This is a genomic window from Rhizobium sp. RU35A (genome assembly GCF_900156005.1).
GTDB classification, from domain to species: Bacteria; Pseudomonadota; Alphaproteobacteria; order Rhizobiales; family Rhizobiaceae; genus Neorhizobium; species Neorhizobium straminoryzae.
This window is the reverse complement of sequence record NZ_FTMR01000009.1, coordinates 114,440-171,772: the sequence shown is the minus strand read 5'-3', so window position 1 is coordinate 171,772 and position 57,333 is coordinate 114,440. Positions and strand designations below refer to the sequence as shown.

Below are 57,333 nucleotides of genomic sequence, written 5' to 3'. Positions count from 1 at the left end.
CGTTTCCTGCCACCGCTGGAAAGCGTGATCGCGACCGCGCGCCGCGAGCTTTTCGGCAACGACCTGATCTTCGATCTCCTGTCGAGCCTTGCCCGCAATCTCTGCGGGTTTCTGCTCGGCGCCGCGGTCGGCATTGCCTTTGCCACCGTGCTTGCCCTGTCGCCACTCGCCGGACGGCTGGTCATGCCGACCTTCAACGGCTTCAAGCAGATCTCGCTGCTTGCCTGGATTCCGCTGATCTCCGTCTGGTTCGGTTTCGGAGAGCAGGCCAAGATCGTCTTCGTGGCGCTCGCCTGCTTCATTCCCGTGGTGCTGAACACCTATGACGGCATGCGCGACGCGCCGGCAGACCTGATCGAGGTCGGACGCGCGCTGCAGTTCAATGCCCGCCAGCGGTTCTGGCGCATCTATCTGCCGTCCGCCATGCCGGCAATCGCCACCGGCATCCATCTCGGCCTCATCTATTCCTGGCTGGCGACAGTCGGTGCGGAATATTTTCTGGCGGTGGGACCCGGAATCGGTGGCCTGGTGATCGCCGGTCGAGAGCGTTTCGACATGGCCATGGTGATGGTCGGTGTCATCATCCTCGGCCTTGTCGGCTTCTCGCTCAACCGGCTGGCCGCAACGGTCGAAAACCACCTGCTGCGCTGGCGTCCGCCGCGCGCGGCCTGAGGCGAGCCCTCGCCCTTTCTCTCAAGACCTGAGGTATCCCGATGAGCAGCAAGACCGAATTTCTCTGGTATATCCCCAACGATGTGAAGGCCGGTCATCGCGGCGACGTGGCGGGCGAGGACCATAACAGCCTGGACACGCTGACGTCTCATGCGACGGCGCTGGAAGACAATGGCTGGACGGGCGCCCTGATCGGCACGGGATGGGGGCGGCCGGATACCTTTACCGTCGCAACCGCGCTTGCCGCCCGGACACGGCGCTTCCAGCCGCTGATTGCCATACGCCCCGGCTACTGGAAGCCCGCCAATTTCGCCTCGGCGGCTGCCACGCTCGATCATCTGAGCGGCCAGCGCATCCGCGTCAACATCGTCTCCGGCAAGGACGACCTTGCCGCCTATGGCGACAGCGAGGGCGATTCCACGCATCGCTATGCACGCACCAGGGAGTTCATGCGGCTGGTCCGGCAGTTGTGGACCGAGGACCATGTCAGCTTCGACGGCGAACACTTCCGGGTGACCAACTCCACGGTCCAGCCCCGGATAAAGTCCAGGCCCGATCGTCCGCATCCCAAACTCTATTTCGGCGGCGCCTCCGACGCGGCGGAGCGGGTATCGGCGACGGAAGCGGATGTGCAGCTGTTCTGGGGAGAACCTCTCCACGGCATCGAGGAGCGGATCGCGCGGCTGAAGGCGCTCAGCGCCAGTCTGGACCGTGATCTGCCGCCGCTGGAATTCGGCCTGCGCATCACCACGCTTGTGCGCGACACGACGGAGGAAGCCTGGCGGGATGCCGAGGCGAAGGTCGCAGACATGGCCCGCAACAGCGGAGCCGGATGGCATGACCACAAGCGGGAGGTCGCTGTCGGCCAGCAACGCCTTTTCAACCTGCAGGCAAAGGGCGACGTGCTGGACGACAATCTCTATACCGCCCCCGGAAAGTTCGGCGGCGGCGGCGCAGGCACCACATGGCTGGTAGGATCGGCCGAGGATGTCGCAAGATCCCTGAACAGATATCGCGCGCTCGGGATTACCCATTTCGTGCTGTCCGACACCCCCTATCTCTCCGAAATCAGAAGGCAGGGCAGCCAATTGCTTCCCTTGCTGGTCGATGCGCCACGGCCGGGACGTCTTGCCGCCGGCTGAGCAAGCGCCCCGCGGGCTCTGGTTGGCGGCGACAGGCGCAGGTCAGGCGCAGGGGCGACCGTTCGAAGCAACCGGCGGCAGGTCCAGGGCATTTCCGGTGAAAACCGGATCACCTGACATGTTCTATCTCTTTGTTTTCACGCGGTCCGGACGCAAAACCGCTGAGGCACTTTCGGCTCGGACGGGCTCTAGATCGGCGTTCCATCACGGCCCGCGGCAGCAGCCTGTCCCGCCGTTCTGCCCAGCGCGATTGCCGTGAGCAGGCCATTGCCGGACAGATAGCCGGATGCCCGGTTGCCGGAAACACCGCAGGCCGCCCCGCCGGCGGCGTAGAGGTTCGGCAGCACGCTGCCATCCGGACGCAGGACGCGGGCGCGCGCGTCGATCACCAGTCCGCCCTGCGTATGGAACAATGCGCCGGTAACCCGCGCGGCACAGTATGGCGCCGCCAGAGGCTGCGAATTGGCAAAGTCGCGACCGAAGGGATCAGCAGTCTCTCCACGCCTGCATGTCTCGACCTGCTCGAACGTCTGAAGCAGCACCTCCTCCGATACGGCCAGGCGGGCCGCCAGATCCGCCAGAGTTTCCGCGGTCACGATCGCCCCCATCGCCTCGGCACGGCGATAATCTTCAAACTGGCGCGTGACCGCCGCGATGCGCCTGTCGAAAATGCTCCAAGCGAGGCCCTCCGGCTGCTTCAGCACCTCGGCGGCCTGTTCCGAATAACCTTGCGCTTCGTTGGAGAAGCGCCGGCCTTCAATGTTCACCTGGAAGCCGCCCTCGGTGATGGTGGCCCAGGAAATCAGAATGCCGGCCGGATGGGCCACGGACCCATGGCCCTGATGACCATTCAGATGCCGGGTCGCCGCACCAAGCGCCTCGCCCCACAAAAGCGCGTCCCCCTGATTGCCCGCATGGCCAAAGTAGGTCGCCTCTGAAAGCGACGGTATATGGGTCGCCACAAGTGCCCGATTACCGCCGTAACCGTTGCAGGCAAGGATCAGTCGATCACAGCCGATCTCCTCCACGCTTGCGTCGGGTCGCACGAAGGCCAGACCAAGCACCCTTTCGGCATCATCGGCGAAGAGCGTCGTGACATGGGCATCGCAGACGACCGGAATGTCGCAGGCTTCCGCGGCCGCGCGCAGCGCGTCGATCAGTTCCTCGCCGGAGCGGGAGGCAAGGCCGTGCATGCGACGCGAGGAATGGCCGGGATAGCTGAAATCCTCGATCACCGAAAAGTTCAGGCCGTGGCGATCAGCCAGCCATTCGAGGGTGGGGCCGGCAAGGCGGGTCACGTGATCAACGATCAGCGCGTCGGGCTCGCCATGCGCCTTGCGGAAGATATCGCCCGCGAACAGTTCCGGTGTATCGAAAATGCCGGCTGCACCCTGCCAGCGTGTCCCAGCCGCCGGAATGAGGCCAGCCGACAAGGCCGTGGAACCACGCGGCAGCGGATCGCGCTCGAGGACGAGAACCTCCTCGCCCGCCTCATGGGCGGACAGAGCCGCCACAAGGCCCGCCGCTCCTGCCCCGATGACAACGAGCGGCACACGGTAATCAAAGGACTTTTCCGCAACACGAACACAGCGAGACACGATTGGCTCCACTCCCCTCGCAAGACAGCTATCTGCCATTTTGAAGAAACAATAAGCTGTATTATTTTTAAAACAACATTTGATTTCCACGCCTGCCCATGCCTAAATTCCGGCACCGAGAGAGGAAGACGGGAATGAGCACCAGAGCCGAGGCGGGTCCGAGGACCCTGTTCGACAAGGTTTTCGATCAGCATGTCGTGACCGCGCGCGAAGACGGGCAATGTCTTCTCTTCATCGACAGGCACCTGCTGCACGAGGGCTCGTTCCACGCCTTCGACAAGTTGAAAGCCCGTGGTGCGCGCATTGCCCGGTCCGATCTCACCTTCGGCATCGAGGATCACTACGTGCCCACCCGGACGCGGGATCTCGGCGTAATCGACCCCGCAATCGCAAACATGATCCGCCAGTTGCGCGACAACACAGCGGCGCATGGCCTTCGCCTTTTCGGCCTGACGGATCCGGCCCAGGGAATCGTGCATGTTGTCGGGCCCGAACAGGGACTGACGCTGCCGGGACTGACCATCGTGTGCGGCGACAGCCACACCGCAACCCACGGCGCCTTCGGAGCGATCGCCTTCGGCATCGGGGCATCCGAGGTCGCGCATGTGCTGATGACCCAGACACTCTGGCAGAAGAAGCCGAAACGCATGCGCATTCGGGTGGAGGGCGGACTGGCCCCCGGCGTATTCGCCAAGGACATGGCCCTGTCGATCATCGCAACCATCGGCGCCGACGGGGCGGCCGGCCATGCCATCGAATATGCGGGCAGCGCCGTCCGCGCCTTGTCGATGGAAGGCCGTCTGACCCTGTGCAACCTTTCCATCGAAGCCGGTGGCCGTTGCGGCATGATCGCTCCGGACGACACCACCTTCACATACATCAAGGATCGACCCTACGCGCCGGCCGGCGACGACTTTCGACGCGGTGTCGAAGACTGGACGGCACTGGCGGGGGATCCGGACGCCGCCTTCGACCGCGAGGTCGTGCTGGATGCACACGAGATTGCCCCGATCGTCACCTGGGGGATCAGCCCGGAGGATGCCGCCCCGATCACCGCCAATGCACCGGACCCTGACCGGATGAGCGATACGGCCCGCGCGGCCCATGTGCGCGAAGCCCTCGACTATATGGGGATTCGCCCTGGCCAGCCGCTCACCGATATCGCCGTCGACCGCGTGTTCATCGGATCCTGCACCAATAGCCGCATCGAGGATCTGCGCGCCGCGGCCGCCGTTCTGGCCGGACGGCGCGCGCGCGTGCCCGGCCTCGTCTCGCCGGGTTCCGCGGTCGTCAAGCGACAGGCGGAAGAGGAAGGACTGCACCGCATCTTCACGGAGGCCGGTCTCGAATGGGTCGATGCGGGGTGCTCCATGTGTGTCGGCATGAATGGCGATCTGGTGCCGCCCGGCGAGCGGTGCGCCTCCACCACCAACCGGAACTTCCGGGGACGCCAGGGACCGGGAAGCCGCACACATCTGATGTCACCGGCCATGGCGGCCGCCGCTGCCGTGACCGGGCACCTGACCGACATGCGCCCGCTGCTTGCGGGTCGCACCACCGGCCTGACGGGAGAAAACTGAGTGGACGCCTTCAAAAGTCTCGAAGCGATTGCCTGTCCTCTGCCGCTTTCCGGGATCGACACCGACCAGCTGATCCCCGCACGCTTCATGAAGCGGTCCCGCGCCGATGGTTATGGCGACTACCTGCTTCACGACCTGCGTTTTGACGACCTCGGCCAGCCGCGGCCGGACTGTCCACTCAACGCGCCGCGCTGGCAGGGTGCCCGCATTCTGGTAACGCGGCGCAATTTCGGCAGCGGTTCCTCGCGGGAGGCCGCTGTCTATGCGCTGGTGGATTACGGGTTTGCCTGCGTCATTGCGCCATCCTTCGGCGATATCTTCGCCAGCAACGCCATCAACAACGGCCTGCTGCCGGCCACCGTGTCCGAGGAGGATTGCGAGGCGCTGCTGGCAGGACTTGAAGATGGTGACTGTATCGCCCGTATCGATCTCGAAGCCTGCGAGATCCGCGCGGCAAACCTCGTCATTCCCTTCCGCATCGATCCCGTCTGGCGCACGAAACTGCTGAACGGCTGGGACGATATCGACCTGACGCTGAGCCATGCGGCGGCGATCGAAGCCTTTCAGGCGAAGGATTCCATCGACCGTCCCTGGCTCGTGCCTCGCCTGCGGAAGTCGTGACACCGGACATCTCGAAAATCGATTGACAAGACAAAAATCTGTATCTTTTATAGGACAGATTATTGTCTTCCAGGAAAGACAGGAAATGGCCAGACCCGCCGCAACAGCAGAGCCGATGAAGGCTCACCGGCTTTATCTTCTGCTGCGGGAACAGATCCTGAGCGGCGAGGTTCCGGATTCGGCGAAGCTTCCGAGCGAACCGCAGCTGGCGCAGGAGCATCGCGTCTCCCGCGTGACCGTCCGTCGCGCGCTCGACAAGCTGGCAAGCGACGGCATGATCGAGCGGCGTCCGGGATCGGGCACCTTCGTCAGCGGAGGGCAGACCCGCCTGCCCGTCGTGGCCGACCTTGCCAATGCGCTGACGCATCTGGTGGAAATGGGCCGCAAGACGGGCGTGCGGCTGATTGCGTTCTCCTATGTCAACGCCACCCCGGCGCTGGCCGAGGAGTTGAAACTGGAGCCCGGCGAGCGGTTGCAGCGGTCCATTCGCGTGCGCCTGATCGATGGCCAGCCCTTCTCCTATCTCGTGACCCATGTTCCGGAACGCATCGGCATTTCTTATTCGGAGGCTGATCTTGCCTCGACGCCTCTGCTTGAGCTGCTGGAACGGTCCGGCCTCGTGGCCGACAAGGCCCAGCAGATCATCGGCGCGACGCTGGCAAGCCCCGATGTCGCTGCAGCACTCGATGTCGAGATCGGCGCCGCCCTGCTCTCCATGACGCGCGTGGTCTACGAAGCGTCGGGTCGCGGTATCGAGCACCTGCAGGCGCTCTACCGCCCCGACCGCTATTCCTTCCACATGGAACTTGCCCGCACCGGTGATCGCGGCGCACGGCGCTGGATGGCCGCCGACAGCCACGGCCTGACCGAGGCAAACGAAAACAACAAGAAGAAGAATGTCCGCGAGAAGCGGCCGCCCCTCAAGAGGAGAACAACACATGAAACTGGTAGAGACCCATCTGAACCGTAGGACCATCCTCAAGGGCGGCGCCGCGGCCCTTGCAACACTGTCTGCTCCAGCCGTTCTGCGGGCAGCCGAACCGGCCCCGATCAAGGTCGGCATCCTTCAGCCGGTCACCGGCGCGCTCGCCCAGGACGGCGAGTATGGCCGCCTCGGTGCGGAGCTTGCGATCGAAGACATCAACAAGGCCGGCGGCATCAAGTCGCTCGGCGGTGCAAAGCTGCAGATGGTGTTCGGCGATGCCCGCTCCAATCCGGAAGCCGGCACGCAGGAAGTCGAGCGGATGCAGGAAGAGGGCGTCGTGGCCGTCGTCGGTGGCTTCGCAAGCCCCATCTGCCTTGCCGCCTCGCAGGCCGCTTCCCGCTACGACCTTCCCTACCTCGTGGATGTCGGCGTGTCCGACCAGATCACGGGACGCGGACTGAAGAATACCTTCCGCTTTGCGCCCGGCTTCTCCATCTGTACCGCAGCGGCGATCCAGAACCTCGTTCGCATCAACGAGGCTGCCGGCAAGCCGGCAAAGACGGTGGCGCTGGTGCATGAGGATGGCCTGTTCGGCTCCGGACTGGCAAAGTTGATGGCAACCGAACTGCCGAAATACGGTTTCGAGATCCTGGAACAGATCGCCGTGCCGACCCCCTCGCGCGATCTCTCCAACGTGGTGCTGCGTCTGCGCAGCCTCAACCCGGACCTGATCATCCCCAGCACCTATTACGGCGAAACGGTGCTGCTGGCCCGCACGATGCAGCAGCAGCGCGTGCGTCCGAAGGCGGTCTATGCCGTCCTCAACGGAGCCGCCTCCAACCGCCGCTTCGTCGCCGAATTCCCGGAGGCCGCCGAAGGCGTGATGGACTGCAATCACTGGTACGATCCGCGCAACGAACGGTCGAAGGCCGTCCAGGCGCGCGTCGAGGCCGCCGGCAAGCCGTACAACTACAACATTCCGCTCAACTATTCCTCCGTTGGCCTGCTGGCGGATGCGCTGGAACGGGCGGGCGCTGCCGAGCGCGGCAAGGTCATCGAGGCGCTCAACACCTCGACCTTCAAGGACCACCTGATGCCCTATGGCGAGACGAAGTTCGTCAACGGCCAGAACATGGGGGCCGCCCCTGTGTCGACACAGGTCCAGAAGGGCGCGATCCGGGTGGTCTATCCGGGCGACTTTGCCGACGCCAAGCCGATGTTCCCGGCCAACGGCTGAGGGTGCCGATCCGCAGCAGATCCCGCTTCGGCGGGGTCTGCCCACCTGCAATCGAATGCCTGCGGACTGGCCCATGTATTCCCCCACCATCCTTATCGAGGCGATGATCAACGGCCTGCTGACCGGTGCGATCTACGCGCTCATCGCTCTCGGTCTGACGCTCGTCTACGGCGTGCTGCACATCATCAACTTTGCCCATGGAGCAATCCTCGCCAGCGCCATGTTCGCCGTCTGGGGCCTGAATGTGCTGGCCGGCGTCGATCCCTACCTGGCGATTCTCCTTCTCGCCCCGGTCTTCTTCTGTCTCGGCTATGGCGTCCAGCGGCTGGTCATCGGTCCGGCCGCCAAGGGCGATGATGGCAATATCCTGCTGATCACGCTTGGCCTGTCGATCTTCATCGAAAATGCGCTGCTGGCGGGCTTTGGTTCGGACACGCGCTCAATCAGTTCGGATTTCTCCTTTGCGGTGGTTGAAGCCGGGCCTTTCCTGATTTCGTCCCCCCGCCTTGTCGGCTTTGCCGGTTCATTGATCGTCACGGCCATTCTGTGGTTCATCATGAGCCGGACGGATGCGGGCAAGGCGATCCGCGCCGTGGCGCGTGAAAAACTCGGCGCGAGCCTGATGGGCATCGATGTCGGCCATGTCTATGCGGTCACCTTCGGTCTCGGCTGCGCGGCCCTGGCGGTCGCCGCCGGGCTCCTGATGCCGACCTTCTACGTCAACCCGCGCGTCGGCGGCGCCTTCGTCAACATCGCCTTCACGATCGTCGTCCTCGGCGGCATGGGATCGATTCCTGGCGCCATGATCGGTGGCCTCCTGATCGGCCTCGTGGAAAGCCTGAGCGGTTTGCTGCTCGGCGAAAGCCTGGGCCAGATCGGTATCTTCATCATTTTCATCCTGGTCCTGCTCCTGAAGCCGACCGGCCTGTTCGGAGCAAAGGCATGAGGTTCAGCGGTTATATCCCCATCCTTGTCGTGACGGCGGCGCTCGCGGTCGTCCCGCTCGTCTTTTCGTCCAACAGCCTCTTCAACTTCATGGTGATGTCGCTGATCATCACGCTCGCAGCGCAGGGGTGGAACATCCTTGGCGGCGTGGCCGGGCAGACATCCTTCGGCCATGCCCTCTTTTTCGGCGTCGGCTGCTACACGGCGGCGATGCTGCAGTTCCATTTCGGCGTGAACGCGTGGCTGGCCTTCCTCCTGGCTGTGGCGGCGGGTGCGGCGGCCGGCTTCATCCTCGGGTTCCTGAGCTTCCGGGCCGGCTTGCGGGGCTCCTATTTCGCGCTGATCACGCTCGCCTTTGCCGAGCTGATGCGCATCCTCGCCAATGCATCCGATTGGACGGGGGGAGCCGCCGGCCTGCTGCTGAAGCTCAATCCCGGGTTTTCCAACATGCAGTTCGAAAGCCGTGCCTCCTTCCTGTGGCTGGCGCTCGCCTTCGTCTTCATCGGGCTCGTCATCAGCCGCGCCATTGCCGGCTCCCGCTTTGGTGCCCAGCTGGTCGCCGTGCGAGAAAACGAGGATGCCGCCCGCGCCCTTGGCGTGGATGTGCTCTCCGTCAAGCTGAAGGCGATCAGCCTGTCTGGCGCAATCACCGCCGCAGCCGGCGTCCTCTATGTGCAGAACTTCCTGTACATCGATGCCAATATCGGCTTCGGCGTGTGGATTTCGATCGAAGCGCTGCTCGCACCGCTGGTCGGCGGACGCGGACTGGTGCTCGGCCCCCTCATCGGCACCTTCACGTTGCACGGACTGGGTGAACTGACCAAAAGCTTTGCCGGGCGCATTCCAGGGATCGACCTGATGGTGTTTGCGGTGGTCCTGATCGGCGTCGTCGCCTTCGCCTCAGGCGGAGTTCTGGGTCTGCTGCGCCGGTTTGCGCCACGGCTTGCCCGGAGGATTGCCGTATGATGCTGCGCACCGAAACCATCATCATGCGCTTCGGCGGGCTGACTGCCGTGAACCAGGCCTCGCTCGGCGTGCGCGAAGGATCGATCACCGGCCTGATAGGCCCGAACGGGGCCGGCAAGACCACCCTTTTCGCGGTGATCGCCGGTTTCCTCCAGCCAACCGGTGGACGGGTTCTCTGGCAGGGCAAGGATATCACCGGCCTGAAGCCGCACCAGCGGGCGCAGATGGGCATTGCCCGCACCTTCCAGATCGTCCAGCCCTTCCAGGGACTGAACGTGCTGGAGAACATCACGGTCGGCAGTTATCTCCGTCATCGGCAGACCGACGAAGCCGTCGCGAAAGCCCGGGCCGTCGCCGAACGGGTGGGTCTTGGCGCGGAACTGGAGCAGCAGGCCTCAAGCCTGACCGTCGCCGGCCGCAAACGCCTCGAACTTGCGCGTGCCCTGGCCACCGAGCCGAAGCTGCTGCTGCTCGATGAGGTGCTGGCCGGCCTGAACCCGTCTGAAATCCGCGACATCATTCCCGTCATCCGGGCGATCCGCGACGATGGCGTGACCATCTTCATGATCGAACATGTGATGCAGGCGGTGATGAACCTGTGCGAGGAGGTCTATGTGCTGGCGCAGGGCCAGATGATTGCAGAGGGAACGCCGGCTTCGGTCTGCAACGATCCGGCCGTCATCGAAGCCTATCTCGGCAAGGGCGCCGCGGCCCGCATCGCCAGCACCGGAGGCGCCCATGCTTGAGGTGAGAGATATCCGCACCGGCTATGGCGGCGTGGAAGTGCTGCGCGGGGTCGATCTTTCCGTCGCCCACGGCGAGATCGTTGCCGTCCTGGGGGCCAACGGTGTTGGCAAGACGACGCTCAACAAGGCGCTCTCCGGCCTGCTCCCGCTTGCCTCCGGCTCGATCACCTTCGATGGCAGGGCGCTTGGCGGTTCGCCGATCGCAGCGGTCGAAGCCGGGCTCATCCATGTCCCGGAAGGCCGCAAGATCTTCCCCAACATGAGCGTTCAGGAAAACCTGGAACTGGGCAGTTACCGCCGCGGACGGGCCGGACGCGCCCGCAACCTGGAGCGGGTCTATGACACCTTCCCGAAGCTCAGGCAGCGCATCACGCAGATGGCCGGCACGCTCTCCGGCGGTGAACAGCAGATGCTGGCGATCGGTCGCGGCATGATGGCCGAGCCGAAGCTTCTGATCCTCGACGAACCCTCGCTTGGCCTTTCGCCGCTGCTGGTCGAGGAAATGTTCGATCTGGTGAAGCGGCTGAATGCGGACGGGCTGCCGATCATGCTGGTCGAGCAGAACGTGGTCCAGTCGCTGGAGATCGCCCATCGCGGCTACATCATCGAAAACGGGCTCGTCACCATGTCCGGCTCCGCCGCCGAGATCGCGGCCGATCCGGACCTCAAGCGCGCCTATCTCGGGCTTTAGGGGAAGATCGATGACGATGCGAGCTTGCCCCTCTCGGCTCCGGCCATCCCATTGCTCCGCAAGCCCTGCGCGAGGCGACTGGCGCCGGATGCCCCCATCGACTGCCGTCGCGACCACCGCGGCCGCTGCCAATCCGCCGGACCGCACCCTTCCATGGGTCGCTGCCGCGATGAAGGACAAGACATGACGACCCTCAAGAACCACCTTTCCGAAGGCAGAACGATCGTCGCGCCGGGCGTGTTCGACGCCTTGACCGCGTCCATTGCGACCGATGCCGGCTTCTCGGCCCTCTATCTCTCGGGTGCCGCCATCGCCTATACGAGGCTCGGTCGACCTGACATCGGGCTCGTCTCCATGACCGAGGTCGCCGACGTCATCAGCCTGGTTCGCCAGCGGGTTGAAACGCCGCTGATCGTGGATGCCGACAACGGCTATGGCAACGCGCTCAACGTCCAGCGAACCGTGAAAACCTTCGAGCGGGCGGGCGCCAGCGCCATCCAGCTGGAAGACCAGACGCTGCCGAAGCGTTGCGGCCACCTGCAGGACAAGAGCATCGTTTCGGCACAGGAAATGGCCGGCAAGGTGAAGGCGGCCGTCGATGCGCGCGCCTCCGAGGAAACCCTCATCATCGCCCGCACCGACGCGGTCGCTATCGAGGGCCTGGAAGCGGCGATCGATCGGGCAGCGCTTTATGCCGAAGCCGGCGCCGATATTCTGTTTGTCGAGGCGCCGCGTTCCGCCGAACAGTTGACGGCCGTCAGTTCCGCCCTGGCCGGGCGCCGTCCCCTGCTGGCCAACATGGTGGAGGGCGGCAATACGCCGATGTTCTCCGCCGCGGAACTTGGACAGATGGGCTACAGCATCGTGATCTTTCCCGGCGGCATCGTCCGGGCACTCGCGCGCACCGCGCAGGATTACTACGCCTCGCTGAAGGAGCATGGCACCAACACACCCTTTGCCGAGCGCATGTTCGACTTCGGCATGCTGAACGACCTCATCGGCACGCCTAAGATGCTCGATCTTGGCCGCCGTTACGAACAGTTCGAGGCCGGCAGCCAGGCTCCATCCGCCAAGGGCACCACGAAGGACGACGCCGCATGAAAAGCGCTCTTGATCCCGTCACGCTCGCCATCCTGAACGGCCGTCTGGAGCAGATAGCCGACGAGATGGACGCCACGCTCTACCGCTCCGCCTTCAACCCGATCATTGCCGAAGCGCGTGATGCCTGCCACGGCCTCTATCATGCCGAGACCGGCGCGACGCTGGTGCAGGGCACGCGCGGCCTGCCGATCTTCGTCGGCGCCATGGCCTTTGCCGTCAAGGCCGTCATCGACAAGGTGGCCGTCGATGGCGATCTGAACCCCGGCGATACCTATCTCTTCAACGACCCCTATGCCGGTGGCACGCATCTCAACGATTTCCGTCTGGTGCGCCCCGTCTTTCGCGGCGGAACGCTCTATTGCTGGATCGCCTCCGTCGGTCACTGGCTGGATATCGGCGGCAATGTGCCTGGTGGATTCAACGCCAAGGCCACCGAAAGTTTCCAGGAAGGGGTCCGCATCCCGCCGGTCAAGCTGGTCTCGAAAGGCGTGATGAACCGCGACCTCCTCGATATCCTGGCGGCCAATTCCCGCGTGCCGACCTCCAACTACGGCGATCTGAACGGTCAGTTGAACGCGCTCGACCTCGGTGAACGGCGGCTGGCGGAACTGCTCGATGCCTATGGCGACACAACCGTCGCCCGGGCTTTCGACGTCTTCTCGGATCGCGCAGACGCCATGATGCGCGATGCCATCCGGGCTCTGCCGGATGGCGTCTACAGCTTCGAGGACTATCTCGACAATGACGGCATCACCCCGCAACGCCTCACCATAGCGCTGGACCTCACCGTCAGGGGCGACGAGATGGTGCTCGATTTCTCGCGCTCGTCCGCACCCTGCGCCGGACCGCTGAACATCGCCTATTCGACGGCAGCCGCCTGCTGCTATGTGGCGTTGAAGCATGTCTTCACATCGGTCCCCGCCAATGCCGGATGCCTGCGGCCGATCACCTTCGTCATTCCGGAAACGACCCTGCTCGGCGTCAAGCCACCGAAACCGGTCGGCGGTTACACCGAAACGATCCTGCGCGTCATCGGCGTCGTGTTCGGCGCACTGGCGAAAGCCGATCCGTCGCGTGCCACGGCCGCCCCCTTCGGCACCATCAATGCGCTCTCGATTGCCGGCTATCGCGGTGACGGATCCCGCTATGTGATGTTCTCCTTCTTCGGCGGCGGGTTGGGCGGCAATCCGGAAAGCGACGGTCTCAACCACGCCAACAACCCGATTTCCATGGCGACCATTCCGCCAGCCGAAATCCTGGAAGCCTCCTATCCCGTTGTCTTCACCCAGTGGGCGCTGAGACCGGATTCCGCCGGCGCCGGCCATCATCGCGGCGGCGTGGGCTCGGTCTACGAGGTCGAGACGCTGACCGACGCCGATGTCTTCCTGCTTGGCGAACGCGGTGTCTATGCGCCGCCGGGCGTTTCCGGCGGCCTGCAGGGCGGCCTCAACCGCTTTACCTGGGAAAGCGACGAGGGCGAGCGCTCGCCGCCGCTTGCCTCCAAGGTCACGGATGTGCGCGTGCGGGCGGGCCAGAAGGTGCGCATCGAATCGCCCGGCGGCGGCGGTTATGGCAACCCGTGGAGCCGCCCGCCGGAAAAGGTTGCACGCGACGTGCGCCTCGGCTTCGTCAGCCGCGAGAATGCCCGCACGCTCTACGGCGTCGAGGTCGACAGGGACGGACAGGTCGATGTGCAGGCGACCGACAGACTGCGTGAAGGAAAAGCCGCATGAACAGCCATATCAAGAGCCTGAACGGCGCCGTCGTCGGCGTGGATGTCGGCGGCACCTTCACCGATCTCTTCTACTACGAGGAGACAACCGGCAAATTCCGGACCGCCAAGGTGTCCTCCAATCGCGGCGACGAGGCGGTCGGCTTCATTGAAGGACTGAAATCCTTCGGCGCCATTGCCGATCTCGGCTCCATCGTCCACGGCACGACGGTCGGCACCAATGCGCTTCTGGAGCGCAAGGGCGCCCGCACCGCGCTGATCACCACGAAAGGGTTTCGCGACGTGCTGGAAATGCGCCGCCGCGACCGCCTGAACACCTGGGGCCTGTGGGGCGATTTCACGCCCGTCATCGAACGCGACATGCGTTTCGAAGTGACCGAGCGCGTTCTGGCAGACGGAACGGTGCGCGAGGCGCTCGATCCCGAGGAGGTTCGCGCGGCCGCCCTGAAAGCGCTCGCCGCCGGTGCGGAAGCGCTCGCCATCTGCTTCATCAATGCCTATGCCAATCCCGCCAATGAACTGGCGGCACTGGAGGCGGCGCGCTCCGTCTGGCCGAACGGCAACCTCGCCTCGTCTGCCCAGATCCTGCCGGAAATCCGCGAGTTCGAGCGCACCTCGACCACCGCGCTCAACGCCTATCTCCAGCCGGTGGTCGGCGGCTATCTCGGCAAGCTGCGAGATGCGTTGAAAGGGGAAGCCTTTTCCGGCCCCTTCCATATCGTCCAGTCGAATGGCGGCGTCATGTCGACGGAGACCGCAAGCCGGTTGCCGGTGCGCACCGCGCTGTCCGGTCCGGCTGCCGGCGTGATTGCGGCGGCCGCGATTTCCAAGGCCGCCGGCTATCCCAACATCATCACCGGCGATCTCGGCGGCACCTCCTTCGACGTCTCGCTGGTGGTCGACGGCCAGACGTCGCTCGCCGCCCAGACGACGATCGATTTCGGTCTCGTGGTGCGCACGCCGATGATCGAGATCACCACGATCGGCGCCGGCGGCGGCTCGATCGCCCATGTCGATGCCGGGGGCCTGCTGCAGGTCGGGCCGGAAAGCGCCGGCTCGCGGCCCGGCCCGGTCGCCTATGGCCAGGGCAATAGCCGCCCGACGCTGACGGACGCCAATATCGTTCTCGGCCGCATCAATGCGGAGCGTCCGATCGGTGGCAAGCTTGCACGGCTGGACGTTGAGGCCGCCAAGGCCGCCATCGCCGAACATGTCGCAGGCCCCTGCGGTCTCGGCGTCATGGAAGCGGCGGAAGCGATCGTGCGCGTGGCAGACGGGCGCATGGCCGGCGCCATCCGCCTTGTCTCCATCGAACGCGGACACGATCCTGCGAAATTCGTCGCTGTTCCCTTCGGTGGCGGCGGCGCGCTGCATGCCGGCGCCCTCATCAAGGATGTCGGCCTGCAGGCCGCTCTCGTGCCGCGCTATCCGGGTGTCACCTCGGCGCTCGGCTGCGTGATTGCCGATATCCGCCACGACCAGGTGCAGACCGTGAACCTGACGGTGGATGAACTGGATGAGGCGGTGCTCGATGCCCGCATGGTGGCGGAAGCCGGGGCTGCGGGTCGGGTGGTCGAGGAGGCCGGGCTGCAGATGGATCGGGTCGACATCCTCTTCGAACTCGACATGCATTATGTCGGCCAGACCCATACGGTCTCCGTGCCGCTGCCCGTGACGATTGCCAACGGTTCCACGGGTGTGACCCGGACGATCGTGCAGGACGCCTTCGATGCGGCCTACCGCGCCTCCTTCAGCCGCCTGCTGCCGGGGCTGAAGGCCAGGATCGTCAACCTGCGGACCGCCGCGATCGGCCGTCGCCCGCATTTCAGCCTGAAGGCGCTGGCTCCCGATGCCGATTGCTCGCTGGAAAAGGCAGCCCGCGGCAGCCGCCCGGTCTGGTTCGACGGGGCATGGCATGACACGGCGATCTATGCCCGCCTGGAACTGCCTGTCGGGGCTCTTATCGAGGGACCGGCCATTCTGGAGCAGCCGGATGCCACGGTTCTGGTCGATCCGGACCTGACGGCCCGCGTTGACGCGCTTGGCAATGTGATCATCGAGAGACGCTGATGCACGAGACCATACCCCTGGCGCAGACCGGCCTCCTGATCGTCGATCTGCAGAATGACTTTCTCGATCCGGACGGGGCCTATGGCCGCGCCGGCCAGACAGCTGCAGAGATTGCCGCCCTGCCCGAACGGCTGGCGCCGCTTGCCGACCGGATCCGCGCAGGCGGCGGCTGGATCATCTCCACCCAGTTCACGCTGGTGCCGCTGAAAGGTGGCGAGCCACTGATCTCGCCGCATCTGAAGACGCTGCGGCCCTTTCTGGCGAAGGGAGATTTCGCGCCCGGTTCATGGGGCCACCGTCTCGTGGACAGGCTCGCCCCGGCCGATATCAGCATCGAAAAGGTCGCCTATTCCGCCTTCTACATGACGCGGCTGGAATGGGTGCTGCGCAAATGCGAGATCCGCAAGCTCATCGTCTGCGGTATCGTCACCAATGGCGGCGTCGCCTCCACGGTCCGGGACGCGCATGTGCGCGATTTCGACGTGACGGTGCTGTCCGACGGTTGCGCTGCATTTTCAGCGGATGTCCACGAAACGGCGATTGCTGCACTGCGGCCCGTCTGCCGCGTGGCGACCATTGCGGACATGCTGACAGAAACCGGCATCAGATAGCGCACGTCCAGCCAAAGGGCATCAGCGGTTTTGCGTCCGGACTGCGTCCCTCGATGGTCCTTGGCGAAGATTGCGGCGCCGGTTCCCACACGGGCGGTGGCATGAAGGATTGGCGCTGGTGTTTCGACCCCGGATCACGTTGCCACCGGCCTCTGATACCCGGTGTCGGTCCCATGGGTTCCGATCATCGACACCGGGTATGGGACGGCAGGGGCAAATCGAGGCCTTGCGCGCTGCCGTGGAGGGGTGGCCCGCCCCCCTTAACTCGGCGGCAGCTGCAGGGTGGCGCGGAAGGTGGCGCGAACGGGCGCGCCCTCGCCTGTGCGGTCGCAGGAAAGATCGAGGCTGCCGCCCATCTGCGTCATCAACCGGTCGACGATCGCAAGGCCGAGACCGGAGCCCGGGGTGGCGGGCGAGCCGCGGCGGAAACGCTGGCGGAACATGTTCACATCCGCTTCCGCCGGCGGCAGGGTGGCATTGCTGACGACGATTGTGCCCTGCGCAGACAGCCTCACGTCGATCGGCTCTCCGGGCAGGCCGTGGCGGTCGGCATTTTCCAGCAGGTTCTTCAGCGCGATGGCGAAGGCGTCGGCATCCACACGGCGCGGCAGGGAAAGCGCCGGTGCCTCCTTTGCGATCACGACCGTCACCGCCGGATGGCTGCGGCCAAACTCCGACAACACGAGATCGAAGATCGGCGCCAGATCGACCGGCGCGGTGGCAAGGCCGATGCCGGCTTCCGCGCGGGCAAGCTGCAGGAGCTTTTCCAGCATGGTGGACAGGCGGCGAAGCCCTTTCAGCACTTGCTGGGCGCGGGGTTCGGCCGGGCTTCCCTCGACTTCGCGCAGCAGAAGTTCCGTCTGCGCGAGAGCGCCCGCCACCGGCGTGCGCAGTTCGTGGGCGCTGTTGGCGGCAAGATCGCGTTCGGCCTGGATGGTGGTTTCGAGCCTCGCCATCAGGTTGTTGATGGAGCGGGCGATCGGCGCCAGTTCCTTCGGCAGATCCGGCATCTCGATCGGCTGCAGATTGGTGCCGTCGCGCACGGAAACGGCGCCGAGCAGCCGCTGCACCGGCGCCATCGCGCGCCCGACGATCCACCAGATCGCCAGCATGCCGAAGGGCAGAAGCACCATGATCGGCACGATCAGCGCGATCGCCCCCTCGCCCGTGGCCTCGCGGCGGTGATCGAGCGAATCGGCCACCTGCACGAACAGGCTGCCGCTGACCGTCTCGGCGGTGAAGATGCGGTGGCTCTCGTCGCTCCAGAAGCCGGGCGCAAGCGGCGCCGCATAGGGCACGGAGGAGGTATTGGCCGAATGCAGCAGCACGCGCCCGGTCGAATCGCGCAGCTGATAGGTGAGATACTGGTCGCGCACGTCGTGGCGAACCTCGCCGATGCTGTAGGGCTCCGGCCGCTCGTCGCGGCGGTAGAGATCGTCGACCAGCAGCGGCACCAGCCGCTCGGTGGTCTGCTGCAGCGCGCTGTCGAACACCTCGTCGAATTCGTCGCGCATCACCGACACGCCGAGCACCACCGCCACCACCCAGAACAGGCAGAGGATACCCGCCAGCGACAGGATGAGGCGGCGCGACAGGCTGTAGGGGCGGCTGGCAGCCGGGGCGGGAGCGCCAGAGGGCGGGGGTGCGGGCGGCGTTGCAGGTGCGGGTGCGGGTGTGATCTCAGACATGCGGCGAAATCCGGTAACCGAGGCCGCGCACGGTTTCGATGACTTCCTTGCCGAGCTTGCGGCGCAGGCGGCTCACATAGACCTCCACGGTGTTGCTCTCCACCTCGGCGCCGAAATCGTAGAGCGCATCCTCCAGCTGCGACTTGGAAAAGATCGCCTGCCGGCGCGACAGCAGACGGTCGAGCAGCGCCCATTCGCGCGAGGAGAGACCGATATCCTGCCCATCCTCCCCGACGATCCGCCGCTCGGAGGGAAAGACGCGCGTCGCTCCCAGCACCACCTCCGGCAGGGCGCTGGCGCCATAACGGCGGGCGACCGCGTGGATGCGGGCCTGCAGTTCGCCAAGATCGACGGGCTTCACCAGATAGTCGTCGGCGCCGGCATTCAGCCCCTCGATCCGGTCGGCCACCTGATCATGCGCGGTCATGATGATCACGGGCGTCGCATCGCGCCGCGCCCGCAGCCGCTTCAGGATGTCGATGCCGAAGCCGTCGGGCAGGCGCAGATCGAGCAGGATCAGGTCGAAGCGCGCGGCCGCCAGATTGGCCTCGGCATCATCGAGATTTTGCGCCCAGTCCACCGCATGGCCCTGGCGCGCCACATGCGTCTTCACCGCATCGCCCAGAAGCTCGTCATCCTCGACCAACAGCACGCGCATGCCTGTCTCCCCCGTGATTGCCCGTTCGGGCTCGTTATGTCTCTCCCGACCTGACAGCCGGCTGAAGGATACGACAAAAATGCAGGCCGCCCTGCCTTCAGGTGGCTGTCAGCTTCGGCGCTCAGGCTTGTCTCGTCAACAACCCGAGAAGGAAGACACCATGCGTATCGCTCTTGCCACCCTCTGTGCCGTGCTCTCGTTCGGCGGCGCAGCCCTTGCCGCCGACAAGTGCTCCGTGCCGATGTCGGACTGGCAGCCGCGCGAAGCCCTGAAGGCGAAACTGGAAGGCGAAGGCTGGAAGGTCCGTTCCGTCAAGACCGAGGACGGCTGCTACGAAGCCTATGCCTTCGATGCCAAGGGCAAGAAGGTGGAAGCCTATTTCAACCCCAAGACCTTCGAACAGGTCAATGCCAAGAGCGGAGACTGACATGACCGGGACGGTGAAGGTCTGGAGCCCGCTCGTCAGGTTCTTTCACTGGGGCCTGGTCGCCAGCGTCGCGGTCGCCTGGTTCTCGTCCGAGGGCCTGAGAAACGTGCATGAATTCGTCGGCTACGCGGCGGCCGGCCTGATTGCATTGCGCCTGGTGCTCGGCCTTGCCGGCGGTCGCTATGCCCGCTTCCGGCAGTTCGTCCGCTCGCCGCGCGAAACACTGGCCTATCTGCGCGATGTGCTGGCGCATCGCGAGGCCCGCTATATCGGCCACAACCCGCTTGGCGCGGTGATGGTGCTGTTCCTTCTGGCGCTGATCGGCGGCATTGCCCTGACTGGCTGGATGCAGACCACCGATGCCTTCTGGGGCGTGGAATGGGTGGAGGAAACGCATGAGGCGGCCGTCAACGTGCTGCTTCTCGCCGTCACCCTGCATGTGCTCGGCGTCATCCATGCCAGCCGGAGGCATTCGGAAAATCTGGTGCAGGCCATGATCATCGGGCGCAAGCGCGCACCGGCCGGTTCCGACCGGGCGTGATCGCACCCGAGAACAGGCGCGATGCCGTTCCCCCATGCGGCGTCGCGCCTGTCCCTGCCATAGAAAAACCCGCGTTCAGGTTCCTGTCAGGAAAGACGGCAAGATGGGTGACAGACCCTTCCGATGGCAATGGCGCGCAATGACCACGACTACCCTGCCCCTTCCGGTCTCGCCGGAACGCATGTCCCTCTCACTGCGCCGGATTGCGGCCCACCTGCTTCTGGTGCTGGTGTTCATCAGCGCGCTGCTCGGCGCCTATTTCGGCTTCCTGCAGCTGACCGGCAATTTCGCACCGGTGATTGCCGGGGAAGTCTACCGTTCCGCCCAGCCGACGCCCGCCGATCTTCGCCGCTATGTCGAACGCTACGGCATCCGCTCCGTCATCAACCTGCGCGGCAGGAACGACGGCAATGGCTGGTATGACAGGGAAGTGGACGCAAGCCGCAGGCTGGGGGTGCAGCACATCGACTTTGCCATGAGCGCCCGCAAGTCGCTCGACCGGGCGGAGATGGAACAGCTGATCGAGGTGATGCGCAACGCGCCGAAGCCGGTCCTGATCCACTGCAATGCAGGGGCGGATCGCTCGGGCCTTGCCTCGGCACTCTATCTGGCCGCCATCGCCGGACAGCCGCAGGCGCTCGCCGCCCGTCAGCTTTCCTTCTATTTCGGCCATATTCCGGTGCCCGTGCGGGCCGAATATGCCATGGACCGCAGCTTTGCGGCGGCGCGCTCCTGGCTGCCGCAGGCCGTGCCGACCGCATCGCGATGAACGAGACGTCTCAAGGATGGACGCCCGAGGCTAGCCCTTCGGTGCGACCACCACGCGAAATCCGTTGCCGCGCCAGAAACCGTCAGGCTCCAGGCTGCCGCGATAGGTGGCGCAGGCCTTCTGCCAGCCGCTGCTGAAGCAGCCGCCGCGCAGCACCCGGCGGATCGCGGGGCCGGCATCTTCCGCCTCGCGGCCATCCTCGGCGTAAGGGTAGCGGAAATGCGGGGTCGCCATGTCGTCACCCCACAGTGTCGTGCACCATTCCCACACCTGCCCCGCCATGTCGAAACAGCCATAGGGGGAGCGCCCCCTGGCAAACAGGCCGACGGTACAGGTGGTGTTGAAGCCCGCCTCCTCGGAATTGGCTGAATCCTCCTGCCAGTGCTGGCCCCAGGGATAGGTGATGGCCTCGCCCCGATCCGGCTGGTCGCCGCGCGCGGCGCGCTCCCATTCCGGCTCGGTCGGCAGGCGCACGATCTCGTTCGCGCCGATGCGGCCCTCGGCTTGCCAGCGTGCCGTCAGCCAGTCGCAATAGGCCATGGCATCGCGCCAGGTCAGATCGGTCGCCGGCGCGCTCAGCCGTTCGGCATCGAACCCGTCGGGGCTGCGCCAGAGCCGGCCCGTCTCGCGGACGAAGGCGCCGTAGCTGCGATTGGTCACCGGATAAAGGCCGATGCGGAAGGCCGGCAAGGTCAGCGCATGCGGCGGGGCTGAATTGGGATGGGTGTTCGCACCGAAGGTGAAGGTGCCGGCCGGCACCTCCGCCAGCGCCTCCAGATCGCGCGGATCGCCCCAGGCAGACAGCCTGCGCCCGGCCCGTTCGCGCTCCACGGCGGTCAGCGCGCCTGTCGTGACGATCATCAGCAGCCGGTCCTTGACGGCGCCCCTCAGCACGGGCGCCATCTCGAATTCGGAGGCGAGCAGCGCGCCGCGCAGCGCCGCCTCTCCTTCGCCCGTGATCAGCTGTTCAACCAGCGACGCCGCCTTTCCGGCCCCGGCAAGACGCGCGGCGATGCTGCGCAGCACGGGTGCATAGAGCGACGGCTGGCGGCGGAAGGGTTCGACGGCCGCGTCTGCCGGCTCGCCGGAAAGGTGACGCGCGGCGAGCAACTGGCGCACGCGCTGTACCGGCAGAAGATCGGCTTCCTGCAGCTTGCCGCTCAGGGCATCCGCCGCCAGTCCGCAGATGAGACGCGCCGTCTGCGGCTCGCCGGCAATGCGGTCGAGCCAGGCATCGGTGATGTCCTCGGCCGTTTCGGAGGCCGTGGCGGCCGAAAGCGCCATGGCAAACTGGGCTGGATTGGCCGCAGCCGCACCAAGGCCGATGCGGCTTTCCCGCACGTCGAGGCCGGCAAGCCTCTTCGCCGCCGCGATGCGTTGTGTGGCCAGAAGCGGAAGCAGCGCATGACGGACGAAGGGCGCAGGCGGCACGAGCGCGGCGGTGGCCGCCGTCTCGGCAAGCGCCAGGAGACGCACGCCACGGAACTGCGCCTGAAAGCGGGCGGCATCCTCCAGCAGCTGGCGGGCGCCGGCGCCGACGATCTCCAGCCCGTCGAGCACGATCAGCAGGCTGTCCTCGCCGCTCCCCCAGTCCTCGGCAGACAGCAGCGCCTCGATGCCCGGCATGCGCGCTTCCAGCAGGGCGTGGAAGCGCCTGGAGGGCTTCAGCGTCACGCAGAGCGGCAGCACACGGGCCCTGCCGGCAGGCTCTCCCGCCGGCAACCAGGCTTCGTCCCGGACAAGCCCGAATTCGTTGCGCACCACCGGCTTCGGCGCAAGCCCGCCCTCGGCAAGGCCGAGCGCCAGATGCCGGGCAAAGGTGGTTTTCCCGCTGCCGGTCTCGCCCACCAGCAGCAGGGCGTCATGATCGCGCGCCATTTCCAGCGCCGAGAAATAGACCGGCGGCTCGGGCTCGGCCTGCTCCTTCAGCTTGCGCAGGCCCTTGGCGGCCTTGTCCTCCTCGGTGAAATTCACCAGCAGCGGAATATAGCCTTCGGCAAGCGTTGCCACGCTGCCATCCGGCCGCGCCATCAGGGGGGACGGACCAAGGGTCAGGGCATGGTCGAGAAGCACCTGCCGCAGACGGTCGACGCGCGCGATCATCGTGTGTCTCTCCCTCAGAACAGTTTTGCAACGTCCGGATTGTGGAAACGCTGGATCTCGATCGCATAGCCGGCCGGGTCCTCGAAGAAGAAATGCTCGCAGAAGCGACCGCGCAGCATGTCCGAGAGGCCGGGAACGCCCGCCGCCTTCAGCTTGGCATGCCAGCCCTCGACATCCTGCGCGACGATGGTCAGCAGAACGGCACTCTTCTCCTGATGCTTCAGGTGGCCGCGATTGCCATCGACAATGCCGAAATAGCATTGGCCGGCAATACGATAGATGCGCGCCATGCCCTGATCCAGGACCAGTTCGAAGCCGAGCACATCCTCATAGAAGGGCGCAACGGCCAGGATGTCGTCATAGTAGAAGAAGGTGATCGAATAGTCTTTCTGCATGGTGCGGTCCTTATCAGGCAATGGTCAGCGTGCCCTTGGCGTCGATTGCAAGCCCCCCGATGCCGGGGCGTGCGGCAAACACGTCGACGGGATGGACGAGATAGAGCCAGGGCGGGTTGTCGTGCAGGCGCGTGAGGCAGCGCGCATAGGCGGCCTCGCGCGCCGCGTCCTCCACCGCCGCATTGGCGGTGGCAATCAGCGCTTCGGTTTCGGCATCGTCATAGCCCTGCCACCACACGGCGCGCGTGCAGCTGGAGATCTTGTCGTCAAGAATGCGGAAGGTGCTGTGCGGCGAGGAATCGAAGATCGCCATGTCGCCCATCTCCTTGCGGCCGATCTGGCGGGCATATTCGGGGCGGTCGTGCTCCGTCTCGATCTCGACCGTCAGACCGACGGCGGTCAGCGCATCCGCCACGTAACGGCTCACCTCCGGCGCGCGTTCCGGCATGAAGGTCGGCGTGCGCAGACGGATCGGGCCGGCGCTCGCAACGCCGTCGATGAGGCGGCGCGCCTTGTCCGGATCATAGGGGATCGGCGCAAGGCCGGCCCGCCGGGCGCCCAGATGATGCGGGCTGACGATGGTGGAGGACGCAACGGCAAGCCCATGAAAGATCTCGTCCGCCAGCCGCACCGTATCGACGGCATGGTTGACGGCAAGCCGTGCCGCCGGATCGCGGAACAGACCTTCGCTGCAGTTCAGGTAATACATCACCGACAGCGTGTTGACCGCCCTGCCCCACTGGAAGCGTTCGGAAAAATCGAGCCGCTGCTCGACGCGCTCGAGGTTCAGCGCGGCATCGACCTCCCCCGTTTTGAGCAGCGCAAGCCGTGCCTCGGCGCTTTTGCAGGCCCTGGCCACGATGCGGGCCGGGCCGGAACCGGCCGCAACCTTCTCCAGCACGGCGCTTTCGCCGGCGGAAAATTCCGCGACCCGGTAGCGCCCGGTGCCCAGGATCGCCCGGCCCGCGCCATCGAGGCGGCAGATGTAGAATTCGGAAAAGATGTCGAGAATATCGGCGAAGGGGCGCGGATTGCGGACCTCGACCACGCCGGGCGAGACGGCGCGGATCGTCGCCTCGGCCAGATAGCGCGCATAGGACCATTTCATGCCGAACGTATCGACCGCCTGCAGGATGCCGTCGATGAAGGCGAGCACGTCGTCGGCCGTGCAGGGCTTGCCGTCATGGAAGGTCGCGCCCTCGCGCAGCGTGAACTGCCACAGGCGCCCCCCCTCGGCATGCGACCAGCCGGAGAACAGCCCCGGACGGGCAAAGCCATCCTGCCATTTCAGCAGCGGTTCGAAGACGAGGTTCTTCAGCGTCAGCACGCTGGTATCGTCGGTCACCCGCGTCGGCGGCAGGAAATCGACTTTCTCGAGCGCAAGGGTGAGGTCCGTCACGGGGGAAAAGTCCTAGTCGATGGCGTTGCGGCGGCGCGGGTTCATCCAGTCCGCCAGCGAATCGCCGATCAGGTTGAAGGCAAGCACGGCGAGCAGGATCGCCATGCCGGGGGCGAGCGCCACCCAGGCGGCGCTGCGCACATATTGCAGGTTGGCCGAGACATCCGCCCCCCATTCGGCCATGGGCGGCTGGGCGCCGAGACCGAGAAAGCCGAGGCTTGCCGTCTGCAGGATGGCGCTGCCGAGCGCAAGAGTGGATTGCACCAGAAGCGGCCCGAGGCCGTTGACGAGTATGTAGCGAAGCAGGATGCGCCGGCGCGACAGGCCGAGCGAGATCGCCGCCTCGACATACGGCTTCACCGAAATGGTGAGCGCCTGGCTGCGCGCCACCCGGGCAAATTGCGGGGCAAGCGTGATGGCGACGGCCAGCATGGCGTTCTGCAGGCTGGGGCCGAAGGCGGCCGACAGCGCAATCGCCAGCACCAGCGCCGGGAAGGCCAGGATGGCATCCACCACGCGCATGATCACGCTGTCCAGCCAGCCGCCGGCAAAGCCCGCCAGCACGCCGAAGAACACGCCGACGGCAAAGGCGATCGCCACCACGCCGACGCCGATCGAAAGCGTCGCCTGCCCGCCATACATGATGCGGGTCAGCACATCGCGGCCAAAGGCATCGGTGCCCAGCCAGTGGCTTGTGCTCGGGGCTGCCAGCTTGTGCAGGATGTCGAGCCTGGTCGGCGAGTAGCTCGTCAGCCACGGACCGACGGTGATGAGGCCGACCAGGAACAGCAGAATCACGAGGCCGACGACGGCGAGCGTATTGCGCTTGAGGAAGATCAGGAGTTCGTGCATGGCCTCACCCCATCTTCCGGCGCACGCGCGGATCCAGCACGCCATAGAGCAGGTCGACGACGATCGATGTCAGCACGAAGAGAAGGGCAAAGACCAGCGTCGTGCCCTGGATGACCGGATAATCACGGTTCTTGATCGCCTCGAACATGTAGCGGCCGATGCCCGGCCAGGCGAAGATGGTTTCGGTCAGGATCGCGCCGCCCAGCATTTCCGCGAATTTCAGCCCGATGATGGTGACCGCCGGCAGCAGCGAATTGCGCAGGCCATGCTCCAGCACGACCTGCCGGTTGTGGAGGCCCTTGGCGCGGGCGGTGCGGATGAAATCCTCGCCCATCACGTCGAGCATGGTGTTGCGCACGAAGCGGCCGAGCGTCGCTGCAAGGAAGGCCGCCAGCACAGCGGTCGGCAGCACGAGATGGGCAAGCGCGCTCGCCGCGCCCGCGAAGTTGCCGGTGATCAGCGCATCGAGGACGGCAAAGCCGGTCACCGTCTCGACAGGCAGATAGGGGCTGAGGCGGCCGGACACCGGCAGCCAGCCGAGCCAGGTGCCGAAGGTGAGCTGCAGGATCAGCGCCAGCAGGAAGGCCGGCATGGAGACGCCGATCAGCGAGACGATGCGGGTGACATGGTCGAACAGGGAATTGGCGCGGGTGGCCGACAGCACGCCGAGCGGGATGCCGAACACCACCGCCACGATGACGGCAAGCACCGACAGTTCGATGGTGGCCGGCAGGCGGATGAGGATCTCGTGCGCCACCGGCTGGCCCGTCTTCAGCGACACGCCGAAATCGCCGGTGAAGAGGCCGGCGACATACTGCCAGAACTGCAGGACGACCGGCTGGTCGAGGTTCAGCTGGGCGCGCAGCGCCGCGATCTGCTCCGCCGTCGCGCCCGGTCCGAGCAGCGTCGTGGCGGGATCGCCGGGAATGATCCTGACCAGCGAAAAGACGATGACCAGCACGATGCACATGACGGGGATCAGCGCAATCAGACGGCGTATGATGAAACTCGCCATGGCTCCTGCTCACTTGTCTGGGCCGGCCCGAACGGCCGACCCGGCCGACTGAGATGCGGGATGCCATCCTCGCCTCTCCGTCCGGCCGGTTCAAAACCGGCGGCCGCAACCGGCCGCCGGGGATCGCCTCGATCCGTCACTTCTTGAAGACGGACCAGTATTCGTTGAGCGGCGGGGCGCTGTTGATGACCAGGCCCTCCACATTGGCGCGGGCATAGACGATCAGCTTCGGGCTGAACAGATAGGCGCCGGGCACGCGCTTGGCGATCTCTTCCTGGATCTGGAAATAGAGCGCCTTGCGGGCCTCCTGGTCCGGCGTCTGCTGCGCCTTGAGGATCAGGGCGTCCAGATCCTTGTCGGCCGGCATGCGGAAGGTCATCGCCGTGTTGGCGAGCGAGGAGAGATAGCCGATGGTGATGTGCGCATCCGGGTCATTGTACCAGGGCTGGCGGCCATCGAGAGCCACATCGAACTGGCCGGATGTCTGCAGCGTGCGCAGCGCCGGGAATTCCGTCTGCTCGATCGTCGCATTGATGCCGATATCGGCGAGGTTCGCCTGCACGAAGGTGGCGACCGCGCCCCACAGCGAGCCCTGGAAGCTGTAGAGCTTCAGGGTGATGCTGGCGGGGTTGACGCCGGCTTCGGCGAGCAGCTTCTTGGCCAGCGCCGGATCGTATTTCGGCGCCAGTTCCTTCATCTTCGGGTTGAAGGCCCAGCTGTTGGAAGTGAGCGGACCATAGACGCGCTCGGCCGTGCCGCCGAACACGCCCTGCAGCAGGCCGTCATAGTCGATGGCATGGGCAATCGCCTCGCGGGCCTTCACATTGGCGAAGGGACCATCGGTCTTGCTGTTGTTGAATTCCAGCTGGCGGATGATCTGGCTGGAGGTCTCGATGACCTTCACGTCCTTGTTGGCCTTCAGCGCGCCGATATCCTCGGCGGCGATGGCCGACAGCTGACCCTGCTGCTGCACGATGTCGACGCCGCCATTTTCCAGCTCCAGCCGGCGGGTGGAGGCATCCGGAATGACGCGGTAGATGATCTGCTTCAGCTTCGGCGCGCCGCGGAAATAATCGGGATTGGCTTCCAGCACCACATTGGTATCGGCCTGGGCGCTCTTGAAGGCGAAGGGACCGGTGCCCACCGGATGCGAGGCGAACTTGTCGCCGTATTTCGCGACCGCCGCCGGGCTGACGACCGCCGATTGCGGCTGGGCGAGGATCGACAGGAAGGCCGGATAGGCGGCCGACAGCGTGATCTTCAGCTCGGTCGGCGAAACGACCGTGATCTCCTTGATGAGGTCGAAGGTGGCCTTCACGTAAGGATTGCCGGCCTTGGTGCGCTCCAGCGAGAATTTCACGGCAGCCGCATCAAACGGCGTGCCGTCCTGGAATTTCACGCCCTCGCGCAGCTTGAAGTCGAAGACCTTGCCGTCCTCGGACACGGTCCAGCTCTTGGCGAGGCGGCCTTCCAGTTGGCTGAAGTCCGGCGCCGTCCAGGCCACCAGCGTGTCGAACACGTTGAGGATGATTTCGCTGCCGATCGGCTCGGCCTTGTTGGTGCCGGGCTCAAGCGCCACCGGATCGGACGGAACCGCCACGACCAGCGTCTTCAGTTTGTCGGCTTCCTGCGCATGCGCTGCCGTCCACATCAGCGGCATCGCCACCGTGGCTGCCGCAACTGCCTTCCAGATCGTCATGGTTCACCCCTTCACCCTGTTGTTCAGCCGCATCCCGCTCGGATGACGACTGCGCCCTCTGTGATATACTACGAAATATATCATTACGGCGTCTGCTGTAAAGCCTGATGGCGCGCGTTTGGTCACGCCGAGAGGCTGCCTAGAATTTATGCTTTTCTTCCATAGGGATGCGCACCGACCGCGACCGGCCGGGACGGATCATGCACCCATTGCGACCAGGATCCGGGATACATCGCCGCATCGATTCCGATCGAGGCGAGCGCCAGCACGGAATGGGCGGCCGACATGCCGGCGCCGCAATAGACGCCGACGGGACGCGAGCCGTCTGCGCCGAGCGCGCCATAAAGCTCGGCCAGCGTCGCGGCATCGGTGAAATTGCCGTAATCGGTCACGTTGTCGGGCGCGGGTGCACTCAGCGCGCCCGGAATATGGCCGCGCGGCGCAGAGCCCGGCGCAACCGGCCCACCGATGTAATTGGGGCGGATGCGCGCATCGAGCAGCACACCCGTCTCGACCATCGCCAGCGCGCCCTCGGCATCGAGTTCCGGCATGTGGCCGGGCGAGAGCGTGATCGCGCTCGGCGTCGGCGGCGTGCGAACCGCATCATCGTCGCGAACGACCGGAAGGCCGCCGGCGAGCCAGGCGGGAAGCCCGCCATCCAGCACCCGCACATCCGGCAGGCCCGCCCATTTCAGCACCCACCAGGCGCGCGCGGCCGTCATGCTGCGATCGCCATCATAGATCACGATGGTGCTTTCGGGCCGCAAACCCCAGGCCCGCGCCTTCTCCTGCAACACGGCAATCTCCGGCAACGGCCGCTGCCCGCCCTCCGGCGAGGCCGGCGCCTGGAAATCGGCATAGGCCTCAGTCCGGATCGCGCCCTCGATCCGCTCACCGGAAAAGGCCGGACGGCCGGTATAGGGATTGATGGAATCGACCGCAAGCAGCGTCACATCCGCCCCCGCCCGCCGCAAGGCCTGCACCTGCTGCGGCGTCAACAGCACGCGCGCCCGCACCGCCTCCGCCGTCTCATCCGCCCGCACCGCATCGCTGACCACACCCGTCATCACACACACCCTGTCTGCCATGGAAGAGACTAGCGTCTATGAGGCACACGCGCTTGGCAAGCAGAAATATATTACGTGGTATCTCAGGAAAATTTTGCCTTGACGGGCGGGAAGCCAGCACAAGTATGACACGCATGCTGGGCGACCGAGCGAAGCGCGCTTCGCGCGCAGGATGAGCAAAGCCCTCCACGTAACGAAGGATCAAGGCACGACTGCCGCACCTTTTGCCGCTTTATCGCAGAGAACGACGACCGAAGCCGTCGCAGAGCCAAAAGCATTATCAGGCTTCGGACAAAAGACCGATACATGCGAGGAGCGCCTGCAATTCCTCTTCCACGTGGGCTGCACGCCGCACGGCATCTGCGTCGATCAGACGTGCCAGATCGCTGCGCCTCATCGGCTTGCGGTAGTGCGGCCACTCCCGTTCCAGCGCCCTCATAGCCGCATGCGTATCGGGGGGCCGATGAGCCGCCCTGCCCACCAGATGGCGCAACAGCACTGCCTCGAAGCATGGCCTTTGCCAGACGATTGAAATCGCATTGTCTGCGGCAAGCTTCACGGCGCGCGCTGCACGATGCGGTTCCCGCTCTGCTTGGTCAAAGTCCAAAAGAACGAAACGCTCTGCGGGCACATTCCGCTTCTTTTGCATCAGCGTCAGCCGCAGCACCGCGAGTTCTATGCGCGAGAGCGGATCTCCAGTTCCAGGGCCCAGTTCTTCAATATGCAAGTGGACCGGCAGGTTGGTCGCGCGCGCAAGATCCTGCAAAAAGCTCGCATAGCCCACTTCAGAGGCACCCTCGCAACCGATGTAGATCGGGCGCCGAAGCGCGATATGGGAACGACGGCGACTCATCCGAAGTGTGGGACCCCACCATAGGCACCGCTCAGATATTTCCGATAATGGTTTTCGTCACGGCGCACCTTGACGTCCATTAGGCTGTAGACCCGACTACGCCCTTGCCGATCCTTCTCACAAATCACGATTTCCTCTTTGTTAAGATCATCCAACAACGAGGCAGAATGACAGGAGAACCAGAGCTGCGCATCAAGTCTATTCCGTCCGGACGTCGCATAGAACCATCGCAGAAGTTCCGGCAGAACATTCGGATGAATAGCAGCATCCAGTTCATCGATAGCAGCAAGTCCCCCGGCATCCAAGGCGCCGACAATCCATGGAAACATCTTGATAAAGGCACGAGTGCCGTGACTTTCCAAGGCCCACGGCATCTCGATAGAGAGCCCGGCGTGCTTGAACAGAAGCAACGGCCCGTTATCGGTATTCTGAAAACGCATTCCTTCCACCCCCACATCAATGCGGCTTAATTCGTCGTTCAAGCGAGACAGAAGAGCTGGCACGTTCTTGAGGTAATCAATGACGTTACGATCGGCGGAAGACTGTACCGGCTCGATCTGGAAGAAGGCGTTACGCGCCGCCTCGACCATGAGCCGCGCCGTAGGGTGCTGGAATTTTGCAAACGACGAGAGGACCGTATGATTACCTGCTAACGTTTTCACCAGGTGATGAAAGCCCGACAGGCTGAATGTCTTCGAATCCTTCACGTTTCCTTGCGCATCGCGTTCGTAGACGCGCTGCCATTTGCCTCGACCATTCGGCTTCTGGCGCAACACCTCTGCCGTGATGCCAATGGCTAGTCCGTCCTTGAATTCGATCTCCAGTTCGTAACGGTACGTTCCCTGCTCGACGGTTTCACCATTGGCGGCGCGCTGGGCAATGTCGGGCGTCAGGTTCATGGGGCCACCCAATTCGATCGCAAACCGCGCAGGACGATCGGCGGATTCCCTATCGTTGAAGCGCTCGATACCCACGAAACCCGTATGGGTCACACTGTTGCAGATCATGTTTACGATGAAGGAAAGCGCGCGCAGCAGCGTCGTTTTGCCGGAGGCGTTGGCGCCGTAAAGCGCCACAACCTTCGGCGCTCTGACGTCCGCCCCCTCGAAGATAGGTGCATATCGGCCGTCGGGGTCGGGCACACCTCTGTCAATCGAAAGATCCAGCACTTGCTGATCGCGGATCGAGAAGAAATTTTCAACCTCTAACCTATATAGCATAGACCACCTCGCAGCCTCTATAATAGCGCTTTCAACGCATTTTCGTCAAGAATGCGCGCAAAAGTGGACTTTGCCCCCCCCTTCACAGCGTCAGCCCGGGACGGGCATTGCTGATCAGGGCGGAGAGCAGGCCGGTGCGGGTGTTCTCGTTGTGCTCCACCATGGCCGCGCGGGCCTTTTCGCCGTCGCGGGCGCGCAGGTGGGCGAGGATGCGGTGGTGGTCGTCGGTGGTTTCCGGATTGATGTCGCGCATGCGGGTGCCCATGTAGAACAGCCGCGCGCACTCCTCCAGATGGCCCATCACCAGCGCATAGAGGCGCGGATTGCGCGATCCTTGCGCGATCAGCGCGTGGAACTGTTCGTTGCGGGCCACGAAGGTGCGCGTGCTCACCTCCTCGCCCATCTCGTAGCGCGCATCGGCCAGCTCATCCAGCTGGTCGAGTTCGGCCACCGTCAGGTTTTCCGCCGCCAGCGCCACCGCCGTACCTTCCAGCACGCCGCGCACGGCAAACAGGTCGTTCATGTCCTTGATGGTGACGGGGGTGACCCGGTAGCCGCGCCGCGGATAGGCTTCCATGAAGCCTTCGACGCAGAGCCGGCCGAGCGCCTCGCGCACCGGCGTCTTGCTCATCTGCAGCCGTTCGGCCAGTTCCGGCTCCGACACCTCGGCGCCCGGCGCCAGATCGCCGGTGATGATTCGCTCACGAAGGATGGCATAAGCCTGCTCCGTCAGCGATCTGGCGCGCTTTTCGGTTCCTGCCTCTGCTCGATCCATGTCCGTCACATGCGTCTCCTGCGCCCGGCACAAGCCACCCGAAGCACCCCGGGGCCTGGCGCCTCTTGTTGCGGCCGAAGCCCGTGCTTGTCAAAGGCTTTCCATGCCTGTCCAACCCCTTGGCGGGCGGAAGGGACTTTGACAGCGCCGCACCGTCTGATATACCACGTAGTATATCTAATCCAGTCCAGGAAGGCGGCAAGGCCGCCGAGGGTGTCGATTGTCGCAGATCCTTGTCATCAATCCCAACAGTTCCGCTTCCGTCACCCGCTCGATGGAAGCCTGCCTCCAGCCGGTCATCGCCGCAACCCGGCATGAAATCTTCTGCACGGAGCTGAAGAAATCGCCACCCGGCATCGAGACCGATGATCATGTGGCAGCGGTCATTCCCAACGTGCTGGACGCGGTGCAGGCCTCGGATGCGGATGCCTTCGTGCTGGCCTGCTTTTCCGATCCCGGCATTGCCGAGGTGCGGGCGGCCACCCGCCGGCCGGTCGCCGGCATTGCCGAATCGGCCTATCTCGCGGCGCTCGGCCTTGGCCGGCGCTTCGGCATCATTTCGCTCGGCCCCTCCTCCATCGCCCGCCATCTGCGCTATCTGAAGGCGCTCGATCTCGATCATCGCCTGGCTGGCGACCGTTCCATCGACATGACGGTCGTGCAGCTGATGGCAACCGATGTGGTGGAAACGGTGGCCCGCACCGGCCGCCTGCTGCGCGACGAGGACAAGGCGGATGTCGTCATCCTCGGCTGCGCCGGCCTCGGCTCCTATCGCGCCGCCCTGCAGGAGGCGCTCGGCCTGCCGGTGGTCGATCCGGTCCAGGCGGGCGTTGCGCTGGCCGCCACCCATCTCGATCTGTCCTACGGGAGATGACAGCATGACCTTCGATCTGATTGTTCGCGGCACCGCCGTCCTGCCGGACGGGCCGCTGGAAAAGGCCTGGATCGCCGTGTCGGACGGCCGCATTGCCGCGATCGGCACGGGCGAGGCGCCGCCGGCGCATACGCTGCACGATGCGGGCGACGGCCTGATCCTGCCCGGCATCATCGACGGCCAGACGCATGCCTGCAGCTATGGCGGCCTGCCCGGCATCCGCTCCACCACCCGTTCGGCGGTGGCGGGCGGCATCACCACCATCGTCGACATGCCCTACGACAATCCGGCCCCGCTCAACACGCCGGCGCGGCTGTCGGAAAAGGTGGAGGCGATCCACGCCCATGCGCATGCGCATGTGGCGCTCTACGGCACCATTCTGCCCGGCCAGGCGCCGGACGATGTGCAGCCGCTGATCGATGGCGGCGTGGTGGCCTTCAAGATCTCCACCTTCGAAAGCAGCCCGACGCGCTTTCCGCGCATTGCCTCCGACCAGATCCTCGGCCTCTTCTCGGCGCTGGCCGACAGCGTGCTGCCGCTTGGCGTGCACAACGAAGACCAGGAGATCGTGCGCGCCTACATCGCCGCCGCCAGGGCGGCCGGCCACAACGGTATCGAAGCGCATTCGGCAAGCCGCCCGCCGGCGGCGGAACTGGCCGCCACCGCCCAGTTTCTGGAACTCGGCGCCAGCGCCGGCGCGCATGCGCATATCGTGCATCTGACGACAGCGCGCGGCTTCCAGCTGGTCGACAACTATCTGGCCGACGGCTTCCGCGCCACCGGCGAGCTTTGCGTCCACTATCTCTGGTTCGATCCGGAGCGGGACGGCAAGGCGCTCGGCGCGCGCATGAAGGTCAACCCGCCGATCCGGCCGGGGCAGATCGATGCGCTGTGGGAGGAAATCCTCGCCGGCCGTGTTGCCTTCGTCAGCTCCGACCATTCCAGCTGGCCGATCGACAACAAGCTGACCGATTCCATCTTCGATGCGGGCGCCGGCGTACCGGGGCTGGAAACGCTGCTGCCGGCCTTCTTCACCGCCGCCGAGGCGCGCGGCCTCGATGCCCCGGCGCTCACCGTCGAGCAGCTGTGCGAGCGTCCGGCGAAATTCTTCGGCCTGTGGCCGCAGAAGGGAGCGATCCGCGTCGGCGCCGATGCCGATCTCACCGTCATTGCCCGCACGCCGCAAGTCTGGGATTCGGCGCGCGCCCATGACGAGCTGCGCTGGAGCCCGTTCGACGGCCGCACCTTCTCCATCACCGTTGCCCGCACCTATCTCGAAGGCCAGCTTGCCTTCGACGGGCAGGATGTCGTCAACCAGCCCGGCGACGGCCGCTATGTGCGCCGCGGGCAATCCCACTGGTTCGAATAGGAAAGACCCATGGTGCAGATCACTGCAGACACGAAGGGCGTCTTCGTCATCGCCGTCACGCCGTTCACGGAAACGGGCGCGCTCGATCACGACAGCATCGACCGCATGGTCGATTTCTACATGGACAAGGGCGCCGATGGCCTGACCATTCTCGGCATGATGGGCGAGGCTCCGAAGCTGACCCAGGCCGAATCGATCGAGGTGACGCGGCTGACGCTCGCGCGCGCCGGGGAAAAGCCGGTCGTGGTCGGCGTCTCGGCCCCCGGCCTTGCGGCGATCGGCGAACTGACGAAGGCGGTGATGGATCTCGGCGCCGCCGGCGTCATGGTTGCGCCCCCCTCCTCGCTGCGCACCGACGACCAGATCATCGGCTATTATCGCACCGTGGTGGAAACGGTCGGCACGGATGTGCCGGTGGTGCTGCAGGATTTCCCGCTGGTCACCAACGTGCAGATCTCGACGAAAACGCTCGGCGCCATCTTCGAGGAGCACGCCTCCATCGTCATGCTGAAGCATGAGGACTGGCCGGGCCTGCAGAAGATCAGCGAGCTGCGCCAGGCGGAAGCCAGGGGCCGCCGCCGTGTCTCCATCCTCTGCGGCAATGCCGGCGCCTTCCTGACGGAGGAAATGCAGCGCGGCGCCGATGGCGCAATGACCGGCTTTGCCTATCCGGAAATGATGGCGGACGTCGTACGCCTGAGCAATGCCGGCGAGATCGACCGGGCGCAGGATCTGTTCGATGCCTATCTGCCGCTGGTGCGCTACGAGCAGCAGCCGGGCATCGGCCTTGCCGTGCGCAAATACGTGCTGGCCAGGCGCGGCGCGATTGCGAGCGCTGCCCAGCGTCGTCCGGGCGCGGCGCTCAATGCGGCCGCGATTGCCGAAGTGGACCGCCTGATCGCCCGCCAGACCCGCCGCCTGGAGGCGCTTGCCTGATGGATCTCGGCATTTCCGGAAAGACCGCGCTGGTTCTCGGCGCAAGCCGCGGCCTCGGCGCTGCCATTGCCGCAGCGCTCGCCGCCGAAGGCGTCATCGTTTATGCCGCGGCCCGCACGGCATCCTCCATCGCCGCTACGGAAAACATCCGGCCGGTCGCGGTGGATCTCGCCGATCCCGCCTCGGTGGACGCCCTGATCGACACGGTCCGGGCGATGGGCGGCGTCGATATCCTCGTCAACAACAGCGGCGGCCCGAAGGCCGGCCCGGCGCTCGGCCAGAGCCGGGCGGCCTGGAACGCCGCCTTCGAGACGATGGCAAGCGCGCTGTTTGCCATCACCGATGCGCTGCTGCCGGCAATGATCGAGCGGCAATGGGGCCGCATCATCACCATCGGCTCCTCCGGCGTCGAACAGCCGATCGCCAATCTGGCGCTGTCGAACGGCGTGCGCGCAGCGATCGCCGGCTGGTCGAAGACGCTGGCCGGCGAGGTGGCCCGCCACGGCATCACCGTCAACATGATCCTGCCTGGCCGCATCGACACCGACCGGGTGCGTGAACTCGACACGATCAAGGCCGGCAATACGGGTGCCAGCGTGGACGCAGTGCAAGCTGCCTCGCGCGCCGAAATCCCCGCCGGCCGCTATGGCCGCCCGGAGGAATTTGCCGCAGCCGCAGCCTTCCTTGCCAGCGCCCAGGCAAGCTATATCACCGGCTCCAGCCTTCGCGTGGACGGTGGCATGATCAGGGGGCTTTGAACCATGACCGATTTCGATGCGGTGATCGAGCGCCGGGACACCGGCAGTTCCAAATGGAGCCGCTATCCCGGCGACGTGCTGCCCATGTGGGTGGCCGACATGGATTTTGCGGCAGCGCCGGAGATCGTCGCGGCGCTGCAGGCGCGGCTTGCCCATCCCGTGCTGGGCTATGGCGTGGCGCGCGATGAACTGCGCGCCGTCATCGTCGCCGACATGGCGGCAAAATACGACTGGGTCATCACGCCGGACGATATCGTCTTCCTGCCGGGCGTCGAGCCCGGCTTCAACATGGCGCTGAAGGCGATGACGGAACCGGGCGACGCCGTTCTGGTGCAGACGCCGATCTACCGGCCGATCCTGAATGCCCCCGGCCACTGGGGCCTGATCCGCCGCGAGGCGGAGCTTTCGCCATCGGCCGGCGGCTGGGCGATGGACGCTTCGGGTTTTGCCGCAGACATGGCGGCCTCCAGGGCCTTCCTGTTCTGCAATCCGCACAACCCGACCGGCAAGGTGTTTTCGCTGGCCGAACTGCAGACCATCGCGGCTCTGGCGGAGACGCACGACACGCTGATCATCTCCGACGAGATCCACTGCGATCTGCTGTTCGACGGCCGCCGTCATGTGCCGATCGCCACGGTCTCCGCCGAGGCGCGCAACCGCACCATCACGCTGATGGCGGCGAGCAAGACCTACAATGTCGCGGGCCTGAAGACGGCCTTCGCGATCATCGAGAACCGGGCGATCCGCGAGAAATTCGCCGCCTCGCGCCTCGGCATGGTCGACAGCGTCAATATTCTGGGGCTCGAGGCAAGCCTTGCGGCATTCTCCAAGGCCGGCGTCTGGAAGACGGAGCTGCTTGCCTATCTCGAAGCCAACCGCGATTTCCTGATCGCGGAACTGGCCCGCCGTTTCCCGAGGATCCGTTGCCTCGCCCCGGAAGGCACCTTCCTCGCCTGGCTGGATTGCCGCGCGCTTGGTCTCGGCGATGACCCACAGGCCTTCTTCCTCGAGCACGGCAAGGTGGCCTTCAGTGCGGGTCACGAATTCGGCGCCGCCTATGGCGGCTTCATCCGGCTGAATTTCGGCTGCCCGCGTGCCCTTCTCGAAGAGGGGCTGGCGCGGATGGAAAAGGCGCTCGCGACACTTTAAGATTGTACGGGCGGGGGCTTACCCCGCCCCCTCTCCGGCGCTATCCTGCACGACGCGACGGGCGGGGCCATGGCACAGCAGTTTTGTGCAAGACGGAGCACCCGTCTTCCGGCAGATCCCGTCCTGTCGCAGGGGTTCGCATGGGACGAAACGAGAATTCGGATTTCATTCGCGAGGCGGATGACCGCCAGGTCTTTGCGGCCGAGCTTCGGCGCGGCCGCTTTTCGGCGGCGCGTGTCTCTGTCGGCGTGTCGGCCGCCGAGCGGCTGACCGATCCGCACGCGCTCGAAGATGCCTTCCTGATTACCTACCAGAACCGCGATTATGAGGGCGATCTCTGGGTCGACGGAAAACCCCTGCCGACGGCCTACATGCCGCAGGGCAGCTTCACCTTCTATGATTATCGTCGCCAATGGCAGGCCAATCTCCGCTCCGCCTTCGATTGCCTGAATTTCCATGTGCCCCGCGCGCTGATCAACGGCCTCCTGGAGGAGGATGACGGGCGACCGGTGGATACGCTGGTGCTGTCGCCCGGCGAGATTGTTCACGACGCGACGCTGACGGCGCTCAGCGAAGCCATGCAGGCCGCCGTGCAGGCCGGCCAGACGGTGAGCCCCCTGCTGCTGGACCAGATTTCGCTCGCCTTCTGCAGCCATGTGGCGGCCTCCTATGGCAATCGTAGCCAGCCGCAGATCGTGGCGGGCCGGCTTGCCCCCTGGCAGGAGCGGGTGGCCCTGGAATTTCTCGCCGCAAGCGATGACGACAACCTGTCGATCAAGGCCGCCGCCGAGCACTGCCGCCTGTCGCAGACCTATTTCGTGCGGGCCTTCAGGCGCTCCTTCAACATGACGCCGCATCAGTGGCTGATGCAGCGGCGAATGAAGATCGCACGCGATCTGCTGAAGACCACCCTGCTGCCGGTCTCGGAGGTGGCAAAACGCAGCGGTTTTTCCGATCCGGCCTATTTCTCCCGCCTCTTCCAGGCGCGGGTCGGCCTCTCGCCGACGCAGTTCCGGCGGCGCCTGAGAGGATGATGCGCGTGAAGACCGGCCGGCAGGCCCGTCTCAGACGGTCTGGGACCGGCCGTGGCGGCGGCGCCAGTGGCTCGGCGTCTCGCCGGTCAGGCGGCGGAACAGCCGGGAAAAATGCGCCTGATCGGCCATGCCGCAGGACAGCGCGATCTGCGCCAGCGGCTCGTTGCCCTCGCTCATCATCTGCTTGGCGCGCGCGATGCGCCGGTCGAGCACATAGGCATACGGCGTCTGGCGGAAGCTTTCGCGAAAGGCGCGGCTGAAATGGCTGACGCTGAGGCGGGCGATACCGGCCAGATCCTCGGCGCGGATCATCTCGTGCAGATGTTCCTCCACGAAGCGGGACAGGCGCCGCACCTGCCAGGGGGCAAGCCCCTGCCCATGCGTCTTCGGCGCCTCGGCCGCACGACGCTTCGTCAGAAGACGCTGCGCCCGGTCGAGGCATTCGCGCGTGTGGTCGATGTCGCGGTCGATGGCAAGACCTGCCTCATCGAGCAGCGTCAACAGTTCGAAGGCAAATTCCGTCGCCTCGAAATCGGCTCCGGGACGGGAATGGCGGGCTGGGCTGGCAAGCTCTGACACGGGCAATTCCTCGCGGGACGCATGAAGGGAATTGCCGGATGTTAAGAATCCGACTGGAAATCAGCCAGTTAAGCCCCGTAAAGTTTCGTAAAGCCCGGTAAAGCGACACCCGCAGCCGGGAAGCGGGAAGGCCGTCTCAGCTGCGGCCGGTGCGGCGCAGGCGCCCCGGTGTCTGGCCGAGCAGCTGGGTGAAATGGCGGCTCAGATGCGACTGATCGGCAAAGCCGCAGGCGGTCGCGATTTCCGCCAGCGGCAGGTCGGTTTCCTCCACCAGCTGGCGCGCGCGCTCCACCCGCCGGCCGAGAAGCCAGCGATAGGGCGTGGTTCCGGTCGTTTCGCGGAAGGCGCGAATGAAATAGCCGCGCGACATCGAGCAGCTTTCCGCCACCTCGCCGATCGAGACATCCCGGTCGAGATTGGCGTCGATGAAATCCTTGGCGCGCATTTCCAGCCGGTACGGCAGCAGCGCGGACACGGTTGCCGGTGCCTCCTGCCCGCCGCCATAGCGGTGCAGAAGATGGGTGGCGATCGCCAGCGACAGCTGATCGATGAAAAGACCGTGCGCCTCGCCCGGCCGCTCCAGCGAGGGGGCGAGCGCCCGCACCAGATTGGAGAGCACCGGATCATCCTCTGCGGCCCGCTCCGACAGGCCCTCCACCGGACGCATGCGGGTTTCCTCCGCCACCTGCCGCAGGAAAAGCGCACTCAGTTCGAACAGCATGAAATCGAAGGAGCCGACAATCTCCGCCCGGTAATCCTCGGCGAAATTGCGCAGATAGACGCCGCCGGCGGCGAACCGGTAGTCGTTGCGGCTCCTGCCGTGAAAGATGCGTCGCTCGTGCCCGTCAGACATCGAGACGCCCACCAGAAAGCCGCGGTCATTGGCCGGCAGGATCACTTCCGAGACGGCGTCGGAAACGACGCCCTTGCGATAGAGCGTGATGCCGCCATGCGACAGCTCCTGATCCTTTGCCAGGGACTTGGCGGCGCACCCCAGAGAATCCCGTCTGGCGACCTGCTTGAGCATCCCGCTCTCCAGCTCTCGACCGGCCCTCTTCCCGGCTCTTGCATGCGCGGTCTTCACGTCCGCGACCACCCTTCTCGCAAAGGCGGCACATGCAGTCTTGCACATATCTGCCGTTGCGCATAGGGGCGCACGCGCCACCGCCGGTCACGATATCGGCTGAGGCACTGCAGCCACCGGAAAGGCGGGCCATCAGCCGAGATCGGCAAGGATCAGCCGTGGCTCGAACAGCCGGGGAGGATCACCGCGGGGGCGACCGGGAAACGGTCCGGGCGGCGGGGGCCGGCGCGTCTCGACAAGCCGCGGCGGGGGCCCGGTGACGCCGACAGACCGGCTGAGGCAGGCAAGCTTCGTTCCCCGCAGGTCGAGGCAGGCAAAGGGCATCGACAGTTCGCGCAGCAGCCGCGAGGAACTGACGACCAGCGCGGCGGCCAGCGCACTGTCGCCCTCCGGGCCGGAGGCCCAGGCAAGGGCGGCGCGCATCTCCTCCAGCAGCGCCGGAACCGGCTCGAACGTGCCGATGCTGCGGGCCTGCGCCGTGCCGCGACGGGCCTCCGTCAACACATGGCGGGCATGGGCGCGGCACACCTGCCGCATGGCGGCACGCCCGGCGGACCGGTTGGCAAGGCGCGCAAGGCCTGGGCCGCGCAGTGTCTTCAGGATCCGGTAGCGCGTTTCGCCACCCGCCTGCTGCGCGACCACGAGCGATCTCGCCACCAGCGCGGCAATCGCATCCATCAGCGGTGTGACGTCATCCCTGGCGTCTTCGAGCACGCCAAGCGCATCCTTGAGCGAGAAGGGGCCACAGAACACGCAGAGCCGCTCGAACACGTCCCGCTCTGCCGCCGACAGAAGATCCAGGCTCCATTCCGCCAGCGCCGCCAGGCTGCGGTGACGCTCGGGTGCGGTACGCCGCGCATGGGTCAGCGTGGAAAGGCCGCCCTGCAGGAGACCGGTGAGTTCGGCGAGGTTGCTGGTCGCAAGCCGCGCGGCGGCCATCTCGATCGCCAGCGGCAGACCGTCGAGCTGGTGGCAGAGGCGGCCGATGGCGGCGAGATCGGCCGTTGCCGGGTTGAAATCCGGGCGGACAGCCTGCGCGCGCTCGATGAACAGGCGGATCGCCGGCGACTGGCGCAATTGCACGGGCGCAGACGGCGCCCCTTCGGGCGGCAGCCCGAGCGGCGGCACCTGCAGCACCCATTCGCCCGCGGCCCGCAGGGGCTCGCGGCTGGTCGCCAGGATGACGAGATGCGGAAGCGTGGCGAGAAGCCCCTCGGCAAAGGCCGCCGCCGCGTCGATGACATGTTCGCAATTGTCGAGAACGATCAGCAGCGGCGCGGCCCTGAGCGGCGCCGTCACGGCCTCATGCAGCCTGTACACCGCCCAGCCGTCAACCGGCTCGCCGCCCGGCAGAACCTGCCGGGCAAGCGCTGCATAAAGGCTGGCCGGATCGCCGCCAAGGGCGGAAAGATCGACAAACAGGGCGGGCATCGCATGGGCGGCACTGAAGGCGGTGGCAACGGCGAGCGCCAGCGTCGTCTTGCCCACGCCGCCCGGCCCGCAAAGACTGAGCAGGCGGCGCGTCGCCATCAGCTCGGAGGCGCGCGCCACCATCTCGTCGCGTCCCAGCATGGAGGCAATGGCAACGGGCAGCGTACTGCGGATGCTGCCGCGCTGCGTCGGCGCCGATACCTCCGGCTCGCCCGTCGGCAGCACGAGACGATAGCCGCGGCCATTCTCGTTGACGATGCGCCTGCGCTCGTCACCATCCGAGGCGAGCAGCCGGCGCAGCATGGACAGATGGACCCGGAGCGCCGTCTCGTCGACGAACTGCTGCGGCCATACGCGCGACAGCAACTCGTTCTTGGACACCAGCGCGCCGGGCTGTTCCGCCAGCACCAGCAGGATTTCGAGCGCGCGCGCCCCGATGCGCACCGGCTCGCCATCGCGATAGAGCGTGCGCTCGCTGATCGACAGGCAAAACCGGTCGGACAGCATGATCGGGGCGCGCGGGCAATGGTTCATCGGTAACGATCCTCAGGCAAGGGGAAGCCTTCGAGCAAAACGTCAGTCGGCATTCTTGGGCAATTTCCGCGAGACCGGGCTGTGGCTTCGCGTCGATAATTGCGTGAAAACAACGGGATGGAGTGTTTCAGAGGTTTCCTTTTTACCAAGAGCACTCCGGTGTCAAAAGCCCATCAGTCGGGGTGTTCGCGTGTTCGCGATCGGGCCGCCAGATCCGGCCAATCCTTCGAACGCGGCGTCTTGCGGTGCCTGAAGGCGTCGGAAGGGTTCGATCATGATCGGCACCTTCGCTTCGGCCCAGACACTGAAATTACGCCGTGCAGAACACACAGGCTGATTGGATCCGGACCCTAGGGCATGACACAGGCTCGGCTCTAGGAGGAAAGTACGCCGATTTGTACAATGTGAACCCTGACTTTCCAAAGCCGCCCGGGGCAGGCGCCGGCCGACGTCATCGACGAAGGCACGCCTTCGACATGCTGTCCTCAAACTGGCAGACAGGGCTCACCGCATGATGACAGCACCGCGCGCCTCCCCCTCGACAGATCGGCCTGCAGCGAGGGGCGGCAAGGGGCGGGAGGCACCGGAAGGATCAGCCCCTTCGGGTGCCGGACAGGTCTGCGGCGGAGGGGCCGAGCGCCTCGGCGCTCGCCGACTGCAGGGGGAAGCGGATGGTGCAGGCAAGCCCGTCCTCGGCAAAGTCCAGCGTCGCGCTGCCCATCAGTTCATAGGCGATGGTGCGGCGGATGAGCGTGGTGCCGAAGCGCTCGGCGACCGGCGCCGAGACGGCGGGCCCGCCGCGTTCGCGCCACGTGAGCACCAGACGGGGCCGGCTGCCCCCGTCCGTCTCGCGCTGCCAGGCCACTTCGATCTCGCCCCTGTCGTCACTCAGCGCCCCGTGGCGCAGCGCATTGGTCGCAAGCTCGTTCAGCACCATGGACAGCGACAGTGCCGCGCGCGGATCGAGCGGCGTCTGCGGGCCGGGCACGATGGTCACCCGGTCCAGGCAGCCGGGATGGGCGGCAAAGGCGCGTTCGATCACATCCCTGAGGCCGGCCTCGTTCCAGTTCGTCTCGAACAGCAGTGCATGCGCATCGGCCATGGCGCGCAGGCGTCCCATCAGCGTCTCGATATACGACTCCACGGTGTCGGCGCTGCCGGCGGTGCGTCGCACGATCGACATCACCATGGCCATCGTATTCTTCACCCGGTGGCTGAGTTCGCGCACGAGAAGCTCGCGATGCTGCTCTCCACGCCGGCGCTCGGCCTTTTCGCGCGCCTCCGCAAGCGCCCGCTCCACCGCGGCCGGCAGGCGGATCAGGCGCTGTTTCAGCACGTAATCGGTGGCGCCGTGGCGAAAGCTTTCGATCGCAGCCTCCTCGCCGAGCACGCCGGACACGAAGATGAAGGGCGTTTCCGGCAGCCGCTGGCGGGCAAGCTCCAGCGCCGTCATGCCGTCGAAATCGGGAAGCGAGAAATCGGCCAGGATCACGTCCGTCCCGCCGCCTTCAAGCGCCTCCATGAAGCCGGCACGATTGGAGGCACAGCGGATGGCAGGCGGCGGCGACAGCGTCTTCAGCTGCTGCATGATCAGTTCCGCATCGAGCGCGCTGTCTTCCAGAATGAGGATGCGGGCCGGCGCGTTGAGGTCAAATCCGTGCATGATGCTGATATCCCGGCGGCGGCTCGTTGAGCAGGGCCCAGAACACGCCAAGGTCCTGAATGGCCTTGAAGAACTGCGAAAAATCCACCGGCTTCACCACGAAGGCATTGACACCCAGTTCGTAACTTCTGACCAGATCCTGCTCCTCGCGCGACGAAGTGAGCATGACGATGGGAATGTGGCGCAGCGTGTCGCTTGTCTTGACCCGCTCCAGCACATCGAGCCCATCCATCTTGGGCAGTTTCAGATCCAGCAGCACGACGGTCGGATCGCCCTGCGGCCGGTTGTGGTAACTACCGCGGCGGGTCAGATAGTCCATGGCCTCGGCGCCATCACGCGCGATCACGATCTCGTTGGCCAGCTGGCACTTTTCCAGCGCGGCAAGCGTCAGCTCCAGGTCGCGGGGGCTGTCCTCGACCAGAAGGATGGGGCGCAATTCAGGCAAGGGCTCGACCTTTCCGTTCTGTGGTCATCGGCAGGGCGAAGGTGAACGAGGCGCCCTGCCCCAGTTCGCCATGCGCCGAAATGCTTCCGTTGTGGCGTTCCACGATGCGGCGGGCGAGCGCCAGGCCGATGCCCGTGCCCTCGAAATCCTCGGCCCGCTGCAGGCGCTGGAACACGCCGAACAGCTTGCCCACGTAAGCCATGTCGAAACCGACGCCGTTGTCGGTCACCGAATAGAGTGCCATGTCGTTCCTTGTTTCTCCCGCAATCACGATCCGGGCCGGATCGCAGTCGCGGGTGTATTTCACCGCGTTGTCGATGAGGTTGAACCAGACCTGCCGCAGAAGCGTGGCATCGCCCAGTCCAACCGGCAGAGGGGAAACGCGCCATTCGATGCGACGGTTCCCCATCGCCATGGTGACGGAGGTGATGACCTCGGCCACCAGCTTGTCCATGTCGACCGGGCGGGTAACGAGGGCGGTGCGACCGAGCTGGGAAAAGTTGAGAAGATCATCCACCAGCCGCCCGGCCGAAAGGGCCGCATCGGAAATCGTCTGCAGATAGTGGCGCGACTTCTCGTCCAGCCCGGTTTCCCGCTCGCGCAACAGTTCGGCAAAGCCGACGATGTGGCGGAAGGGCGCCCGCAGGTCATGCGAGACGGAATAGGAAAAGGCCTCCAGCTCCTTGTTGGCGCGCGTCAGCTCGCCGGACAGTTCCGCCAGTTCCTCGGCCTTGCGCAGCACGATACCGACGATCGCAGAGCCGAGCGCCCGGGCGGCGGCCAGTTCCGCTTCACTCCAGGGTTCGGCGCGGGCACGCACGAGTTCCTGCCAGGCGGAAAAGGACTGGCGTGGATGGATGCGGCCCTGTTCGCGCACCTTCTCATGCGGATTGCCGCCCCAGCGCACGGTGTGCAGCAGTTCCGGCCGGAACCAGATGAGCCAGCCCGCATGCAGCCGCGAGATCGGCAGGGCCAGAACGCCGCTTGCCCGCGCCGCCATCTCCGGCGCCAGATCGGCGGCAAGCTCCGGCGCCTGCTCGAGCAGGCGGGTCAGCCGGTCGGTGGAAAACAGGTCCTGCCGCGGCTGCGCGTCCAGCCAGGCCGCCAGCCGGCGGATCGCCGCTTCCGGCGGCACCTCGCCCACCGACAGCAGCCGCTCCGGGCTGACGAGCGCCGCACCCGCCGCCCCGACCTGGGCAAGCAGCCCCTCGCCTTCACCCGCCAGCGCCTCCATCCAGTCAGGGGCGGAGGACATGGCAGACAGGAGCCGGCTCGTGACAGCAGACAGCATGAGCCGGCGCGCGGCATCCTCTGCGCGGGCCAGCGCCGCGATGCGCATGGCAAGCGCCTGAGCCACAAAATCGCAGATTTCGCGCAGCGCCTGCGATACCATGTGCGGGCCGGCACTATGGCAGGAGATGAGCCCCCACAGCCTTCCATCGACCAGGATGGAGACAGACATCGAGGCGGCGGTTCCCATGTTGCGCATGTATTCGAGATGCACCGGCGAGACGCTGCGCAGCTGGCACTGGCTCATGTCGAGCGCGTCCCCCGTCTGCGGGTCAGGCACCGGCACCAGCGGCACGGGACGGTAATCGACATCGGGAATGATGCGCAGACGATTGGTGGCATAGAGCGCGCGCGCCTGAGCTGGGATATCGGCGGCGGGAAAGCGCAGGTCGAGATAGGAAGGCAGCCGGCCATTGCCGCTTTCGGCGACCACCTGCCCGTTCCAGTCCGCATCGAACCGGTAGACCAGCACGCGGTCGAAGCCCGTCAACTGCTGCACGAAGCCGGCGACGGCCGGCAGAGACCGGGCAATGTCCGGCTCGTCCGACAGCTGGGCGGTAAAGCTTCGCAGGCGGCTGAACACCGCTTCCAGCCGTTCGCCGCCCAATCGCTCCACCTCGACGATCACGCGGTCGCCCGCCCGGTGGGCGGAAGCGATGAGCCCCTCCGTTTCCAGCCGCGTCTGGAAATAGCGCTCGCCACTTGCCTGCCAGCGCACCAGCCTGTCGCCCAGGTCCGCAAGCGGGCCGAAAAGCGGCGCGTCCTGCCGCACGCCATCCGGCAGGTAATCGGCGAGATTGGCGCTGACCTGCACCACCACCGGCGGTGTGCCGGCCAGCACGAACAAGGCGCCATGCGGTTGTATGGCGCCCGGCACGCGGATCGGCTCGCGCGCGCAGGCTTCCAGATCCGGATCCGTTTCGTTCACACCTGTCTCCGATCATGCGGCAGGGCCGTCACACGGGGCCTGCCTCAGCCCCGGACGGTCATAGGGTCAGGTAGATAGGAGGGAGCGACGGAATGTAAACCGGGCCGATCGAACGGGTCGGGCGGGTGCGGCGCAGCATTTTTCCACCAGGGAGTGCAATTTCCCTTGCGCCGAGTCCAAAAACTAGTATCTGTCGCAAATCAGTATCTGACTATAATTTATGATTATGATGATACGTATTTCTAATGCACAGACGACCGCCCGGCATTCGACCTAGATCAAGAACCCTGTCGGCGCGACATGCAAAAAAGCAATATTCGCAACCGTCGTGACGCCGCATGAAGAACATCTATTCAATAGACGACGTCTTTGGCATTCGCCGGGATCCGCCCCTCAATTATGTCGAGCGCCCGGATGTTGACCATCCATTTCGTGCGCTTATGTCGAGAGGTGATAATATTATCATATTCGGCAGTTCGAGGCAGGGCAAGACCTCGCTGCGCAAGAAATGCATGGCGGACAGGGATCACATCGTCGTTTCCTGCCAGAACCGCTGGTCGCTGGCCGATCTGCACTGCTCGATCCTCAAGGAAGCCGTGTTTTTCGTGAAGCATGCCCAGGACGAGGCGCAAGACGGGGGACAGGACGAGCCCGCCCTGCCCATCCGGCCGAAGCCCGGACGGCTTGATCTGTCCGACCCGAACGACATCGTTCGGGCGCTCGCCGACATCAACTTCTCCAGCTACATCGTGCTGGAGGATTTCCATTACCTGCCGGACGCCACGCAGCGCGAGTTCAGCTTCTCGCTGAAGACCTTTCACGAGAATACCGCGATTTCCTTCGTGATCGCCGCCGCCTGGCGCGACGAGAACCGGCTTTCCACGCTGAACGGCGACCTGACGGACCGCGTGCAGCCGATCAACACCGACCACTGGTCGACCGAGAGCCTTTCCGAGGTGATGACGACAGGCGCCGGCATGCTGGGCATTGCCTTCGACGATGCCTTCAGCACCGGCCTTCTCGCCGCCTGCTTCGACAGCGTGCATCTGGTGCAGGAAGCATGCCGGCGTGCCTGCCGGGCCGCGAAGGTGCATGAGCGGCAGGATGGTCTGCAGGGCGTCGGCGCCGGGCTCGACGTGGTCGAACTGGTGCGCCGCATCGTTACCGAACAGGCGGCGCGCTATACCGGCTTCGTCGAGGGCTTTTCCGGCGCCATTGCGGCAAGCGATCTCGACATGCCGCGATGGCTGATCTACGCCATGCTCTGCCACGGCGCCGACCAGCTGGAGCGCGGCATCCGCCTGAAGAAGATCTACAGCATCATCAAGGCGCGGCATCCCCGGCGCAAGACGCTGGACCGCACCCATGTGGCGCAGACGCTGGTCTCTACCGCGACCTTGCAGAACCAGCGCGGCATCCGCCCCTTCGTCATCGATTACGATGCCTCCCGCGGCAGCCTGCAGGTGGTGGACAGGCAGTTCCTGCTCTGGCTTTCCACGCAGGAGATCCCCGCGCTTTGCGACGATCTCGGCCTGCCCGCCCCGCTGTCGGACAGCGAGATGCGGGCGTTGATCTGAGGGGGCAGAACCGTGTGGCGACGGCGACCGGGGATGGCTAGCTGCCAGTCGCGCATAAGCCCGGATATATGCCGCGGTTCTCAGGCAGCGATGCACGGCTGGACCATGAGCGGCGCAGTCCACGGAGTCCGCAGGCGATCCAAAATGGTGAGGGGCGCGGGCGTCGGCCCCTCGCCGCGCGCGTGTCAGGCGCCGAACGCGCCGTCGATCGTGTGCATCGCCCCGGTCACGAAACCAGCCTCGGGGCCTGCGAGCCAGGCAACCATGGCCGCGACCTCTTCTGGTCGCCCGTGACGCTTGATCGCCATGAAGCTGTGCATCAGTTCCCGCATCGGGCCATTCTCCGGGTTTGCGTCGGTGTCGATCGGTCCGGGCTGAACAATATTGATCGTGATCCCGCGCGGCCCGAAGTCGCGCGCCAGACCACGCGCCAGACCCTGAAGCGCAGATTTGCTGACCGCATAGGACGCCATCCCCGGCACGGGCATCCGGTCGCCATTGACCGAGCCGATGACGATGATCCGTCCCCCCTCCGGCATCTGTCGCGCGGCCTCGACCGAAGCGTGATACGGGGTCTGGATGTTGATCTGGAACAGACGGTCGATCGCATCGGCATCCTGTTCCAGCGCATCGCCGAAAATCGCGATGCCGGAATTGACGACCAGCACGTCCAGCGGTCCGCTGTCGCGGACACGCGCGATCACGGCGTCACGATCGGCGCTGTCCGTGTGGACCGCCCTGCTGCCGGTCTCGGCCGCCAATTGCTCTGCCGCGCCCCGGGAGCCGGCATAGGTGAAGAGAACCTTGGCCCCGTCAGCGGCAAAACGGCGAACGATGGCCGCGCCGATGCCCCGGCTGCCGCCGAGAACCAGAACGGACTTTCCCTGAAAGGTGGTCATGCAAGCTCCTTGAGAAATAAAGTAACGAGTGCTACATATATCTTCCAACACCATCGTCAAGGTATTTTGTAGTGAACGATACAAATAATTCGCGCCCTCGCGGCCGCCCGCGCCGCTTTGATCCCGGCCAGGGCGTGGCCACGGCGCAGCATCTGTTCCATGCTCGCGGCTATGATGCGGTGGGGGTTGCGGAAATTACCTCCGCTCTCGGCATCAACCCGCCAAGCTTCTATGCGGCCTTCGGCAGCAAGGCCGGTCTCTATGCCCGGGTTCTCGAACGGTATGCGACGACCGACGCGATTCCGCTTGAAGACCTGCTGCGCCCCGACCGCCCCCTGGCGGAGAGCCTTGCCGCGGTTCTGGAGGAGGCAGCAAGGCGTTATGTCGCGCGGCCCCCGGCCGCCGGCTGCCTTGTGCTGGAAGGGATCGGGTGCGATGACGAGGAGGCGCGCAGGATCGCCGCTGCCTACCATAGAGCCGCACTGGACAGGATCCGCCACTCGATTGCCGCCGTTCATCCGGACACCGCTCAACGCCTGACCGACTTCATCTCGGTCACCATGGCGGGGCTGTCCGCCGAGGCGCGCAACGGGATCGGGCTCGACCGACTACTGGAGACCGCGCGCGTGGCTGGCCGCGCCGTCGCCCGGGAGCTTGCCGCTGCGGGTTGATGATGCGACGCGATCGCGCCGTGCCGGGTACTGGAGGCAGAGGGTTGCGAGCCCGGCATGCCTCCCCCCGGAGGGAATAGACCCGGGCTTAAAAATCCTGCCAGTCCCTGTCCGCCAGGGCCGCGTTGCCGTGGCGGGCGCGCGGCATGATGCGGGTGCGGTCGGCGCCAGCGCCGGGACGCTGCTGCGGGGCGGAGATGGAGATCGCCGCCTCGCCCAGCCGGAAACGGGAGACAAGGCGAAACAGTTCGCTCGCCTCGCCGGCCAGCTTGTGGGCGGCGGCATTGCTTTCCTCCACCATCGCCGCATTCTGCTGCGTGCCCTGATCGATGGTGTTGACGGCCTGGTTGATCTCGGACAGGCCGGTCGACTGTTCGCGCGCGCCTTCCACGATGGCGGCGACATTGGTGGAAATGTCTCGCACCTGCACGACGATATCCTGCAGCGCGGTGCCCGTTTCGGCGACCAGCGTCACGCCCCGTTCCACCTGGGCGGCCGAGGCGGTGATCAGCGCCTTGATCTCCTTGGCGGCCTTGGCGGACCGTTGCGCCAGTTCGCGCACCTCCTGCGCCACCACGGCAAAGCCCTTGCCGGCGTCCCCCGCACGCGCCGCTTCCACGCCGGCATTCAGCGCCAGAAGATTGGTCTGGAAGGCGATCTCGTCGATCACGCCGATGATCGAGGAAATCTCGCCGGACGAGTTTTCGATGGCGCCCATGGCGGTGATTGCCTGACGCACCACGTCGCCGGAGCGCTCGGCGCCGCTGCGGGTGCGCTCCACAAGATCGCCGGCCTCGCGGGCACGGCGTGTGCTGTCGGCCACGGTGGTGGTGATCTCCTCCAGCGCAGCCGCCGTTTCCTCCACGGAAGCAGCCTGCTGCTCGGTGCGTTTCGACAGAGAATCGGCGGCTGCCCGCACCTCGTCGGAGCCGGCCGCAATGGCGGATGCATTGCGCTGCACCTCGGTCATCGCCTCCCGCAACCGGCCGACGGCATCGTTGTAATCGAGACGCAGCGGTTCCAGCGAGGCGATGAAGGGAATGTCGATGCCAAAGGTGAGATCCCCCTCGGCAAGCTGCTTCAGGCCGTTGCCCAGCACGTTGACATTGCCGACCCGCTCCGTCACGTCGGTGGCGAATTTCACCACCTTGAACACCTCGCCCTTCATGTCGAAGATCGGATTGTAGGAGGCCTGGATGAAGACGTCGCGGCCGCCCTTGCCGATGCGGCGGAATTCGCCGGCGGAAAACTCGCCCCGGCGCAGCTGTTCCCAGAAGCGCGGATAGGCGTCGCTGCGCACGTAATCGCCATCGCAGAACATTGAATGGTGGCGGCCAACCATCTCGTCGAGCCGATAGCCGAGGGCTGCACAGAAATTCTCGTTGGCCGTCAGGATCGTGCCGTCAGGCGCAAACTCGATGATCGCCTGAGCGCGCGACAGGGCCGAGATCTTGCCGGCATTTTCCGCCGCTTCCAGCTTCAGCGCCGTGATGTCGGTTGCGAACTTCACCACCTTGTAGACACGGCCGTTCTTCAGGATCGGATTGTAGGAGGCCTCGATCCACACTTCGCGCCCGCCCTTGGCGATGCGGCGATACTGGCGCCGGTCGAACTCGCCGCGACCGAGCTTGGCCCAGAAGGCCTGATAGCCCTCGCCGATGGCCTCTTCCGGCGGCACGAAGATGCGGTGATGCTGCCCCACGATCTCGTCCGCGCGGTAGCCGAGCGTCGTACAGAAGTTTTCATTGGCCCGGAGGATCCGGCCGGAGGGATCGAATTCGATGATCGCAAAAGAGCGGTTCATCGCGGACAGAACCCGGTTGGCATCCGAGGAAAAGGGGCTGGGGGACATGCGATCTCCTGCCGGTCGGTCGGCGCGGCGCGGGACGCCGCCCGGCGGGACGCGGTCAATGGTCAGACAGGGGGAATGAGTGTCGGCCATCATGGCCGCTCTACCGGCATCATGTGCCGCTAGAGCGATTTATCGGAGCATTCCATTGATGTTTTGTAAATTAGCCCCTGAAAATCCACTGCATTATGCAGTTTGTATGCAAGAAGTCGAGGGGCCGGACATCAATCGATCAGACGGCGGCGAATCGCCTCGGCAATCGCCTGGGTGCGGTTGGAGGCGCCGATCTTCTTCGTGGCGTTCTTGATATAGGTGTTGACCGTATCGACCTGATAGCCGCTTTCCGCCGCGATCTGCTCGCTGGTCAGACCGCCGGAGGCGAGGCGGAGACAGGTCAGTTCACCGGTCGACAGTTTCATCTCCGCTGCCGCGAAGCGCTCCATCAGGGGGCGGGTGATCTCGGTATGGGCGGATTTGGCGATGGCGCCGAGAAAGGCAATCTCGTCCTGATCGAACGGAGTGACACGGGTAAAGCCGACGGAGCCGTACATCTGGTCGCCACGGCGGATCGGAAACAGCGTGCGGTTGCGCACATTGAAGGTTTCCAGCAGATAGGCCAGCCGCTCCGGCAGCTCCACATCCTTCAGCACCTCGCCTTCGATCACGACGCCCTCGGAGAGCTTCGACAACAGCACGAAGGGATCCGTCAGGTGGAGGCGCTCGCCGTAATAGGCCTCGAGAAAGGCGGGCGGAAAATCGGTGTCGAGCGACTGCGCCGAGCCGAACCGGAACCGGTCGATGTCGAGCCCGCTGACGGCAACGAAATCGAACGGCACGGCCTTGCGCAGGCGTTCCATGAAGGGGTGGTTGTGGATGAAGCGATGACGCGGAACAGACGCCAGGTCGACAAACTCCTCCAGATTGTCGGCACGGCGGAACAGGGGGCGGTTCAGCATGTGGTCGTCGGGCTTTCGAGGCTTGATCGTGGCAGAGGATCGGAGCTGTCTCTCCCTCAAGCCAAGTCAATTTACGATATGTAATCATATCTTGAAGCATTTTTGATGTCGAAAATCTAGGGAATTTCGGGGGATCTGCAGCATTTTCTAGCCTGCACACAACCCGGACATCGGAAACGCAACAATAAGTCGTCATTAATCAATATCGCCTAAAATACTGCGAAATCAAGTAACCCGCCTGCCTGCCCCGGAGTTTGCCCATGTCGCCCCATGAAAAGATGCAGCACCTGAAGGAACGCCTGGATTTCGTCGGTCTCGATGAGGCCCAGCGGCGTGTTCTCGCCGAGATGCGGCCGATGCTGGCGGGCGCCATCGGGCCTGCACTGGACGTCTTTTATGAAAAGGCGGCACGCCATCCGCATACGGCCGCCTTCTTTCGCAATCCCGCCCATGTGGCGCATGCCAAGGGCCGCCAGGTGCAGCACTGGGACGGCATTGCGTCCGGTCGCTATGACGAGGCCTATGTGGATGCGGTTTCCACCGTCGGGCGCACCCATGCGCGGCTCGGCCTGGAACCGCGCTGGTATATCGGCGGCTATGCCATGATCATGGAAGGCATCATCAAGGCGGTGATCGGCTCGCAGTTGAAGGGCCTGTTCGTGGAGAAGAAGGCGAAGGCCGTGGAGCAGCAGCTTTGTACGGTGGTGAAGGCTGCCCTTCTCGACATGGACTATGCGATCTCCGTCTATCTCGACGCGCTCGCTGCCGAGCGCGCCAAGACCGAAGCGGAACGAGCCCGCGCCGCCGCCGACCAGCAGGAGGCGCTGAAGGCGATCGATGCCGCTCTTGACCAGCTGGCGGCGCGCGACCTGACAGCGGAGGTACATCAGACGCTGGCTGCCGATTTCGAGCAGATCAAGGCCAATTACAATCGCTCCGTCGCGGAACTCAACAATGCGATGTCGGATATTTACGGCGCCGTCGATCAGGTGCGCGCCGAGGTGACCGGCATTTCATCCGCGACCGACGACATGGCCAAGCGGGCCGAACAGCAGGCCTCCGCGCTGGAGCAGACGGCGGCGACGCTCGAGCAGATCACCTCGATCTCCGCCTCCACGGCAAGGCGCACCGCCGAGGTGCAGCAGATCGTCCAGGCTTCGTCCGAGGAAACCGTGCGCTCCGGCGCGGTGGTGCGCGAGGCGATCACCGCCATGCAGGACATCGAGGGATCGTCGCAGAAGATGACGCAGATCATCGGCGTGATCGACGACATCGCCTTCCAGACCAATCTTCTGGCGCTGAATGCCGGCGTCGAGGCGGCACGCGCCGGCGAACAGGGCAAGGGCTTTGCGGTCGTTGCCCAGGAAGTGCGCGAGCTTGCCCAGCGCTCGGCCGCCGCAGCGCGCGAAATCAAGGACCTGATCGATCGCTCCTCGGCCGACGTCAACCGCGGCGTCAGCCTCGTCAACCGCACGGGTGAAGCGCTGGTGACGATCGGCGAGCGGGTCGCCAGCATCAACGAACATATCAATTCCATCGCCCAGTCGGCCCGCGAGCAATCCTCCGGCATCAACGAGATCAACACGGCGGTGCGCAGCATGGACCAGATCACCCAGCGCAACGCGGCGCTGATGGAAGAAACCAGCGCCTCGACGCAGAACCTGGTGGCGATCTCCGGCAGCCTCGGCGAACTGCTCGGCCGTTTCCGCACCCGCGGCCAGCAGCGTCACGTCCCCGCCGAGGAACGGCCACGCCGGCGGGCCTGATCTTTCCCGCCGGGCGCCGCGCCTCACCGCAGCGCCTTCAGCATCGGATGGATGGAGAAACGGCCCTTCGCGGCCTTGCCCGTCAGGTCGCGCAGATAGCCGCCCGGCGAGCGGATCGCCTCTGCCCGCTCCAGGATCGCGGCGATTACGATCGCCGCCTCCACCTCGCCCATGGCACTGCGAGCCGCCGCCCAGGCGCTGGGGCTGATGCCGAGCATGGAGCGGACCACCTCGGCCGCCGCCAGCACGTCCCGCCAGCTTTTCACCCCGTCGCGGGCATAATCGGCAATCTGCGGGCAGGCTTCCAGGAAGGCTTTGAGCCCGATGCCGACCGATTTCCTCTCCAGTTTGGGCAGTTCCTCCCCCGCTGCCGGTGCGTTTGCCGCCACCGGTCCCGCCCTCTCTGTGACTCTTTGGCCGTTTCTTTCAAATGAGAGGTCTGTGTTTGAATTCTGAATATGGCGCTCAAAAGCGGAGTCACTGGCGCTCATTTCTTCATTGGAAAGGCTGTCGAGATAAGCCGTCTCCACCGCAATCCGGAGCGACAGCAGCGCCTTGGCACGCGCCGAAAGATCGGTGATCTCGCCATTGCGGGCAATGCGTCCGGACAGCGCCTGCAGGCTTTCGATGAAGGTCTGCCAGTCGCCGGTCCGCGCCTCCGTCAGCGCCGCCTCGATGGTTTTTGCGATATCGCGCAGATGCAGGCTGATCTCGGCCCTCAGCCGCGCCACCTGACGTGCCGTCTCGCGCGCGGTCTCGGCCTCGGCAAAGATCCGGTCGGCGGCCAGCGCCAGCGGCGCCAGATCGAAGCCGAAGGCGCTTTCCACCTGGCCGCGGTCGTCGCGCTGGCAAAACCGCTTGCCGTTGGCACTGTCGCGGCGAAAAATCAGCCCCGCCTCGACAAGCGCCGCGATATGCCGGCGCAGCGTGGCCGGCGACATGCCGCGGCAGCGTAGCGACAGTTCCGCATTGGAGGGAAACACAATCAGCGGCGCCTTGCCATCCAGCTCGCGCGCCGGGTGAAAGCTTGTCAGAGCCTCCAGCACCGCGATCGAGCGGTCGGACAGGCCATAGACCGCCCGCGCCTCGGTCAGCGCGCGGATCAGCTGCCATTTGTCGGCCGTGCCGGTGGCATTGCCGCCCTCGCCCTTGCGCAGGCTCTCCTGTTGCCGTTCGACCTGCGTCATCCGGGCAAAATTCTTCGCACGCAACGGAGCGCCGCCAAACGGCGTCGTTGCCAGTCTCTCTTGCATGGCCATCTCCTCACGGAGGCAAGGCGGCCCGGAAAGCGACCATGCGGCCACAAAATCACGCGCCGGAAACGGCCAATCGGCCGCCGACTCTTGACTTTGACGCGCGGAAGTGATTCTCTTAAATTGCTACATTGAAGAGGGCTTCCGAAATGGTAACGTTTTGGGGGCCTTTTTTCTTGCTCTCGTTTCGTCCTTTCCAGCTTCGTCACAGGGCCGGTTCATCCGGCCGGCATTGATTATAGATCCGCCTTTACGCGCGGGGACGCACACCCGGCCTCAGACCGTTCATTTGGCCTTTTTCGACGCCAGGAATTCCCTGTAGCGGGCAGCCAGAAAATCCGCCGCCTCCTCGAGAAAGGCCTCGTCGACCCCGCTCGCGAACTCGATGCGCGCTGCCTTGCCATCCCGTCGAAGACGAGCAAAAACAGTGCCTTGACCATCCGTCAGGGTGCGCACGGCAGACTGTTCGCCAGATGCTGTCCGAGCGTTTTTCAGCCGCGCGGAGAGCCGGTCGAACAGCAGCTGGAACCGCTCATCGCTCGGCGCCGACAAAAAATTATCGCTCTCGACTTCCCCCGCGGCGCGCGCCAGCGAATCAGGCTGCTGCAGCAATTCGCCGAGTTTCATCCAGCGATCGCGGCCCGCCTTGGGTGCTGCGCCGATCAGCCGGATGAAGCGTTCGGGCACCGCCTCCACCACCTGCATCAGGCGCGACAGCTCGCTTTTCTGCACCGACAGCGCCTCGCCGATCACCTTGCGGTCAAAACCGCGGGCGGCGAGATTGCGGGCAAAGACGGCGCGCTCGATGAAGGAAAGGTTGCGACGCTCGGCATTTTCCTTGCCCTGCGCCAGCACCAGTTCGTCATCGTTGAGGGCGCGCACCACCGCCTTGACCTCGATGCCGAGGCGGGCAGCCGCGCGGATGCGGCGATGGCCATAGGCGGTCTGGTAGTGGCCGGGCCGGGTCGGATGCGGGCGAAGCAGCACCGGCACCTGCTGGCCGCTGTCGCGCATGCTGTCGACCAGGGCAGCGAAATCCTCGTCATCCTGATCGCCGATCCGCAGACGATCCTCCACGAAGGAGGCCTCGATGCGCTCCGTCGGCACGGACACCACCCGCTCGCCATCGCTGAGCGCCTGTCGCAGCGCCCGCACCTCTTCGGCATCGCGCGACAGCGAGCCGAGCGACAGCCCCATGGCCTTCACGGCGCCCGAGGCGCTGCGGGCCGGGGCGGCGGATGAGGCAGACGACGGCATCGCAGGCGACGGGCCGGCGGCACCCTGGGCCGAGGACGCCGGAGAGCCTGCCGGAGGCGCAGCGTTCGGCTCGGTCGCGCGCTGATCCGCATCCGGCGCCTTGGCCGGAGCGGGTGCCAGCCCTCCCCCGAACAGGGCCTTCAACTCGTTCTTGCGGCTGCCTGCCATCCGTCCTGCCTTTCCTTGCTCATCTGTCGTCACGCGCCATCGGGTCACCAGCCCCAGGACGCATGGATCAGGGTTTCGATCTCGCCATTGACCGCGTTCATCGCCTCCAGCGCCCGGTCATAGGTGGCGCGGGTAAAATTCTCGCGGCCCACCTCGTACAGCGTCTGCTTGGTCAGGCCCGCATCGGACACGGCGGTGGATTTCAGCATCGGCGAGGTCAGCACGCGCTCACCGAACAGCGAGCGCATGAAGCCGACGATCTGCGCCTGCGGCCCGTCATTCGGTTCGTAGCGGGTGACGAGATAACGCAGGAAATCGAAGTTCAGCGTGCCGCCCGCCTCACGCACCACCGCCAGCAGATCCGAGGTCATGAACAGGAACTGGTTCATCGAGGCGACATCGAGCATCTGCGGATGCACGGTGACGAGAACCGAGGAGGAGGCACAGAGCGCCGACAGCGTGAGATAGCCGAGCTGGGGCGGGCAATCGATCACGACGACGTCGTAATGTTCCTCCACCTGGGCGAGCGCCGCCTGGATGCGGGCGAAGAAGACCGGGCCGGAATCCACGCCGTTCTGGCGCCTCGCCAGCGCCTGCGGCGTCTCGTGCTCGAATTCCTGCAGCTCGATATTGCCGGGCACCAGATCAAGCCCCGGGAAATAGGTCTGGCGGATGATCTCGGAGAGCGGGCGCGCGGCCTCGTCATAGCGGATCGCGCCATAGAGCGTGTCGTTGCCGGTCAGGTCCAGCTCCGGCTGGTAACCG

51 protein-coding genes (2 of these 51 only partly in view) are annotated in these 57,333 nt (G+C 65.3%); 26 read left to right on the top strand and 25 right to left on the bottom strand.

Annotated features, from left to right (window positions below; genetic code table 11):
- Both F3H95_RS19650 and F3H95_RS19645 read left to right on the top strand, forming a co-directional pair.
- On the top strand, positions 1-672 hold the 3' portion of the coding sequence (locus F3H95_RS19650; RefSeq protein WP_143126565.1) for an ABC transporter permease. Its footprint begins 108 nt before the window's first position; the window shows 672 of its 780 coding nt (coding positions 109-780); its start codon lies beyond the left edge, outside the window; its stop codon occupies positions 670-672.
- A 41-nt stretch (positions 673-713) separates the two neighbouring features.
- Positions 714-1,814 (top strand): LLM class flavin-dependent oxidoreductase, encoded by a 1,101-nt coding sequence (locus tag F3H95_RS19645; protein ID WP_149747240.1) that lies wholly within the window; start codon positions 714-716, stop codon positions 1,812-1,814.
- 188 nt (positions 1,815-2,002) lie between these two features.
- On the opposite strand, the gene F3H95_RS19640 is transcribed toward F3H95_RS19645, so the two are convergent.
- Positions 2,003-3,412, bottom strand: a complete 1,410-nt coding sequence (locus F3H95_RS19640) for an FAD-dependent oxidoreductase (RefSeq protein WP_244618080.1) — start codon at positions 3,410-3,412, stop codon at positions 2,003-2,005.
- Between the two features lie 134 nt (positions 3,413-3,546).
- Here F3H95_RS19640 and leuC point away from each other — a divergent pair, with 134 nt between their 5' ends.
- The 12 genes from leuC to F3H95_RS19580 all read left to right on the top strand — a co-directional run bounded on the left by leuC (position 3,547) and on the right by F3H95_RS19580 (position 16,637).
- Positions 3,547-4,992 carry a 3-isopropylmalate dehydratase large subunit gene (gene leuC, locus F3H95_RS19635; RefSeq protein WP_149747238.1) on the top strand — a complete coding sequence of 482 codons (1,446 nt, stop codon included), beginning with the start codon at positions 3,547-3,549 and terminating at the stop codon, positions 4,990-4,992.
- Positions 4,993-5,613, top strand: coding sequence for a 3-isopropylmalate dehydratase small subunit (leuD, locus tag F3H95_RS19630; protein WP_149747237.1), 621 nt, complete (start codon positions 4,993-4,995; stop codon positions 5,611-5,613).
- An 85-nt stretch (positions 5,614-5,698) separates the two neighbouring features.
- A complete protein-coding gene (locus F3H95_RS19625; protein ID WP_143126561.1) occupies positions 5,699-6,583 on the top strand; it encodes a GntR family transcriptional regulator in 885 nt (294 codons plus the stop codon).
- A complete protein-coding gene (locus F3H95_RS19620) occupies positions 6,552-7,775 on the top strand; it encodes an ABC transporter substrate-binding protein (RefSeq protein ID WP_149747236.1) in 1,224 nt (407 codons plus the stop codon). The genes F3H95_RS19625 and F3H95_RS19620 overlap by 32 nt, the downstream gene beginning before the upstream one ends.
- 73 nt (positions 7,776-7,848) lie before the next feature.
- Complete coding sequence (locus F3H95_RS19615) at positions 7,849-8,721, top strand: branched-chain amino acid ABC transporter permease (protein ID WP_143126559.1); 873 nt, start codon at positions 7,849-7,851, stop codon at positions 8,719-8,721.
- The gene (locus tag F3H95_RS19610; protein ID WP_143126558.1) at positions 8,718-9,686 is read left to right on the top strand and encodes a branched-chain amino acid ABC transporter permease; all 969 of its coding nucleotides are present in this window, start codon (positions 8,718-8,720) and stop codon (positions 9,684-9,686) included. The genes F3H95_RS19615 and F3H95_RS19610 overlap by 4 nt, the downstream gene beginning before the upstream one ends.
- Complete coding sequence (locus tag F3H95_RS19605; protein WP_149747288.1) at positions 9,686-10,432, top strand: ABC transporter ATP-binding protein; 747 nt, start codon at positions 9,686-9,688, stop codon at positions 10,430-10,432. The genes F3H95_RS19610 and F3H95_RS19605 overlap by 1 nt, the downstream gene beginning before the upstream one ends.
- Positions 10,425-11,123, top strand: coding sequence for an ABC transporter ATP-binding protein (locus F3H95_RS19600; RefSeq protein WP_149747235.1), 699 nt, complete (start codon positions 10,425-10,427; stop codon positions 11,121-11,123). Before F3H95_RS19605 ends, F3H95_RS19600 begins: the two co-directional genes overlap by 8 nt.
- A 183-nt stretch (positions 11,124-11,306) precedes the next feature.
- Positions 11,307-12,224: an isocitrate lyase/phosphoenolpyruvate mutase family protein gene (locus tag F3H95_RS19595; protein ID WP_149747234.1), complete on the top strand. Its 918-nt coding sequence runs from the start codon at positions 11,307-11,309 to the stop codon at positions 12,222-12,224.
- Positions 12,221-13,957 (top strand): hydantoinase B/oxoprolinase family protein, encoded by a 1,737-nt coding sequence (locus F3H95_RS19590; RefSeq protein WP_143125941.1) that lies wholly within the window; start codon positions 12,221-12,223, stop codon positions 13,955-13,957. The genes F3H95_RS19595 and F3H95_RS19590 overlap by 4 nt, the downstream gene beginning before the upstream one ends.
- Positions 13,954-16,026: a hydantoinase/oxoprolinase family protein gene (locus F3H95_RS19585; RefSeq protein WP_149747233.1), complete on the top strand. Its 2,073-nt coding sequence runs from the start codon at positions 13,954-13,956 to the stop codon at positions 16,024-16,026. The genes F3H95_RS19590 and F3H95_RS19585 overlap by 4 nt, the downstream gene beginning before the upstream one ends.
- Positions 16,023-16,637: a cysteine hydrolase gene (locus F3H95_RS19580; RefSeq protein ID WP_149747232.1), complete on the top strand. Its 615-nt coding sequence runs from the start codon at positions 16,023-16,025 to the stop codon at positions 16,635-16,637. The genes F3H95_RS19585 and F3H95_RS19580 overlap by 4 nt, the downstream gene beginning before the upstream one ends.
- A gap of 260 nt (positions 16,638-16,897) precedes the next feature.
- Here the strand turns inward: F3H95_RS19580 and F3H95_RS19575 are convergent, their stop codons facing one another.
- Together F3H95_RS19575 and F3H95_RS19570 are read right to left on the bottom strand one after the other, a co-directional pair.
- Positions 16,898-18,325 carry a HAMP domain-containing sensor histidine kinase gene (locus tag F3H95_RS19575; protein WP_149747231.1) on the bottom strand — a complete coding sequence of 476 codons (1,428 nt, stop codon included), beginning with the start codon at positions 18,323-18,325 and terminating at the stop codon, positions 16,898-16,900.
- Positions 18,318-18,983: a response regulator transcription factor gene (locus F3H95_RS19570; protein ID WP_143125937.1), complete on the bottom strand. Its 666-nt coding sequence runs from the start codon at positions 18,981-18,983 to the stop codon at positions 18,318-18,320. Before F3H95_RS19570 ends, F3H95_RS19575 begins: the two co-directional genes overlap by 8 nt.
- A 160-nt stretch (positions 18,984-19,143) precedes the next feature.
- Between F3H95_RS19570 and F3H95_RS19565 the strand changes: the two genes are divergently transcribed.
- From F3H95_RS19565 to F3H95_RS19555, 3 genes are all read left to right on the top strand, one after another.
- Complete coding sequence (locus F3H95_RS19565) at positions 19,144-19,410, top strand: PepSY domain-containing protein (RefSeq protein ID WP_143125936.1); 267 nt, start codon at positions 19,144-19,146, stop codon at positions 19,408-19,410.
- 1 nt (position 19,411) lies between these two features.
- Positions 19,412-19,951 (top strand): cytochrome b/b6 domain-containing protein, encoded by a 540-nt coding sequence (locus tag F3H95_RS19560; protein ID WP_149747230.1) that lies wholly within the window; start codon positions 19,412-19,414, stop codon positions 19,949-19,951.
- 139 nt (positions 19,952-20,090) lie between these two features.
- Positions 20,091-20,720, top strand: a complete 630-nt coding sequence (locus tag F3H95_RS19555) for a dual specificity protein phosphatase family protein (protein WP_244618079.1) — start codon at positions 20,091-20,093, stop codon at positions 20,718-20,720.
- 30 nt (positions 20,721-20,750) lie between these two features.
- On the opposite strand, the gene F3H95_RS19550 is transcribed toward F3H95_RS19555, so the two are convergent.
- The 10 genes from F3H95_RS19550 to F3H95_RS19505 all read right to left on the bottom strand — a co-directional run bounded on the left by F3H95_RS19550 (position 20,751) and on the right by F3H95_RS19505 (position 32,098).
- The gene (locus F3H95_RS19550; protein WP_149747229.1) at positions 20,751-22,823 is read right to left on the bottom strand and encodes an SUMF1/EgtB/PvdO family nonheme iron enzyme; all 2,073 of its coding nucleotides are present in this window, start codon (positions 22,821-22,823) and stop codon (positions 20,751-20,753) included.
- A gap of 14 nt (positions 22,824-22,837) precedes the next feature.
- Positions 22,838-23,218: a VOC family protein gene (locus tag F3H95_RS19545; protein ID WP_143125933.1), complete on the bottom strand. Its 381-nt coding sequence runs from the start codon at positions 23,216-23,218 to the stop codon at positions 22,838-22,840.
- Between the two features lie 13 nt (positions 23,219-23,231).
- A complete protein-coding gene (locus tag F3H95_RS19540; protein ID WP_149747228.1) occupies positions 23,232-24,617 on the bottom strand; it encodes an ABC transporter substrate-binding protein in 1,386 nt (461 codons plus the stop codon).
- 12 nt (positions 24,618-24,629) lie between these two features.
- Positions 24,630-25,469: an ABC transporter permease gene (locus F3H95_RS19535; protein WP_149747227.1), complete on the bottom strand. Its 840-nt coding sequence runs from the start codon at positions 25,467-25,469 to the stop codon at positions 24,630-24,632.
- Positions 25,470-25,473: 4 nt separating this feature from the next.
- Positions 25,474-26,484, bottom strand: coding sequence for an ABC transporter permease (locus tag F3H95_RS19530; protein WP_143125930.1), 1,011 nt, complete (start codon positions 26,482-26,484; stop codon positions 25,474-25,476).
- Between the two features lie 136 nt (positions 26,485-26,620).
- Entirely contained in the window at positions 26,621-28,183 is a 1,563-nt protein-coding gene (locus tag F3H95_RS19525) for an ABC transporter substrate-binding protein (RefSeq protein ID WP_149747226.1), read from the bottom strand.
- A gap of 146 nt (positions 28,184-28,329) precedes the next feature.
- Complete coding sequence (locus F3H95_RS19520) at positions 28,330-29,250, bottom strand: rhodanese-like domain-containing protein (RefSeq protein WP_188134436.1); 921 nt, start codon at positions 29,248-29,250, stop codon at positions 28,330-28,332.
- A gap of 280 nt (positions 29,251-29,530) precedes the next feature.
- Positions 29,531-30,103 (bottom strand): RloB domain-containing protein, encoded by a 573-nt coding sequence (locus F3H95_RS19515; protein WP_143125927.1) that lies wholly within the window; start codon positions 30,101-30,103, stop codon positions 29,531-29,533.
- A complete protein-coding gene (locus tag F3H95_RS19510; RefSeq protein WP_149747224.1) occupies positions 30,100-31,323 on the bottom strand; it encodes an AAA family ATPase in 1,224 nt (407 codons plus the stop codon). Before F3H95_RS19510 ends, F3H95_RS19515 begins: the two co-directional genes overlap by 4 nt.
- A gap of 82 nt (positions 31,324-31,405) precedes the next feature.
- On the bottom strand, positions 31,406-32,098 hold the full coding sequence (locus tag F3H95_RS19505) for a GntR family transcriptional regulator (protein ID WP_143125948.1): 693 nt from the start codon (positions 32,096-32,098) through the stop codon (positions 31,406-31,408).
- A 220-nt stretch (positions 32,099-32,318) separates the two neighbouring features.
- Here F3H95_RS19505 and F3H95_RS19500 point away from each other — a divergent pair, with 220 nt between their 5' ends.
- The 6 genes from F3H95_RS19500 (at position 32,319) to F3H95_RS19475 (ending at position 38,218) form a co-directional block, all read left to right on the top strand.
- On the top strand, positions 32,319-32,972 hold the full coding sequence (locus tag F3H95_RS19500) for an aspartate/glutamate racemase family protein (protein WP_143125925.1): 654 nt from the start codon (positions 32,319-32,321) through the stop codon (positions 32,970-32,972).
- Positions 32,973-32,976: 4 nt separating this feature from the next.
- Positions 32,977-34,341, top strand: a complete 1,365-nt coding sequence (locus F3H95_RS19495) for an amidohydrolase family protein (protein ID WP_143125924.1) — start codon at positions 32,977-32,979, stop codon at positions 34,339-34,341.
- Between the two features lie 9 nt (positions 34,342-34,350).
- Entirely contained in the window at positions 34,351-35,277 is a 927-nt protein-coding gene (locus tag F3H95_RS19490) for a dihydrodipicolinate synthase family protein (RefSeq protein WP_149747223.1), read from the top strand.
- Positions 35,277-36,035 (top strand): SDR family oxidoreductase, encoded by a 759-nt coding sequence (locus tag F3H95_RS19485; protein ID WP_149747222.1) that lies wholly within the window; start codon positions 35,277-35,279, stop codon positions 36,033-36,035. The genes F3H95_RS19490 and F3H95_RS19485 overlap by 1 nt, the downstream gene beginning before the upstream one ends.
- A 3-nt stretch (positions 36,036-36,038) precedes the next feature.
- Positions 36,039-37,184 carry a MalY/PatB family protein gene (locus F3H95_RS19480; RefSeq protein WP_149747221.1) on the top strand — a complete coding sequence of 382 codons (1,146 nt, stop codon included), beginning with the start codon at positions 36,039-36,041 and terminating at the stop codon, positions 37,182-37,184.
- A gap of 140 nt (positions 37,185-37,324) precedes the next feature.
- On the top strand, positions 37,325-38,218 hold the full coding sequence (locus tag F3H95_RS19475; RefSeq protein ID WP_143125920.1) for an AraC family transcriptional regulator: 894 nt from the start codon (positions 37,325-37,327) through the stop codon (positions 38,216-38,218).
- 30 nt (positions 38,219-38,248) lie between these two features.
- Here the strand turns inward: F3H95_RS19475 and F3H95_RS19470 are convergent, their stop codons facing one another.
- From F3H95_RS19470 to F3H95_RS19445, 6 genes are all read right to left on the bottom strand, one after another.
- Entirely contained in the window at positions 38,249-38,797 is a 549-nt protein-coding gene (locus F3H95_RS19470) for an AraC family transcriptional regulator (protein ID WP_143125919.1), read from the bottom strand.
- Between the two features lie 136 nt (positions 38,798-38,933).
- Positions 38,934-39,824 (bottom strand): AraC family transcriptional regulator, encoded by an 891-nt coding sequence (locus tag F3H95_RS19465; RefSeq protein ID WP_188134435.1) that lies wholly within the window; start codon positions 39,822-39,824, stop codon positions 38,934-38,936.
- 189 nt (positions 39,825-40,013) lie between these two features.
- A complete protein-coding gene (locus tag F3H95_RS19460; RefSeq protein ID WP_149747219.1) occupies positions 40,014-41,846 on the bottom strand; it encodes a winged helix-turn-helix domain-containing protein in 1,833 nt (610 codons plus the stop codon).
- A gap of 592 nt (positions 41,847-42,438) precedes the next feature.
- Positions 42,439-43,509 (bottom strand): HWE histidine kinase domain-containing protein, encoded by a 1,071-nt coding sequence (locus F3H95_RS19455; RefSeq protein ID WP_149747218.1) that lies wholly within the window; start codon positions 43,507-43,509, stop codon positions 42,439-42,441.
- Positions 43,496-43,954 carry a response regulator gene (locus F3H95_RS19450; protein ID WP_143125915.1) on the bottom strand — a complete coding sequence of 153 codons (459 nt, stop codon included), beginning with the start codon at positions 43,952-43,954 and terminating at the stop codon, positions 43,496-43,498. The genes F3H95_RS19455 and F3H95_RS19450 overlap by 14 nt, the downstream gene beginning before the upstream one ends.
- Positions 43,947-46,172, bottom strand: a complete 2,226-nt coding sequence (locus F3H95_RS19445) for an ATP-binding protein (protein WP_149747217.1) — start codon at positions 46,170-46,172, stop codon at positions 43,947-43,949. Before F3H95_RS19445 ends, F3H95_RS19450 begins: the two co-directional genes overlap by 8 nt.
- A gap of 512 nt (positions 46,173-46,684) precedes the next feature.
- Between F3H95_RS19445 and F3H95_RS19440 the strand changes: the two genes are divergently transcribed.
- Positions 46,685-47,749, top strand: a complete 1,065-nt coding sequence (locus F3H95_RS19440; protein ID WP_210248572.1) for a hypothetical protein — start codon at positions 46,685-46,687, stop codon at positions 47,747-47,749.
- 185 nt (positions 47,750-47,934) lie between these two features.
- Here F3H95_RS19440 and bdcA read toward each other — a convergent pair whose 3' ends face one another.
- Positions 47,935-48,648, bottom strand: a complete 714-nt coding sequence (gene bdcA / locus F3H95_RS19435; RefSeq protein ID WP_143125947.1) for an SDR family oxidoreductase — start codon at positions 48,646-48,648, stop codon at positions 47,935-47,937.
- A 71-nt stretch (positions 48,649-48,719) separates the two neighbouring features.
- On the opposite strand from bdcA, the gene F3H95_RS19430 reads away from it, so the two are divergent.
- The gene (locus tag F3H95_RS19430) at positions 48,720-49,319 is read left to right on the top strand and encodes a TetR/AcrR family transcriptional regulator (protein ID WP_149747215.1); all 600 of its coding nucleotides are present in this window, start codon (positions 48,720-48,722) and stop codon (positions 49,317-49,319) included.
- Positions 49,320-49,407: 88 nt separating this feature from the next.
- Here F3H95_RS19430 and F3H95_RS19425 read toward each other — a convergent pair whose 3' ends face one another.
- Together F3H95_RS19425 and F3H95_RS19420 are read right to left on the bottom strand one after the other, a co-directional pair.
- Positions 49,408-51,171, bottom strand: a complete 1,764-nt coding sequence (locus F3H95_RS19425; protein ID WP_149747214.1) for a PAS domain-containing methyl-accepting chemotaxis protein — start codon at positions 51,169-51,171, stop codon at positions 49,408-49,410.
- Positions 51,172-51,392: 221 nt separating this feature from the next.
- Positions 51,393-52,124, bottom strand: a complete 732-nt coding sequence (locus F3H95_RS19420) for a LuxR C-terminal-related transcriptional regulator (protein ID WP_149747213.1) — start codon at positions 52,122-52,124, stop codon at positions 51,393-51,395.
- Between the two features lie 260 nt (positions 52,125-52,384).
- On the opposite strand from F3H95_RS19420, the gene F3H95_RS19415 reads away from it, so the two are divergent.
- Positions 52,385-53,890 (top strand): globin-coupled sensor protein, encoded by a 1,506-nt coding sequence (locus F3H95_RS19415; protein WP_143125909.1) that lies wholly within the window; start codon positions 52,385-52,387, stop codon positions 53,888-53,890.
- Between the two features lie 23 nt (positions 53,891-53,913).
- On the opposite strand, the gene repC is transcribed toward F3H95_RS19415, so the two are convergent.
- The 3 genes from repC to repA form a co-directional block, all read right to left on the bottom strand.
- Positions 53,914-55,143: a plasmid replication protein RepC gene (repC, locus tag F3H95_RS19410; RefSeq protein ID WP_149747212.1), complete on the bottom strand. Its 1,230-nt coding sequence runs from the start codon at positions 55,141-55,143 to the stop codon at positions 53,914-53,916.
- Between the two features lie 285 nt (positions 55,144-55,428).
- Positions 55,429-56,568, bottom strand: coding sequence for a plasmid partitioning protein RepB (gene repB / locus F3H95_RS19405; RefSeq protein ID WP_149747211.1), 1,140 nt, complete (start codon positions 56,566-56,568; stop codon positions 55,429-55,431).
- Between the two features lie 44 nt (positions 56,569-56,612).
- A protein-coding gene (repA, locus tag F3H95_RS19400) for a plasmid partitioning protein RepA (protein WP_149747286.1) crosses the window boundary here: on the bottom strand, positions 56,613-57,333 show its 3' portion. Its footprint extends 536 nt past the window's final position; the window shows 721 of its 1,257 coding nt (coding positions 537-1,257); the start codon falls outside the window, past its right edge; the stop codon is at positions 56,613-56,615.

What these genes read in the sequence shown, in the direction of transcription:
- F3H95_RS19645 (WP_149747240.1), top strand. Translation starts at nt 714, where the DNA reads ATGAGCAGCAAGACCGAATTTCTCTGGTATATCCCCAACGATGTGAAG.
- leuC (WP_149747238.1), top strand. Translation starts at nt 3,547, where the DNA reads ATGAGCACCAGAGCCGAGGCGGGTCCGAGGACCCTGTTCGACAAGGTT.
- F3H95_RS19625 (WP_143126561.1), top strand. Translation starts at nt 5,699, where the DNA reads ATGGCCAGACCCGCCGCAACAGCAGAGCCGATGAAGGCTCACCGGCTT.
- F3H95_RS19620 (WP_149747236.1), top strand. Translation starts at nt 6,552, where the DNA reads ATGAAACTGGTAGAGACCCATCTGAACCGTAGGACCATCCTCAAGGGC.
- F3H95_RS19615 (WP_143126559.1), top strand. Translation starts at nt 7,849, where the DNA reads ATGTATTCCCCCACCATCCTTATCGAGGCGATGATCAACGGCCTGCTG.
- F3H95_RS19610 (WP_143126558.1), top strand. Translation starts at nt 8,718, where the DNA reads ATGAGGTTCAGCGGTTATATCCCCATCCTTGTCGTGACGGCGGCGCTC.
- F3H95_RS19605 (WP_149747288.1), top strand. Translation starts at nt 9,686, where the DNA reads ATGCTGCGCACCGAAACCATCATCATGCGCTTCGGCGGGCTGACTGCC.
- F3H95_RS19600 (WP_149747235.1), top strand. Translation starts at nt 10,425, where the DNA reads ATGCTTGAGGTGAGAGATATCCGCACCGGCTATGGCGGCGTGGAAGTG.
- F3H95_RS19595 (WP_149747234.1), top strand. Translation starts at nt 11,307, where the DNA reads ATGACGACCCTCAAGAACCACCTTTCCGAAGGCAGAACGATCGTCGCG.
- F3H95_RS19590 (WP_143125941.1), top strand. Translation starts at nt 12,221, where the DNA reads ATGAAAAGCGCTCTTGATCCCGTCACGCTCGCCATCCTGAACGGCCGT.
- F3H95_RS19585 (WP_149747233.1), top strand. Translation starts at nt 13,954, where the DNA reads ATGAACAGCCATATCAAGAGCCTGAACGGCGCCGTCGTCGGCGTGGAT.
- F3H95_RS19575 (WP_149747231.1), bottom strand. Translation starts at nt 18,325, where the DNA reads ATGTCTGAGATCACACCCGCACCCGCACCTGCAACGCCGCCCGCACCC.
- F3H95_RS19570 (WP_143125937.1), bottom strand. Translation starts at nt 18,983, where the DNA reads ATGCGCGTGCTGTTGGTCGAGGATGACGAGCTTCTGGGCGATGCGGTG.
- F3H95_RS19565 (WP_143125936.1), top strand. Translation starts at nt 19,144, where the DNA reads ATGCGTATCGCTCTTGCCACCCTCTGTGCCGTGCTCTCGTTCGGCGGC.
- F3H95_RS19560 (WP_149747230.1), top strand. Translation starts at nt 19,412, where the DNA reads ATGACCGGGACGGTGAAGGTCTGGAGCCCGCTCGTCAGGTTCTTTCAC.
- F3H95_RS19555 (WP_244618079.1), top strand. Translation starts at nt 20,091, where the DNA reads ATGACCACGACTACCCTGCCCCTTCCGGTCTCGCCGGAACGCATGTCC.
- F3H95_RS19550 (WP_149747229.1), bottom strand. Translation starts at nt 22,823, where the DNA reads ATGATCGCGCGCGTCGACCGTCTGCGGCAGGTGCTTCTCGACCATGCC.
- F3H95_RS19545 (WP_143125933.1), bottom strand. Translation starts at nt 23,218, where the DNA reads ATGCAGAAAGACTATTCGATCACCTTCTTCTACTATGACGACATCCTG.
- F3H95_RS19535 (WP_149747227.1), bottom strand. Translation starts at nt 25,469, where the DNA reads ATGCACGAACTCCTGATCTTCCTCAAGCGCAATACGCTCGCCGTCGTC.
- F3H95_RS19530 (WP_143125930.1), bottom strand. Translation starts at nt 26,484, where the DNA reads ATGGCGAGTTTCATCATACGCCGTCTGATTGCGCTGATCCCCGTCATG.
- F3H95_RS19525 (WP_149747226.1), bottom strand. Translation starts at nt 28,183, where the DNA reads ATGACGATCTGGAAGGCAGTTGCGGCAGCCACGGTGGCGATGCCGCTG.
- F3H95_RS19520 (WP_188134436.1), bottom strand. Translation starts at nt 29,250, where the DNA reads ATGACGGGTGTGGTCAGCGATGCGGTGCGGGCGGATGAGACGGCGGAG.
- F3H95_RS19515 (WP_143125927.1), bottom strand. Translation starts at nt 30,103, where the DNA reads ATGAGTCGCCGTCGTTCCCATATCGCGCTTCGGCGCCCGATCTACATC.
- F3H95_RS19510 (WP_149747224.1), bottom strand. Translation starts at nt 31,323, where the DNA reads ATGCTATATAGGTTAGAGGTTGAAAATTTCTTCTCGATCCGCGATCAG.
- F3H95_RS19505 (WP_143125948.1), bottom strand. Translation starts at nt 32,098, where the DNA reads ATGGATCGAGCAGAGGCAGGAACCGAAAAGCGCGCCAGATCGCTGACG.
- F3H95_RS19495 (WP_143125924.1), top strand. Translation starts at nt 32,977, where the DNA reads ATGACCTTCGATCTGATTGTTCGCGGCACCGCCGTCCTGCCGGACGGG.
- F3H95_RS19490 (WP_149747223.1), top strand. Translation starts at nt 34,351, where the DNA reads ATGGTGCAGATCACTGCAGACACGAAGGGCGTCTTCGTCATCGCCGTC.
- F3H95_RS19485 (WP_149747222.1), top strand. Translation starts at nt 35,277, where the DNA reads ATGGATCTCGGCATTTCCGGAAAGACCGCGCTGGTTCTCGGCGCAAGC.
- F3H95_RS19480 (WP_149747221.1), top strand. Translation starts at nt 36,039, where the DNA reads ATGACCGATTTCGATGCGGTGATCGAGCGCCGGGACACCGGCAGTTCC.
- F3H95_RS19475 (WP_143125920.1), top strand. Translation starts at nt 37,325, where the DNA reads ATGGGACGAAACGAGAATTCGGATTTCATTCGCGAGGCGGATGACCGC.
- F3H95_RS19465 (WP_188134435.1), bottom strand. Translation starts at nt 39,824, where the DNA reads ATGCTCAAGCAGGTCGCCAGACGGGATTCTCTGGGGTGCGCCGCCAAG.
- F3H95_RS19460 (WP_149747219.1), bottom strand. Translation starts at nt 41,846, where the DNA reads ATGAACCATTGCCCGCGCGCCCCGATCATGCTGTCCGACCGGTTTTGC.
- F3H95_RS19455 (WP_149747218.1), bottom strand. Translation starts at nt 43,509, where the DNA reads ATGCACGGATTTGACCTCAACGCGCCGGCCCGCATCCTCATTCTGGAA.
- F3H95_RS19440 (WP_210248572.1), top strand. Translation starts at nt 46,685, where the DNA reads ATGGCGGACAGGGATCACATCGTCGTTTCCTGCCAGAACCGCTGGTCG.
- bdcA (WP_143125947.1), bottom strand. Translation starts at nt 48,648, where the DNA reads ATGACCACCTTTCAGGGAAAGTCCGTTCTGGTTCTCGGCGGCAGCCGG.
- F3H95_RS19425 (WP_149747214.1), bottom strand. Translation starts at nt 51,171, where the DNA reads ATGTCCCCCAGCCCCTTTTCCTCGGATGCCAACCGGGTTCTGTCCGCG.
- F3H95_RS19420 (WP_149747213.1), bottom strand. Translation starts at nt 52,124, where the DNA reads ATGCTGAACCGCCCCCTGTTCCGCCGTGCCGACAATCTGGAGGAGTTT.
- F3H95_RS19415 (WP_143125909.1), top strand. Translation starts at nt 52,385, where the DNA reads ATGTCGCCCCATGAAAAGATGCAGCACCTGAAGGAACGCCTGGATTTC.
- repC (WP_149747212.1), bottom strand. Translation starts at nt 55,143, where the DNA reads ATGCAAGAGAGACTGGCAACGACGCCGTTTGGCGGCGCTCCGTTGCGT.
- repB (WP_149747211.1), bottom strand. Translation starts at nt 56,568, where the DNA reads ATGGCAGGCAGCCGCAAGAACGAGTTGAAGGCCCTGTTCGGGGGAGGG.